The organism is Shewanella sp. S1-49-MNA-CIBAN-0167, assembly GCF_040310145.1.
Taxonomy (GTDB): Bacteria; Pseudomonadota; Gammaproteobacteria; order Enterobacterales; family Shewanellaceae; genus Shewanella; species Shewanella psychromarinicola.
In genome coordinates, this window is sequence record NZ_JBEOPO010000005.1 from 1 (window position 1) to 57,671 (window position 57,671).

The 57,671-nt window shown below is 42.6% G+C and carries 45 protein-coding genes and 1 tRNA gene (1 of these 46 running past the window's edge); 24 read left to right on the forward strand and 22 right to left on the reverse strand.

The window, feature by feature from the left end; genetic code table 11:
* Window positions 1–376 precede the first annotated feature (376 nt).
* Window positions 377–1,375 carry a DUF4238 domain-containing protein gene (locus tag AAEZ00_RS03265; protein ID WP_351088337.1) on the forward strand — a complete coding sequence of 333 codons (999 nt, stop codon included), beginning with the start codon at window positions 377–379 and terminating at the stop codon, window positions 1,373–1,375.
* A gap of 704 nt (window positions 1,376–2,079) precedes the next feature.
* On the opposite strand, the gene AAEZ00_RS03270 is transcribed toward AAEZ00_RS03265, so the two are convergent.
* The 4 genes from AAEZ00_RS03270 to AAEZ00_RS03285 form a co-directional block, all read right to left on the reverse strand.
* Complete coding sequence (locus tag AAEZ00_RS03270; RefSeq protein WP_124014237.1) at window positions 2,080–3,537, reverse strand: sensor histidine kinase; 1,458 nt, start codon at window positions 3,535–3,537, stop codon at window positions 2,080–2,082.
* Complete coding sequence (locus tag AAEZ00_RS03275; RefSeq protein WP_124014238.1) at window positions 3,537–4,271, reverse strand: response regulator transcription factor; 735 nt, start codon at window positions 4,269–4,271, stop codon at window positions 3,537–3,539. The genes AAEZ00_RS03270 and AAEZ00_RS03275 overlap by 1 nt, the downstream gene beginning before the upstream one ends.
* A gap of 110 nt (window positions 4,272–4,381) precedes the next feature.
* Window positions 4,382–5,101 carry a spondin domain-containing protein gene (locus AAEZ00_RS03280; protein ID WP_351075654.1) on the reverse strand — a complete coding sequence of 240 codons (720 nt, stop codon included), beginning with the start codon at window positions 5,099–5,101 and terminating at the stop codon, window positions 4,382–4,384.
* An 11-nt stretch (window positions 5,102–5,112) separates the two neighbouring features.
* Window positions 5,113–5,814, reverse strand: coding sequence for a spondin domain-containing protein (locus AAEZ00_RS03285; protein WP_124014240.1), 702 nt, complete (start codon window positions 5,812–5,814; stop codon window positions 5,113–5,115).
* Window positions 5,815–6,005: 191 nt separating this feature from the next.
* Here AAEZ00_RS03285 and AAEZ00_RS03290 point away from each other — a divergent pair, with 191 nt between their 5' ends.
* Complete coding sequence (locus AAEZ00_RS03290) at window positions 6,006–6,557, forward strand: GNAT family N-acetyltransferase (protein ID WP_124014241.1); 552 nt, start codon at window positions 6,006–6,008, stop codon at window positions 6,555–6,557.
* 317 nt (window positions 6,558–6,874) lie between these two features.
* Entirely contained in the window at window positions 6,875–8,215 is a 1,341-nt protein-coding gene (locus AAEZ00_RS03295; RefSeq protein WP_124014242.1) for an NAD(P)/FAD-dependent oxidoreductase, read from the forward strand.
* Between the two features lie 91 nt (window positions 8,216–8,306).
* Here AAEZ00_RS03295 and nhaC read toward each other — a convergent pair whose 3' ends face one another.
* The 4 genes from nhaC to purH form a co-directional block, all read right to left on the reverse strand.
* The gene (gene nhaC / locus AAEZ00_RS03300) at window positions 8,307–9,806 is read right to left on the reverse strand and encodes a Na+/H+ antiporter NhaC (protein ID WP_351088338.1); all 1,500 of its coding nucleotides are present in this window, start codon (window positions 9,804–9,806) and stop codon (window positions 8,307–8,309) included.
* A gap of 875 nt (window positions 9,807–10,681) precedes the next feature.
* On the reverse strand, window positions 10,682–10,912 hold the full coding sequence (locus tag AAEZ00_RS03305) for a hypothetical protein (RefSeq protein ID WP_124014243.1): 231 nt from the start codon (window positions 10,910–10,912) through the stop codon (window positions 10,682–10,684).
* Between the two features lie 381 nt (window positions 10,913–11,293).
* Window positions 11,294–12,589: a phosphoribosylamine--glycine ligase gene (purD, locus tag AAEZ00_RS03310; protein ID WP_351088339.1), complete on the reverse strand. Its 1,296-nt coding sequence runs from the start codon at window positions 12,587–12,589 to the stop codon at window positions 11,294–11,296.
* 221 nt (window positions 12,590–12,810) lie between these two features.
* Window positions 12,811–14,400 carry a bifunctional phosphoribosylaminoimidazolecarboxamide formyltransferase/IMP cyclohydrolase gene (purH, locus tag AAEZ00_RS03315; RefSeq protein WP_124014244.1) on the reverse strand — a complete coding sequence of 530 codons (1,590 nt, stop codon included), beginning with the start codon at window positions 14,398–14,400 and terminating at the stop codon, window positions 12,811–12,813.
* Between the two features lie 308 nt (window positions 14,401–14,708).
* On the opposite strand from purH, the gene zntR reads away from it, so the two are divergent.
* Both zntR and AAEZ00_RS03325 read left to right on the forward strand, forming a co-directional pair.
* Window positions 14,709–15,170, forward strand: a complete 462-nt coding sequence (zntR, locus tag AAEZ00_RS03320) for a Zn(2+)-responsive transcriptional regulator (RefSeq protein WP_101034756.1) — start codon at window positions 14,709–14,711, stop codon at window positions 15,168–15,170.
* 2 nt (window positions 15,171–15,172) lie between these two features.
* Window positions 15,173–16,669: an SO_0444 family Cu/Zn efflux transporter gene (locus AAEZ00_RS03325; protein ID WP_124014245.1), complete on the forward strand. Its 1,497-nt coding sequence runs from the start codon at window positions 15,173–15,175 to the stop codon at window positions 16,667–16,669.
* 480 nt (window positions 16,670–17,149) lie between these two features.
* Here the strand turns inward: AAEZ00_RS03325 and AAEZ00_RS03330 are convergent, their stop codons facing one another.
* On the reverse strand, window positions 17,150–17,272 hold the full coding sequence (locus AAEZ00_RS03330; protein WP_267898631.1) for a hypothetical protein: 123 nt from the start codon (window positions 17,270–17,272) through the stop codon (window positions 17,150–17,152).
* Window positions 17,273–17,539: 267 nt separating this feature from the next.
* Window positions 17,540–18,478, reverse strand: a complete 939-nt coding sequence (locus AAEZ00_RS03335; protein ID WP_124014246.1) for a LysR family transcriptional regulator — start codon at window positions 18,476–18,478, stop codon at window positions 17,540–17,542.
* Between the two features lie 96 nt (window positions 18,479–18,574).
* Here AAEZ00_RS03335 and AAEZ00_RS03340 point away from each other — a divergent pair, with 96 nt between their 5' ends.
* The 4 genes from AAEZ00_RS03340 to AAEZ00_RS03355 are packed head-to-tail and all read left to right on the forward strand — an operon-like array spanning window position 18,575 to window position 22,152.
* Entirely contained in the window at window positions 18,575–19,669 is a 1,095-nt protein-coding gene (locus AAEZ00_RS03340) for an HlyD family secretion protein (RefSeq protein WP_351075644.1), read from the forward strand.
* A gap of 1 nt (window position 19,670) precedes the next feature.
* Window positions 19,671–21,302, forward strand: coding sequence for a DHA2 family efflux MFS transporter permease subunit (locus AAEZ00_RS03345; RefSeq protein WP_351075641.1), 1,632 nt, complete (start codon window positions 19,671–19,673; stop codon window positions 21,300–21,302).
* A 59-nt stretch (window positions 21,303–21,361) separates the two neighbouring features.
* Window positions 21,362–21,820: a GNAT family N-acetyltransferase gene (locus AAEZ00_RS03350; RefSeq protein ID WP_124014249.1), complete on the forward strand. Its 459-nt coding sequence runs from the start codon at window positions 21,362–21,364 to the stop codon at window positions 21,818–21,820.
* Between the two features lie 14 nt (window positions 21,821–21,834).
* Complete coding sequence (locus tag AAEZ00_RS03355; protein ID WP_101032933.1) at window positions 21,835–22,152, forward strand: putative quinol monooxygenase; 318 nt, start codon at window positions 21,835–21,837, stop codon at window positions 22,150–22,152.
* 170 nt (window positions 22,153–22,322) lie between these two features.
* Here AAEZ00_RS03355 and AAEZ00_RS03360 read toward each other — a convergent pair whose 3' ends face one another.
* Window positions 22,323–23,375, reverse strand: coding sequence for a porin (locus AAEZ00_RS03360; RefSeq protein WP_101034755.1), 1,053 nt, complete (start codon window positions 23,373–23,375; stop codon window positions 22,323–22,325).
* A 605-nt stretch (window positions 23,376–23,980) separates the two neighbouring features.
* Here AAEZ00_RS03360 and tcdA point away from each other — a divergent pair.
* A complete protein-coding gene (gene tcdA, locus AAEZ00_RS03365) occupies window positions 23,981–24,784 on the forward strand; it encodes a tRNA cyclic N6-threonylcarbamoyladenosine(37) synthase TcdA (protein ID WP_198554758.1) in 804 nt (267 codons plus the stop codon).
* Window positions 24,785–25,148: 364 nt separating this feature from the next.
* Here tcdA and AAEZ00_RS03370 read toward each other — a convergent pair whose 3' ends face one another.
* Window positions 25,149–25,385, reverse strand: a complete 237-nt coding sequence (locus tag AAEZ00_RS03370) for a hypothetical protein (RefSeq protein WP_351075636.1) — start codon at window positions 25,383–25,385, stop codon at window positions 25,149–25,151.
* A 526-nt stretch (window positions 25,386–25,911) separates the two neighbouring features.
* On the opposite strand from AAEZ00_RS03370, the gene AAEZ00_RS03375 reads away from it, so the two are divergent.
* Window positions 25,912–26,493 carry a superinfection exclusion B family protein gene (locus tag AAEZ00_RS03375; protein ID WP_372491511.1) on the forward strand — a complete coding sequence of 194 codons (582 nt, stop codon included), beginning with the start codon at window positions 25,912–25,914 and terminating at the stop codon, window positions 26,491–26,493.
* 188 nt (window positions 26,494–26,681) lie between these two features.
* On the opposite strand, the gene AAEZ00_RS03380 is transcribed toward AAEZ00_RS03375, so the two are convergent.
* The gene (locus AAEZ00_RS03380) at window positions 26,682–26,813 is read right to left on the reverse strand and encodes a DUF3149 domain-containing protein (RefSeq protein ID WP_124014266.1); all 132 of its coding nucleotides are present in this window, start codon (window positions 26,811–26,813) and stop codon (window positions 26,682–26,684) included.
* A gap of 474 nt (window positions 26,814–27,287) precedes the next feature.
* Between AAEZ00_RS03380 and AAEZ00_RS03385 the strand changes: the two genes are divergently transcribed.
* A tRNA-Leu gene (locus AAEZ00_RS03385) sits at window positions 27,288–27,372 on the forward strand.
* A 1,122-nt stretch (window positions 27,373–28,494) separates the two neighbouring features.
* Entirely contained in the window at window positions 28,495–29,193 is a 699-nt protein-coding gene (locus tag AAEZ00_RS03390) for a hypothetical protein (RefSeq protein ID WP_101032930.1), read from the forward strand.
* Between the two features lie 103 nt (window positions 29,194–29,296).
* On the opposite strand, the gene AAEZ00_RS03395 is transcribed toward AAEZ00_RS03390, so the two are convergent.
* The 5 genes from AAEZ00_RS03395 to AAEZ00_RS03415 form a co-directional block, all read right to left on the reverse strand.
* Window positions 29,297–33,154: a S8 family serine peptidase gene (locus AAEZ00_RS03395; RefSeq protein ID WP_351088340.1), complete on the reverse strand. Its 3,858-nt coding sequence runs from the start codon at window positions 33,152–33,154 to the stop codon at window positions 29,297–29,299.
* A 295-nt stretch (window positions 33,155–33,449) separates the two neighbouring features.
* The gene (asnC, locus tag AAEZ00_RS03400) at window positions 33,450–33,911 is read right to left on the reverse strand and encodes a transcriptional regulator AsnC (protein ID WP_101032928.1); all 462 of its coding nucleotides are present in this window, start codon (window positions 33,909–33,911) and stop codon (window positions 33,450–33,452) included.
* Window positions 33,912–34,011: 100 nt separating this feature from the next.
* On the reverse strand, window positions 34,012–34,689 hold the full coding sequence (gene rluA / locus AAEZ00_RS03405) for a bifunctional tRNA pseudouridine(32) synthase/23S rRNA pseudouridine(746) synthase RluA (protein ID WP_101032927.1): 678 nt from the start codon (window positions 34,687–34,689) through the stop codon (window positions 34,012–34,014).
* A gap of 97 nt (window positions 34,690–34,786) precedes the next feature.
* Window positions 34,787–35,077, reverse strand: coding sequence for a hypothetical protein (locus tag AAEZ00_RS03410; protein ID WP_124014268.1), 291 nt, complete (start codon window positions 35,075–35,077; stop codon window positions 34,787–34,789).
* Window positions 35,078–35,109: 32 nt separating this feature from the next.
* Window positions 35,110–35,529: a hypothetical protein gene (locus AAEZ00_RS03415; RefSeq protein WP_101032925.1), complete on the reverse strand. Its 420-nt coding sequence runs from the start codon at window positions 35,527–35,529 to the stop codon at window positions 35,110–35,112.
* Window positions 35,530–36,285: 756 nt separating this feature from the next.
* Between AAEZ00_RS03415 and AAEZ00_RS03420 the strand changes: the two genes are divergently transcribed.
* Window positions 36,286–37,275: a 2-hydroxyacid dehydrogenase gene (locus tag AAEZ00_RS03420; RefSeq protein WP_101032924.1), complete on the forward strand. Its 990-nt coding sequence runs from the start codon at window positions 36,286–36,288 to the stop codon at window positions 37,273–37,275.
* Window positions 37,276–37,374: 99 nt separating this feature from the next.
* Window positions 37,375–38,112 (forward strand): dienelactone hydrolase family protein, encoded by a 738-nt coding sequence (locus tag AAEZ00_RS03425; protein ID WP_101032923.1) that lies wholly within the window; start codon window positions 37,375–37,377, stop codon window positions 38,110–38,112.
* Window positions 38,113–38,603: 491 nt separating this feature from the next.
* Here the strand turns inward: AAEZ00_RS03425 and AAEZ00_RS03430 are convergent, their stop codons facing one another.
* Entirely contained in the window at window positions 38,604–39,167 is a 564-nt protein-coding gene (locus tag AAEZ00_RS03430) for a mechanosensitive ion channel family protein (RefSeq protein ID WP_101032922.1), read from the reverse strand.
* A 415-nt stretch (window positions 39,168–39,582) separates the two neighbouring features.
* On the opposite strand from AAEZ00_RS03430, the gene AAEZ00_RS03435 reads away from it, so the two are divergent.
* The 8 genes from AAEZ00_RS03435 to AAEZ00_RS03470 all read left to right on the forward strand — a co-directional run bounded on the left by AAEZ00_RS03435 (window position 39,583) and on the right by AAEZ00_RS03470 (window position 51,990).
* Complete coding sequence (locus tag AAEZ00_RS03435; RefSeq protein ID WP_124014134.1) at window positions 39,583–40,326, forward strand: spermidine synthase; 744 nt, start codon at window positions 39,583–39,585, stop codon at window positions 40,324–40,326.
* A 285-nt stretch (window positions 40,327–40,611) separates the two neighbouring features.
* Window positions 40,612–41,181: an alkyl hydroperoxide reductase subunit C gene (gene ahpC, locus AAEZ00_RS03440; RefSeq protein WP_101032920.1), complete on the forward strand. Its 570-nt coding sequence runs from the start codon at window positions 40,612–40,614 to the stop codon at window positions 41,179–41,181.
* Between the two features lie 111 nt (window positions 41,182–41,292).
* The gene (gene ahpF, locus AAEZ00_RS03445; protein ID WP_124014135.1) at window positions 41,293–42,858 is read left to right on the forward strand and encodes an alkyl hydroperoxide reductase subunit F; all 1,566 of its coding nucleotides are present in this window, start codon (window positions 41,293–41,295) and stop codon (window positions 42,856–42,858) included.
* Window positions 42,859–43,801: 943 nt separating this feature from the next.
* The gene (locus AAEZ00_RS03450; protein WP_351075621.1) at window positions 43,802–47,536 is read left to right on the forward strand and encodes an ATP-binding protein; all 3,735 of its coding nucleotides are present in this window, start codon (window positions 43,802–43,804) and stop codon (window positions 47,534–47,536) included.
* A complete protein-coding gene (locus AAEZ00_RS03455; RefSeq protein ID WP_351075618.1) occupies window positions 47,536–48,189 on the forward strand; it encodes a condensin complex protein MksE in 654 nt (217 codons plus the stop codon). The genes AAEZ00_RS03450 and AAEZ00_RS03455 overlap by 1 nt, the downstream gene beginning before the upstream one ends.
* Window positions 48,186–49,406: a phosphoenolpyruvate carboxylase gene (locus AAEZ00_RS03460; RefSeq protein ID WP_351075615.1), complete on the forward strand. Its 1,221-nt coding sequence runs from the start codon at window positions 48,186–48,188 to the stop codon at window positions 49,404–49,406. The genes AAEZ00_RS03455 and AAEZ00_RS03460 overlap by 4 nt, the downstream gene beginning before the upstream one ends.
* A 20-nt stretch (window positions 49,407–49,426) precedes the next feature.
* Window positions 49,427–50,413: a DUF7281 domain-containing protein gene (locus tag AAEZ00_RS03465; RefSeq protein WP_351075612.1), complete on the forward strand. Its 987-nt coding sequence runs from the start codon at window positions 49,427–49,429 to the stop codon at window positions 50,411–50,413.
* Window positions 50,414–50,730: 317 nt separating this feature from the next.
* Window positions 50,731–51,990: a dicarboxylate/amino acid:cation symporter gene (locus AAEZ00_RS03470; protein ID WP_124014140.1), complete on the forward strand. Its 1,260-nt coding sequence runs from the start codon at window positions 50,731–50,733 to the stop codon at window positions 51,988–51,990.
* A 127-nt stretch (window positions 51,991–52,117) separates the two neighbouring features.
* Here the strand turns inward: AAEZ00_RS03470 and AAEZ00_RS03475 are convergent, their stop codons facing one another.
* Entirely contained in the window at window positions 52,118–53,317 is a 1,200-nt protein-coding gene (locus AAEZ00_RS03475; protein ID WP_351075608.1) for a tetratricopeptide repeat protein, read from the reverse strand.
* 206 nt (window positions 53,318–53,523) lie between these two features.
* Window positions 53,524–54,516: a class 1 fructose-bisphosphatase gene (locus tag AAEZ00_RS03480; protein WP_351075605.1), complete on the reverse strand. Its 993-nt coding sequence runs from the start codon at window positions 54,514–54,516 to the stop codon at window positions 53,524–53,526.
* A 168-nt stretch (window positions 54,517–54,684) separates the two neighbouring features.
* On the opposite strand from AAEZ00_RS03480, the gene AAEZ00_RS03485 reads away from it, so the two are divergent.
* Window positions 54,685–56,988 (forward strand): S9 family peptidase, encoded by a 2,304-nt coding sequence (locus AAEZ00_RS03485; RefSeq protein ID WP_351075602.1) that lies wholly within the window; start codon window positions 54,685–54,687, stop codon window positions 56,986–56,988.
* Window positions 56,989–57,092: 104 nt separating this feature from the next.
* Here the strand turns inward: AAEZ00_RS03485 and arcA are convergent, their stop codons facing one another.
* On the reverse strand, window positions 57,093–57,671 hold the 3' portion of the coding sequence (gene arcA / locus AAEZ00_RS03490) for a two-component system response regulator ArcA (RefSeq protein ID WP_101032909.1). It continues 138 nt past the right edge of the window; 579 of the gene's 717 nt are visible here — the last part of the coding sequence; its start codon lies off the right edge, out of view; the stop codon is at window positions 57,093–57,095.

Genomic DNA, 57,671 nt, shown 5'->3' on the forward strand with positions numbered 1-57,671 from the left:
ATCTGGTGATACAGATGGTTCACTCTTATCGCGGTGAACAGCGCTTCATACGACCTCAGGTCGCACGGGCATAAACGTGTTATGCACCCTAACAAGCTTTTGGACAAAAGTGGGTTAAAAGTTACCTTTTTATTAAAGTTTACCCTGACCCCACGACCCCACTAAGTTCACTGGAGTGTCTTTGGGTGGGTGAGTGGTAGTTAAATAAGTGGATTTATTCCAACAATTCATGTCAGATAAATACTTGTGATTTCAAATACCTCGAAATCAACCAAAACGTTATAATGCTCCGCATTTATCAAAACCTCATTTCTACTAAGTCGGGGCTTTTCTGGATCTATAATGATTTTTATTACACTAGTGCAACGGAGGGCGTATGGCTGAAACTGACAAAAAATGTTTAGAAGCAAAGAAAAACCATCATCATGTATGGGCTAAGTATATGAAGCGATGGTCGCCTGATAACAAACAGGTTTACTACACAACTAAGAAGAATAACGACATTCGCTTCGATAGTGTCAAAAACATTGCTGTTGAACGTGATTTTTATCAAGTAAAACCACTTACGCCTGAACATGTGGAAATAATCAAAAGATGGTCGTCAAAAAGCCATAAAAACCTACACGAACTGCACATGTCTTATCTAAGCGATTACCTAGCAATGCAGTGCTTGGAAACACTGTATAAACAAGGCGGTAAAAAAGATGAAATCGCTGATAAGATGTTTGAAGCTTGGAAGTGCAACGGTGTTGAAAACTATCACACCGCTCACGAAAATGAAGTTCAAGAAACTCTAGAGGCGCTTGCAAATCGAAATTTATCGGTACTTGATAAAGACGATAATATGATTAAGTTCATGCAATTCTATGGTCAACAAATTGCGAGAACTAAAAACTTCAAAGATATGATAAGCAACACAGCAGCAAATCATATTAATACATTAACGCTAGAGTGTTGGTGGTTCATTAGTTACATGTTCGGTATGAATTTAGGTCGATCACTTTACTTAGACAGAAAAGACGACACTCATTGTCTGCTGCTCAATGACACAGATACACCGTTCATTACTTCTGACCAACCCATTGTTAATGTTCATCAAGCATTAACCAACGAGATTAAACCACCAAAAGATCATGAATGCGATTTCTACTATCCGATATCACCAAATGTTGCTTACATGATAAACAAATCAAATCGTTTTCCACGCGACAAGGTTCAAGTGTCAGTTGATGTTGTAGAAGAAATGAATATTAAGATAGCCAAACGTGCGAATTTTCATATCATTGGCAACAGTGAGGAGTCGCTTAAGCCTTATAAGAAGTTTGTTGGTTCAAATCTCAAGGCTGTTAAAACAGTCCATACAACACCGTACTAACATGAGTAAAAGTAAGTCAAACAATGAAACAGGAAATTCGGCACTTTCAAAGGCTAACAAGCTTTGGGGCATAAATGAGATACATATCTTGCTTGCAACAGTCCAAACTCAACTCTGAACTTGAGGCCGTTGAAGAAAATGACGTGAGCTAGCCATGGATGGCGAGCTAGCTTTAGAGGGGAAGGGACGCCCCATCTGAAGCGTTAGCATTTTCGAATAAGGCTGAGGCAGTTACCCAATAAAGTTAAAAGCTGGATCAATCCCCATGGCGACCTTTTCGCTGTTTGAAAATGTTGCGGGGCGGCTGGGAGTTCCAAGAGGGAACAGCCGTTGGTTTCCTCTTGGTCTGGTGTGGGTGAAGCGCCACGACGTTAGTGGCCGCAGGCCATAAAGTACAAAAAGTACAAAGCAAAATAAACACCTGGATTCCGGCTCAAAAGCATTGCCGGAATGACGCAGTATTTAACCCGTGCAGGGTGGAACCTTGCGATGTTAATCTGGTGTGGGCGAAGCGTCACGATGTTAGTGGCCGCAGGCCATATTGTTAACTCACAGTAGCTCAAATTTTTGTAAGAACTTAGTTCTAATTCTTCTGTTTAGATATAATTTTTTGTTTATCATGAAGTTTAATAATAAACCAAACTGAGTTAGTACTATTGAAGCCATGAATCAAATCGCTGATCATTTGCGCTTCAAAAATGAGATTAACTTTTACTTACCAGCTCTATCTTAAACTCACTCCCTACCCCTGGTTGGCTGTCTATTTCAATTCGGCATTTCAATAATCCCAATAACTGCCTGACGATGGCGAGTCCGACGCCGAGTTGTGGCAGACTTTGATTCGCTTCAAACGACAATGTGGTCATCGATAATTGTTTCAGGGCGTCAACTTCATGCTGGTGCATGCCAGCGCCTGTGTCGCGCACGGTTAACCATTGTTGGCCGTTGTGGAGCGCATTGATGATTTGTATCTTGCCGCCTGCGGGAGTGTAACGCAGGGCGTTATCGACCAAGTTGTTGAGTATGCGGCGCATCAGTGCAGGGTCGGTATAGATTTGGCTGGCATGGTTGATGTCAAAATCTAACTGAACCCCGAGTTTTTTCGCTCGTGGGGTAAAGGTTTGTTCAATATCGCAAAGCAGTTCACTTAAGTTGACTTGTTGCAGTTGCGCATCGATTTGGCCATTTTCGAGGGCGGCTAATTCTAACAGTTGAGCCAGTAGCTGCTGTAAGGTTTGGCCTGAGTTTGCCGCGTATTGGATCAGTGCTTGGTCACGTTCGTTTTCGGGCAATATTAACCAAGTATCGATATAGCCTAATAGTGCAGTAAGCGGGGTTTTTAAGTCATGTGACAAATGCAGTAAAAAGTCGTGTTTGGCCTGTTGTTGGCGTTTAACTTGCTGTTGTTGCAATTGGATTTCTTGCAATAAATGATTGATATGATGGCTCAGCAGGCTTATTTCTAAGCTGCCACGATAGCGCTGGGGGAGTATCAGTTTGTCTGACATCGGGGTGTTTTTAAGTTCTGTTAAGTCTTGAGCGAGTTTTTGGATTGGGCGGGTAAAATAGCGCAGTAAAATTACAAATAGCACTAAAGCAAAAATGATCCAAAATCCAATAGTGGCGCCCCAGATTTTAGGTTGGTTTTCGGCATTTATGAGTGTTTGCCAACTGTCATAATCTTCACCGCCAATGATGACATACAAATAACCACTGTGCAGTCCATCTTCGGTGATGAGTTTACTGGCGGAAAAAATCTTGTGGGTATCTTCGCTGCGCGGATCTGTGCCAAGTACTGGCAGGTTGTCGCCATTTAAAAACTGTTGAATGATTGCAGTATCGACCCGGTGAATTTTAATTTTTTCTTCTTTGGCGTCATAGGCTATCACTTTGCCATCTGGGTCTAAGGTGTAAATTTCAAAGCTTGGACCTAACAGCATAAAATCATGAAAGGCTTCTTTAAGCGCGGCGTCTGACGTTATCCCTTGTGATAGTAAAGGGTTGATGTGTGCCATGTGTTCAGCAAGTTGTAGATGCAGTGATTGCTGAATTTGGTTACGGTTAAATTCATGGTTAAGTTGCAACCATTGCCATAACGCTACAAACAGTAATAACACTATTATCGTTGATGCTAAAAACAATCGATTAAATAAACGATTCATTAGTGGGCTTGCACCTCTGGTGGTGAAAATTTGTAGCCTACGCCCCACACTGTTTTGACGAGATCATGTTCAGGTGAGCACACAGAAAGCTTATTGCGTAAGCGATTAATATGGCTGTTTACTGTGTGCTCATAGCCGTCGTAGTGATAACCCCATACCGCTTCTAACAATTGCATGCGGCTAAAGACTTGTTGCGGGTGTTTGGCTAAAAAAAGCAGTAAATCAAACTCGCGGGCGGTGAGGGTTAATGCTTTATTAAACGCGGTGACTTCACGGGTACTGGCGTTAATGGTTACACTGTTAAATTCAATTTGTTGGGTTTGTTCATGTTGGGCTTTACCGCGTCTTAATAGTGCTTTTACCCGTGCCCGCAGCTCTAATACGCTAAAGGGTTTGACCAGGTAATCATCTGCTCCTGCTTCAAGGCCCAGTACCACATCTGCTTCTGAATCTTTGGCGGTTAATAGCATCAACGGGACTTCCTTACCGGCTTGGCGTAGTTGCTCACACAATATAATGCCATCACCATCGGGGAGCATGCGATCCATTAAAATGAGGTCGAGTTTTTTATGTTCGATAATGTGCATGGCTTGCTTCAAGGTGGTGGCGTGATCGACGCTGTAGTTGAGTGTTTTGAGGTTAAGTATGATTAACTTAGCCAAGTCTTGTTCGTCTTCTACTAACAAAATATGTTGCGGACAAACATGGCCATTATGTTTCGCGGTTCCATTCATGGTGACTTCCTCAAAGCAAATCCAGTAATTGCATTAATACTTAGACCCGCTTTGAGGAGAATAAATTTCAATGTGGTTGAAATTCATTCAGTCGATACGACCGATTAAGATTATTCAGTACGCATAATGGTGACGGCTAATACCGGGTTATCAAAACGATGCGATGCCCCCAGTACTGAATCGGCTAAGCCATCGTACATTGAAATAACACCAGGATGAATATGGACAAAGTCGACATCATCACGGCTGGCGTTAAAACCTTCGCCGCCATCAGCAGGACCTGGCATAGTGCCTTTGGCTTCGCTGTTGGCTTCAGTGCCAGCATCATAAGCCATAAACTTCATCGCGGTTGTTGCATCCACTTCCATACCGGCAATGGTGTAATTATTAATACCGGTAAAGGCATCGTTAGTGTTAACCAACATGGTGGCCAAACTAATGCTCGCTACGTCGGCTTCATCTAAAGTCAGCGTCAGCGTTTCTGACATGCCAGGCATTAATAAACCGGTGCCGTTAACGCTGCTTTCGATCACGCTTAGTGCAGCTATGTCGGCAGTATCACCAGCTTCAGCCATTTTCTCGAGTGCTTCGCTAGCCATTTCACCGGCGTTCCATAACATGGCATCACTAGCATGAGAGGCCAGAATAACCGGCGACATTGGTTGGTTAGCCGTCAGGTTAGTCACGGTCACAGTGAAGGTTTGCATCACTGGAGCTGGCGGGGTGACAACAACAGTATCATCATCGTCATCACCACAGGCAGTAAGCAGTGTTGCAGCAGCCAGCATGGCGATTAAGCTGGGCTTAAGTGTAAAGTCAGTGCGTTTCATGGGCTACCTCCTTATTTTACTGTCACCACAACTTTGGCTACAGGGTTCAACCAGCGATGAACGCGACTGTCTAGGTCACTCATACCGCCAGCAGGGTCCATGTCACCTAAAATGCCAGGGTGAGTATGCACATTGATGTTGTCAGAATTGTCCATCACGCCAGTGCCATTGGCTCCACCGTCACCACTAGGTGCCGCAGGAATACCCGGTACGCCTGACATGCCGCCGCCATTAATGATTTCATCATTGGCTTCTGTGCCCGCATCATAAGCATTGACATACATAGTGTACGTACCCGCTTCGGTAGGGATTTCCCAAGCATCTAAGCCCATAAAGGCATCGTTAGTGGGCAACACCATGGCTACGATAGATAAATGGGTGTTGTCGCCAGTATCAAGCATTACGTCACTGACATTGGCGCCAGCAGCAAGCAAACCCATTGCCGGGTTAGCTGATGTCACACCTGCATTACCGGTTACAGCAGCATCTAAGTCGCCAATATCACCGCCTTCAGCCATTTTTTGTAATGCTGCAGAGGCTTGGGTACCGACTTGAAACAAATGGCTGTCAGCGTCGTGAGCTGCAATTAACAGTGGGGTGAAGTGATTTCCGTGAGTTAAGTTTGTCACGCTAACTTCAATGTCAGCAGCGAACGTGGGTAGGCTGAATAATCCAGCAGCCATAAGACTTGCAGTCACTAGTGTACGTTTCATAACCGAGCTCCTTTGTTTAATTGCAACCAGTATGAACAAAGGATCTCACCTACTTATCGCCAAATTATCACAAAAGGTTAACATCGTTAACTTACCGATAATGACGTGTGATATGGTGTGCTAAAACCAACAATAGCTCATATCCACTAATGTTAAGCGTGGCGTTAACAGCTGAAGAAAATAGGTTAACAATGATTAGACAACTGACTGCCGCCGACTTTGATGCAGTGATAGCCTTGGGGGAAATAGTTCACGGCAGTGGTTATATGGATATCGCTGAACTGACAGCTATTTATCACAAAGGCATTAAAAATGGCATTAATGCCAATTTTGTCGCGCTTGAAAATGAGCAACTTATCGGCTTTCGGTTAACCTATGCTGCAGGACAATGGCCGCAAGACCAATGGTGTTCGGTGGATAAGTGGGGTGTTGATTTTGACGATGTGTGTTATTTCAAATCAAACACTATTGCTGAATCTGGCCGAGGCCAAGGGCTTGGTGGTAAATTATTAGCGGCGTCTAAAGCGGCAGTTATTGCTCAGGGTGCTAAGGCTGGCGTGAGCCATTTATGGCAGCAAAGCCCTAACAATGCCGCGGTACGCTATTTTACTAAGGCGGGCGGGCAGTTAATTGCGCAACACCCACAGCGCTGGCATCAACGTTATATGGGCGAAGATTATATCTGTGTATTGTGTGGTGAAGATTGCCACTGTGTTGCCTGTGAAATGCTACTGGTTTTTTAACGACATTCTAGGGTCTGTTGATCTTTGCTGGTTGAATTTTGTTCGAGATAAAAACGTTTTAATCGAGGCGAGTGGATTGCTGCCTAGCAATCTAAGCTACTTTTACTTAACGAAGAGTGACTCAACAAAGAGTAAAATGTTTTTAGCCGAACCCTACGGGCAGCGTTTGTTGGTCATTTTTACTGCGTTATCGACTTTTTGTGTAGAATAACTACACCACAAAGTCTCTGCCTTGTACAAATGAACAACAATTCGCTGCAAAACCAACCTTGAAAGATCAACAGACCCTAATAATCAATAATAACAAGAAGATGAATATGTACGATCCGCTGATTAACACCCATCCCAACAATCAAACGTTTGCTCCTAGCTATTGGGCGAGCACCCAAGCATTACCCGCACCAACAGCTGCATTGTCTGGCCGCCAACAAACCGATGTGGCTATTGTCGGCGGTGGCTACACCGGCTTGTTAACCGCATACTATTTAGCCACCGAGTTTAATATTGATTGTCAGGTGTTAGAGGCTAATCAGGTGGGGTTTGGTGCTAGCGCTCGCAATGCCGGTTTTGTGTTAAAAGGTTCGGGTCGTTTAGGTTATGCGGCCATGACTCAGCGCTGGGACTTAGCCACCACCAAAGGTATTTTTGATGAATTCACCCAAGCGGTCGCCCGAGTTGATGGGTTAATCAAACAACATAATATCGCCTGTGAGCCTCAAGAAACGGGATATTTAAAAGTGGCGCATAATCCCAAGGCGCTGGTGTCACTGCAAAACGCCGCTAACTATATTCAACAACATTTAGCCGACAGCCAAGACTCAGGTGCTGAATTTATCTCAAGCCAAGACTTTCGGGCGCAGTATTTAGATCATCATCAAGCCTATGGTGCTCTGCGCTTAAAAGATGGCTTTGGCTTAAATCCGCTTAAATTACTACTGGGTTATAAGTCGATGGTACAAAACCAAGGCGTGACGATTTCTGAGCAATCGTGTGTAGTAGATTGGATTGAGGAGGGCGGCAAGCACCGTTTAATCACCGATAAAGGCGAGCTGACTGCCAACAAGGTGATTATGGCGGGTAACGCTTATACCCCCAAACGTTTTAATCAAGGTGTAGACGATAAGTTTTTACCGATATTAAGCAATGTCATTGTAACTGAACCATTGAGTGAGCAAGAAAGCGTGGCAGCCGGTTTGCATACTCATCAGGTGACCATGGATACCCGCATTTTAAAATACTATTACCGATTATTACCCGACAACCGCTTGTTGTTTGGTGGTCGCGGCGCGGTATGGGGTAAAGATGCAGATAAGCCTATTTACGCTGAGCGCTTAAAGATGGCGTTAAATAAGTGTTTCCCCAGCTTAACGAGTAAAGCGATTGCCTATAACTGGACCGGATGGATTGCTGCGGCAATGGATGATATGCCTCATGTGTACAGCAAAGGGGGCGTGGGTTATAGCTTAGGATATTGCGGTGCTGGAGTGTCTTTTAGTAGCCAAGCGGCGTTTCGTTTAGCGCAAAGTATTGCCGGTGAAACCTTACCTAACCTGCCTTTATATCAACAACCGCTACCCCAATTTCCCTTTACCCAAGCAAGGCGCCTTGGGCAATGGGGTTACTATCATTATGGTTGGTTAAAAGACCGCTTTGGTTAACCGACCACTTCTTAGTTAACCGACCACTTCTTAGTTAACCGACCACTTCTTAGTTAACCGACCACTTCTTAGTTAACCGACTACTTTTTAGTTAACCGACTACTTCGCCAGTGCTGATCCTAGTTTCGTCTAATGGCTCAATTTTAAAATTAAAATAGGCATAAGAGGCACTGATAAGAGGACAGACTAAGTTAAAGAAGGCGTACGGCAGGTAAGCTATTGTAGCGACGCCAAGCGTACTGGCCATAAAGGCACCACAGGTATTCCACGGAACCAGTGGACTAGTCACTGTGGCTGAGTCTTCTAAGGTGCGGCTTAAATTAACCGCCGCCAACTTACGGCGAGTGTATTCTACTTTTAGCATTCTACCGGGCAGCACGATGGCAATATATTGATCGGCAGTAATAATATTAGCGCCAATACATACCCCAAGGGTGGTAATGATCAAGCTGGTGGTCCCTGTCACCACGGTAAGAATACTTTCTAAAATACGGTTTAATAACCCAGTGACTTCCATCACGCCGCCAAAGGCCATTGCACAAAGAATTAGCCACACAGTGGTCACCATGCTGCTCATGCCGCCGCGGCTTAATAAATTATCTAATACTTCATCACCGGTATTGGCCACATAACCGTCAAACATGGCAATCCATAAGCCTTTTACCAACGCCACCATCGGCAATAGGGTGTCGTCATGGACAAAATCAATGACGTTATTAAACTGAAATAATGCAGCGCAAACTGCGCCAGCCAAGGTGCCTAGTATTACCGTTGGGAATGCTGGCATTCTGCGATTGGCTAAATACAACACCACTAACAACGGGATCAGCAAATGTATTCCTGGATTGTAGGTCTTATCCAATAAAGCCAAAGTATCTACGAGTTGATTTTCAATGGGCGCAGCGTCTGCGGTAAGACCTAAAAAGATAAATCCAATGAGGGCAATAATAATGCTCGGTACCGTGGTCCAGGTCATGTGGCGGATATGGCTAAAAATATCAGTGCCCGCGACTGCGGGTGCAAGGTTGGTGGTATCAGACATTGGCGACATTTTGTCACCAAAATAAGCGCCACTGATGATAGCGCCCGCGGTGATATTGACGTCTAACCCCATGGCAGAGGAAATACCCACTAAGGCAATACCCAATGTACCGGCCACCGTCCAAGAGCTACCAATACTAAGTGCGACAACGGCACATAATAAGCAGCAAGCGGCATAAAAATAGTCTGGGTTAAGAATTTGCATACCGTAATAAATCATCGTCGGCACTGTACCGGCTAAAATCCACGTACCAATCAGTGAACCCACACTAAATAAAATTAATAATGCGCCAGTGGCAACCCCAATACTTTTGACGATACCGCGTTCCATTTGGTTCCAGCTATAACCATTTTTATAACCGATAATCATCGCAATACACGCCGCTAACACTAATGCGATTTGGTTCGCGCCAGATGAGCTGTCTGACGAAAATAGATAAACCGCCGCTGCAAGCATAATAATAAGGGAAAAAACGGGGATAAGAGCATCAAGCAAGCTGGGTTGCTTGTGCTCGGGAGGAGACGGGTTAGATGGCGCCGCTTGAGACATATTACTTCCTTTGTTGTTATTATTTTTGACCAATATCTCATTCGTGTGAGCTGGCTAAGTGTTATTGTAATAAGTTAGCAACTTATTTGTAACAAGGTTATATCCTGACATAAAAACCCGCCACAAGTCGAACATTGTTAGGCTTGAGTAATATTTTTTTGCGAGAGATATTGTTGCCGTTATTGAGCGGTGTGCTTGGTTAATTACTTTATGTGGCTAAATATGCTAATTGGTTGTTAGGGTTTGCATAAGTATTTGAGTTTGTTGTCTGGTGATACTAACATCTACTTTTATCTTTACTGCATTTTTTGATGTTATTTCTGTGATTATCTCAACAGAAAAAATCATTATCGACTGACATTTGTTGGCCTATTGGGTCACTCAAGCTCCTTTCTATCACCATCCCCTTGTTACAATACCATCATCAAGTTGAGACTAAGTCTGCTAGTTTTTCCATACTGTCATTTAAGTTATATCGTTGAAAAGTTATTGATGATGAGGGTTTATGACACCTGCTATAGCGTTACCCGCTTTTTAAGCCTATAGGCAAATAAATAAAAACAAAGTAAGCATGATAGTTGACCGCCAAGATCGCAAAAAAATAGACCGCACAGGCCCGTTGCCAACGGATTGGTAGAAAAGATATATCAAGGTCAAATGCTTGATCTTGATGTGTATGATTATAGACAAGAGACAAGAGACAAGAGACAAGGTAATAAAACTAGGCTTGAAGGCGATGGGCTTGATTATCTTTTTGGCTAAAGAATTCCTGAGAATTGAACATAGGATTATTCAGATTAAAACTGATGCTCGCGAGATCCTTGATGTTTTAGGTCTATACCAAGGTTTATAACAGCAAGGCTCCCGCAGAGTGCTTACTTTGGCGTGGTATTATTTAAGTGTTTTACAATAGCGTTTTCCGCATCTGACTTATCAGCTTTATCTTTGCTTGGGGTAATATGAGCCATAGCATTATGGCCGGTCATATCTTCTGCGATATGTAACCAATCAGGATGCCAATAGAAAGAGGTACCTGATACCGTGTTCCAATTATGAACCCCTGACTTTTCACCTTCATAAATCAGGTCGCTGGTAGAGTATTTCATTTTATCCTCCAAAAATAATCAATTTTTACATCATGTTAGTCTCAACCATCATATTTGATCGCAGTGACTATTGATTATAGGATGCGCCATGGATGAAGGTATTTTTGTGATGCGTATCACAAAATAATTGATTATTGAATACTAATGAAGCATCTATAATTATAACGGCACGTTATTTGGTATCAGACAAAACTCAATCAGTTTACGCGTTGGCGTTAATGGAATCGATTGCCGCTTCTCTTATCCCTGTTGAGATTAATAAGCCTTGATTTGAAAGTATTCACCACTTTGTATTGATGACTCATTTATGGGACATGCAATAAAAAACCCTGCGTTGTTCACAGGGCTGATTTGGGGTATTGCAGATGAGCGCTTATCAGTTTATGCGTTTTCACGTGCGATTGCGCGATAGGCAATATCGGTGCGAAAGTACACATCATCCCAATGGATGGTATCGACTAACGCATAAGCCGCTTGTTGCGCTTCTGTCACTGTGTTTCCTAATGCGGTGGCACATAAAACGCGGCCACCGTTAGTGACAACATGGCCATCTTTGATGCGAGTACCAGCATGGAATACTTTAGCGTGAGTATCGCCAAGGGTTAACCCGTCAATCACATCGCCTTTGTTATAAGCGTCAGGATAACCACCGGCTGCCATGACGACACCAACTGCAGCGCGAGGGTCAAACTCTGCGGTGACTTGGTCTAATTCACCACGGGTCGCGGCTAAGCAAAGCTCAACAATATCAGACTGTAAACGCATCATGATCGGTTGGGTTTCTGGGTCACCAAAGCGGCAGTTATATTCAAGTACTTTAGCGCTACCATCAGGCGAAATCATCAGCCCAGCGTATAAGAAACCGGTGTAAACGTTACCTTCTGCTGCCATACCGTCTATCGTTGGGCGGATAACATTGGCGATAGTCCAATCGTGAACGGCTTGGGTGACGACAGGCGCGGGAGAGTATGCGCCCATTCCGCCAGTATTCGGGCCTTGGTCAGCATTATCGCGGGCTTTATGGTCTTGGCTGGTGGCCATAGCAAGAATGTTTTTGCCGTCTACCATGACGATAAAACTGGCTTCTTCGCCGGATAAAAACTCTTCAATCACTACGCGTGAACCGGCATCACCAAACTTATTGCCCGCAAGCATATCGTCAATGGCTTCATTGGCTTGGGTTTGGTCAGCTGCGATGATCACCCCTTTACCAGCCGCTAAACCGTCGGCTTTAATGACGATAGGAAAACCGGTTTTAGTCGTGAGTTCAGTAACGTAAGCTTTTGCTGGCGCAATATCAGTGAAGTTTGAATACGCTGCCGTTGGAATATGATGACGAGCTAAAAAATCTTTAGTGAACGCTTTTGAAGATTCAAGCTGCGCCGCGCCTTTTGTTGGACCAAAAATAGCTAAACCAGCCGCATTAAAGGCATCGACTACGCCTAACGCTAATGGCACTTCAGGGCCGACAATCGTAATCGCAATGGCATTGCCTTTGGCAAATGCAACCAATTCGTCAATTTGCTCAACATCAATGGCAAGGTTTTCTAATTTGGGTTCTAAGGCTGTGCCGGCATTACCTGGAGCAACAAATACAGTGTCAACTTGTGCTGATTGGGCTGCTTTCCACGCCAACGCATGTTCACGTCCGCCGCCGCCAATAACAAGTACTCTCATTTTTAATCCTTTTATCGCTGCGTTATTGTGTCAATTTCTGCTTCAAGCATGCTCACCTATACTGATAAGCTGCATGTGCTTTCATTGAACCAGAAAAAATGGCTATGCTCTCATTCGTTTAACACAAAATGTAAACAGTATCGCTTGTCATATCGTTGGCAAACATCATTTAGCTAAAAGCACGATAGAAAAGCGATACCCATATTTGATATCAGAGTTTATTAATGACGGAAGTGACGCATGCCAGTCAATACCATCGCCATACCATGCTCGTCGGCAGCAGCGATGATTTCTTCATCACGAATTGAGCCACCTGGTTGGATGATACAGCTAATACCTGCAGCCGCGGCTGCATCGATACCATCACGGAAGGGGAAGAAGGCATCAGATGCCATTACTGAATTTTCAACCACTAGGCCTTCATCTGCGGCTTTAATACCCGCTATTTTGGCTGAGTAAACGCGGCTCATTTGGCCTGCGCCCACACCTATGGTCATACCGTCTTTGGCGTAAACAATGGCGTTAGATTTAACAAACTTGGCCACTTTCCAGCAGAACATTAAGTCTTTTAGTTCGCTTGCAGTCGGTTGACGCTTAGACACCACTTTAACGTCGGCTAAGTTCACCATGCCTTGGTCGCGGTCTTGCACTAACAATCCACCGTTAACGCGCTTGTAGTCTAAGCTGGTGGTCTTAGTATTCCACTGGCCACATTCAAGTAATCGCACATTAGCTTTAGCGGCAATGATGTCGCGCGCGGCTTGGCTCACTTTAGGGGCGATGATCACTTCAACAAACTGACGGTCAACAATGGCTTGCGCTGTGTCTGCGTCTAATTCTTGGTTAAAGGCGATGATGCCACCAAACGCTGAGGTTGGGTCGGTTTTAAATGCACGATTATAGGCTTCTAACAGGTTAGCACCTAATGCTACACCACAAGGGTTAGCATGTTTAACGATAACGCACGCAGGGCCTTCAAACTCTTTTACGCATTCAAGGGCAGAATCTGTGTCAGCAATATTATTGTAAGACAGTGCCTTGCCTTGTAACTGAATTGCGCTAGCAACAGAGGCTTCATCTATATTGGTGTTTACATAAAAAGCTGCTTTCTGGTGACTATTTTCACCGTAGCGTAAGTCTTGCTTCTTAACAAACTGAGAATTAAACGTGCGTGGAAACGTTGAATCATCATGGCATTCATCGGTGCTGTGTGCGGGAACCATAGTGCCGAAGTAATTGGCTATCATACCGTCATAAGCGGCGGTGTGTTCAAAGGCGGCAATGGCTAAGTCAAAACGCGTTGCTAATGTTGTGCTGCCATTGTTAGCTTGCATTTCAGTGATCACACGGGGGTAATCTTTGGCATTGACCACTATGGTGGTGTCTTTGTGGTTTTTAGCGGTTGAGCGAACCATTGTTGGGCCGCCAATGTCGATGTTTTCGACCGCGTCCGCTAAGGTGCAACCTGGCTTATCAACGGTTTCTGCGAATGGGTATAAGTTAACCACAACTAAATCAATAGGCTTAATAGCGTTTTGTTCCATGACGATTTCGTCAATGCCGCGACGGGCTAAAATGCCGCCGTGAATTTTTGGGTGCAGTGTTTTAACACGACCATCCATAATTTCTGGGTGACCTGTGTAGTCAGAAACTTCAATGACCGGAATGTTATTGGCCGCAAGTAATTTTGCAGTACCACCCGTAGACAGGAGTTCAACACCTTGTGCATGCAGCGCTTGTGCAAACTCAAGGATCCCAGTTTTATCTGATACGCTTAATAGCGCGCGACGAATTGGTCTGACATTATTCATTTAGGTACAGGGTCCACTAGTTTGATTTAAAGGATCTTTCGTAAAATAGAATCATCAAAAAGTCTGCTTTACCAAAGTCCCTCACCGTGAATTCTTATTGTGGTTACACCTTCTAGGTTATCTGTATCGTGATCAGGCGGGCGTATTTTATCGTAAAGAGCTTCTATTAGGTGTTTTTTCTGTGTAATTTCACAATATTGAAATAAGAACAAAGATACGTAAGAATAATCATTCAAAAACCCTTGACCTTGGATTAAACTCTAAGGTTTATACTTACGTTAATTATGCAATCAATGGCTGAACATATTATGTATCGAATAGGCGAACTTTCTGCCTTGTATGACATTAAGGCTGACACATTACGGTTTTACGAAAAGCACGGTTTGCTGTCGCCATCAAGCCGGTCTGATGCTGGATATCGATTGTATAACCATAGCGATTCCGAGCAACTTAAATTTATTTTACGAGCCAAAGCCGTCGGTTTTTCGCTCAATGACATTGCAGAATTATTGTCTATCGAAGTCGATAAAACCAACCGCGCTTGTGCTGATGTTAAAGGCTTAGTGGATACCAAGCTTGAGCAAGTGGAAGCCAAATTAGCCGAGTTACAGCATTTTGCAACCTCACTAAAAAGTTTATCAAATACTTGCTGTGGTGGCCATGATAGTGCCGAACATTGCTCAATACTCGAAGCGTTAGAGTCCTCTGATAAAGACATTATTGCTGAAAAAGAACATCATCACTTTGCCCAATCAGGTCGTAAGGATTAACAATGTTATTGACCAATTTTATCCACTTATTTTTAGAATCAGCGCCTTGGTTGTTACTTGGTTTGGTGCTTGCTGGGTTGTTAAAGGTATTTGTGCCAATGGCATGGATGCAAAAGCAACTGGGTGGACACGGGATTAAAACCGTTGTAAAAGCAGCATTATTAGGTGCGCCTTTACCTTTGTGTTCGTGTGGCGTCATTCCCGCAGCGGTGGGTTTGCGTCGTTCTGGCGCTTCAAAAGCCGCGACCACCTCTTTTTTAGTGTCAACCCCAGAAACCGGGGTTGATTCGATAACCGTATCTTATGTGCTACTTGGGCCTTTTATGGCCATTGTGCGACCTATTGCAGCCATTACCAGTGCAATTGTGGCCGGTTTATTAGTGGGTCGTGATGACGATGATGGTATTGCCGCGTCAGCTTCATCTAACGGAACAGCATCCAATGATTCACCTGCTAGTGCCAAGCCTGTTTCGTCATGCTGTGGATCTAAATCACCAACTACATCTGAATCAACATCACCATCTAAAACAACCACTAGCACAATGCAAAATGCCAGTGTAAAAATGACTGCGATTAAATCCGAAGCAGTTATGCCAAAGTCGCTCTTGACTCCAATGGCGCCAGCTCGTCCACTTGCTGGCAATGTGACAGGAGCAAAGCAAAGTAGTTGTTGCGGTAGTAAAGCCGCTGACCAGGCCGCAGAACCTAAACCTGCTGGAACGTGTTGCAGCACTAAACAAAAAGCTGAACCGAGTGTTGAAACTATTAAATCAAGCTGTTGCAGTAGTAAAACCGTGTCACAAGTTGACACTGCACCAGCAAGCAGTTGTTGCGCATCAACAGCAAGCCAACCACCTAGCGAAAGCGCCGATGAAGCCAGCTGCTGCGCATCGACTCAAGACATAGCAACGCAGTTGAAGCAAAATAGCGTGTTCAGTCGAGTCTTGTCTGGGCTGCATTATGCGGCCACCGATTTAGTCAGAGACACTACCTTGTGGTTACTGGTGGGATTATTTTTTGCGGCGCTAGTACAGACTTACGTGCCTGCTGACTTTTTAGTTAAATGGGGCGATGGTATTTTAGCCATGCTAGTGATGGTATTAGTGTCGATCCCAATGTATATCTGCGCCACCGCCTCAACACCTATTGCTGCTGGTCTACTATTAGCAGGGGTGTCTCCAGGTGCCGTATTGGTGTTTATGATGGCAGGGCCGGCAACTAATATTGCGACCTTAGGTGTGGTAACCAAGGAGTTAGGTAAACGGGCATTATTTGGCTATTTAGGCGGGGTGATTGGCGTCTCTTTGGTATTTGGAGTACTCGTTAATTATCTTGTTGCCACCTTTGGCTTTGAAGTTATGCCGCAAATTGGTGAAGAACACGCTTTATTACCAGAAGGTGTTGTCGCTGTGGCTGGGATTGTACTTGCGGTGTTAATGGCAAAAGTGTTGTGGGATAAGATCCCTAAAGGCAATAAAGAGAAAAGCTGTTGTTCATAATCAGTTAATCTCAATCGGTTTGCCAACATGAGTTAACCAAAATCAGAAAGCCAGTGATAACGTCACTGGCTTTTTTAGTGAGCGAACCTTAACCTAACAATGTGGGGGGAATTGAATCTCGACGATTTAACAGCGCTCAGGTAGTGGCTAATGACTACGATGCGACCATGCTACGAAGGGGGGAGGGATTTATTCTATTCCATTTGGGCAAGATAGTATCGAGACCTATAGTTTCCATACTTATGACATCAACAAATCTGTTTGGCAGTTTAAAGTGGCAGTGAAGTACAAGTGTTAATGTCGGTGAAATAAGCTACTAACATAAGCTACTAACAAAAATACCGAGCCATTGGTTCGGTATTTTTATGTTGCTGATAATATTTGTACATGAAGCTTTTTATAAGCAAATAGGGATTATAAAAAAGCGACTCGCAAAATAGCCTGTAACAACCGCTATTTACACGTAAAACCAGTTACAGGTTATTTGATTTTACTGGCAAAATTTTCAGGTTCATTTTTAGCGTGCTTAACCGCGCGTTTTTCTTTTAATGACAATGCCGGTTTTTTCTTCGCTTCTTTTGAATTATTACGTTCTTTGCTCATTGGTATGACTCCTAGTACGCATCATGCGTGACTAATAAATAGTAATTTCTGTGCCAGTATCGAATGTGCCTATTAATCAGTCACCAGATACTCACTTAGCCTTTTAACAATTTACTGAACCAAACTTAACATTGATATTGCAAATAATTGTGTGAAAGAACTTACCTCTATAATCGAAATTAATCACCTAGTAAGTTGATATTAGCACCTAGCCAGTTAAAAATAGCTATATATCCTATAGATTATTTTGTGCTAAAAATGCCATCTTTAATTATGATTGTTTTGCAGGACAAAATCGGGAATTTCAAGTACACCCTCACCCCAGCGTTCAAATAAGGCCGCATATAAAAATTCAACGAAAACGCGGTATTTACGCGGCAGATAAACACGCTGTGGGAAGCTGAGTGTGACCTTGGTTTGCATCATCGGGAAATCTTCTAATATCGGGATCAGTTGTTGACTATCGATGGCTTCTTGCGCAATAAAAACCGGCACTGCAGTGATCCCTAAGCCTTCAATTGCCGCTTCGCGGGCAAAGGTGACATTATTAACCTTCAGCTGTGCTGGAGGATCGAGTTCGACCCATTGGTTACCATCAAAAATCCGCCAACTACCATCAATGTGGGCAGACTGTAATTTAATCGCGGTGTGGTTCATTAAATCTTGCGGTTGTTGTGGTGTGCCATGACGCTTGAGATAATTTGGGCTTGCCATTAAGAGTCTACTGGCGGTGACGAGTGCGTAACTTTGCAGCTTAGGGTCGTGCTGTTCGGTAATTTGAAAGAGAAAATCGACGCCTTCTTCTATCACATCCACTTTCCGATTAGTGAGTTCTGCATCAATGGTGATACTAGGATAAGTCGCCAGAAACTGCGCAAGAATACGACCTAGATATAATTGACCGAGCTCGATAGGGCAAATCACTTTTAAGTTGCCTTTAATCTCTTGCTGGCTGGCGCTGAGGAGATCTTCGGCATTTTGTAAATCTTGCAGAATTTTACTGATGCGATGGTAATAACTCGAACCTGCTTCAGTCAGTTTTAATGATCTTGTGGTGCGAAACAGTAGTTGCACCCCGGCATCAACTTCAAGTTCAGCAACCTTGCGACTCACAGTGGCTTTGGTTATTCCCAGGGCTTTGGCTGCACCGGTAAAACTGCCTTGTTCTACTACTTGGGAGAAAATTTGAACGCGATTGAGGTCCATATTGTTACACCTGTGAAACAGTGGGTTGAATTTTTACTATCTAATAAACTAAAGGAAACAGTAGTAAACTAGAGCAGAATAAATTAGGAGTCAAACATGTCTATCAATAAGCGGTTAGTGTTAGTGCCAAGTATTATCGCTGTGTTAGTTGTCGCAGGTGTTTATTGGTGGTTACAAGTTCGATTTATCGAGTCAACGGATAATGCCTATGTTGAGGCGGATATTTCTAATATTAGTGTCAAAGTGCCAGGTTATATTGTCCAGTCTGCGGTGGTTGACAATCAACATGTCAGCAAAGGTGAGCTACTGGCTCAACTTGAAGACAGCCAATTTGTGGCCAAGCTAGCCCAAGGTAAGGCGGTGTTAGCCAGCTCGCAAGCTAACCTACAAACCTTAGCGGCGAAAGTTGACTTGCAGCAAGCGTTAATTAATCAAGCTAAGGCTGCTGTAGTGGCCTCACAATCTGAGCAATTAATTGCCCAGCAACAATTACAACGTTCACAGAAATTAAAAGTCAGTAATTACAGTTCACAAAATGATGTTGACCAACTGCAGGCGGGTTTCGACTCTGCATCGGCGCATGTTGATGAAGCGCAAGCTGCGTTAGTCGCTAAACAACGTGAGTTATCGGTGTTGAATGCTCAGTTATTGCAAGTGCAAGCGGATGTAGAACAGGCTATGGCCAGTGTCGAGTTAGCTAATATTCAACTGGTCGATACGCGCGTTACTGCGCCATTTTCAGGGATTATAGGTAAGCGCGGTGCAATGGTCGGTCAGTATGTTCAGCCTGGTCAAGCATTGTTTAGCTTAGTGCCAGATACCCAAGTATGGATAACGGCTAACTTTAAAGAAACTCAAATTGAGCACATGCAAGCAGGACAAACCGTTAAGGTAAGTTTAGATGCCTATCCTGATGATGAGTTCAGCGGATTCATCGACAGTTTGGCACCCGCATCGGGTTCTAAATTTAGCTTGTTACCCACTGAAAATGCTACCGGTAATTTTACTAAGATTGTCCAGCGTATTTCGGTGCGCATTCGTCTTGAGCATGATCAACCGTCATTCGCTATAGGGCGTATTCTACCTGGTTTGAGTGCGGTGGTTGAAGTCGATACAGAGTCTGCAGCACAATCACATGCACTTGCTAAGGCGCTGGTTGGCCAAGCTATATCTGCGACTGCAGGGCATTGATATGAGCCAATCAGCTTTTGAGGTCAATACTTCTGAAGTCAGTCCTGTGAGTACAGTGGATAACAAACCGATAGGTTATCAGCGTGGTAGTTTGCGATCTTGGGTGGCCGTTGCTGGTGGATTAATTGGCGCATTTATGGCGATTTTGGATATTCAAATCACCAATGCGTCGATGAAAGAAATTCAAGGCAGTTTAGGGGCCACTTTAGAGGAAGGTAGCTGGATTGCTACCGCTTATTTAGTGGCGGAGATGATCGCCATTCCGCTGTCGGGTTGGCTGAGCACTGGGTTATCGACTCGTCGCTATTTACTGTGGACTACCGCTGCGTTTATTGTCGCTTCTATATTATGTTCCTTCTCTTGGAACCTCGAAGCTATGATTGCTTTTCGCGCTTTACAGGGCTTTTTTGGCGGGGCATTAATTCCGTTAGCATTTCGACTCATTCTTGAGTATTTACCCGATAATAAGCGTGCTATAGGCATGGCGCTATTTGGGGTGACAGCCACATTTGCGCCCTCCATCGGGCCGACGTTGGGTGGTTGGTTAACTGAACAATTTAGCTGGCATTATTTATTCTATATCAATGTCCCGCCAGGTTTATTAGTGATGGCGATGTTAGCTTATGGTTTAGAGCGAAAACCGATTATTTGGGATAAGTTAAAAAACGCAGATTATGCTGGCATTGTGACCATGGCATTGGGTATGGGCTGCCTAGAAGTTGTTTTAGAAGAAGGCAATCGTAAAGACTGGTTTGGATCTGATCTTATTCGTAATCTCGCTATTATTGCAGCGGTTAATATCAGTTTATTTATTTGGATCCAGCTGCGTAAAGCGCAACCATTAGTTAATATTCGTCTTCTTGCTCAGCGAGACTTTGCCTTATCGACTGTGGCGTACTTTTTACTGGGTATGGCGCTATTTGGGGCGATTTACATGATCCCCCTGTATCTATCACAAATTCATGATTACACCCCGTTAGAAATAGGTGAAGTGATTATGTGGATGGGCTTCCCACAGCTGTTGGTGCTGCCATTAGTGCCAAAATTAATGCAAAAATTTGATCCGCGTTATTTAGCGGCGTTTGGGTTTGCTTTATTTGCGACCAGTTATTATATGAATAGCCATATGACTATTGATTATGCTGGCGATCAGATGATTGCCTCGCAAATAGTGCGAGCTATAGGCCAACCGTTTATTTTGGTACCTATTAGTATTTTGGCGACAATGCATCTTCAAGCACATGAAAATGCCTCGGCATCGACGGTGCTCAATGTGATGCGTAACTTAGGCGGGGCGTTTGGTATTGCGTTGGTAGCAACCTTAACCGATAACCTCGCAAGGGTTCATTTAGCGCATATTAAAGAGACGTTACCTGCCGTCAGCGCGCAAGCCTATAACTATATAGCCCATACCAGTTCGATACTGCAAACGGCGGGGTCTGATGTGGTGAGCGCTAATTCACAGGCTTATGCTTTGCTTGCTAAAAACATGTCACAACAAGCGTATATTCAAGCCTATAATGATGTGTTTTTTATTATGGCATGTTTTCTTTTTATCGCCGTATTAGCCGTACTATTTATCCGTAAACCACCAGAAAAAAGCCAGTCAGATGAGCCCAGCGAGGTGCATTAATCATGCTAATATGGCGTGCGAGTATGACGAGAGTAGAGCAGAGATAAATAAGGTTTGTGATGACATTAGAATGGTTAGACCTTGGTTTTTCTGAATTGACGCTTGAACAGCTTTACGGCTTATTACAATTACGAGTCGATGTGTTTGTGGTGGAACAAAATTGCCCTTATCCTGAGTTAGACGGTAAAGATAAACATCCGCAAACAAGGCACTTACTGGGGCAAGATGAACTCGGCAATATAGTGGCTTATAGCCGCGTGTTAGCGCCTAGCATCAGTTATCCTCAGGCCAGTATCGGCCGTGTTGCTGTCGCTAAATCGGCACGAGGCCATGGCGCCGCTAATCAATTAATGCAAGCTGCTATTGCCATTGCAAAACAACATTGGCCCAATGACAATATCCAGATTGGGGCGCAAGATTATTTACGTCATTTTTATCAACAACATGGTTTTGTTGTGAATTCAGATGTGTACCTTGAAGACGGCATTGAGCATCTTGATATGTTATTAATTTATTAATGTAAGGAAAAATAATGTCAGATTACGCAATTAACACCCAGCAAATTGTTTGTGTGGCCCAATTTGTGGCTAAAGCGGGCAAACGTGACGCCTTAGTGGCGGCATTGGCGAGTTTAGTGCCTGATACTCGACGTGAGGTAGGCTGTATTCGTTATGAACTGAATGTCAGTATTGATGACGACAATAAAGTCGCCTTTGTTGAAAAGTTTGTTGATCGTGCAGCATTTGATCAACATTGCGCCAAAGAGGCTATTCAACATTATTTTCACCATGTAATGCCAGAACTGGTTGAGTCACATCATGTTGAAGTGTTTAATCAAGTGATCGCTTAACCGGACTCTTTTACTGCGCAGTTTATTATCCCCGTTTAACATCGACAATCAGTTGAGATTGCCAAAACGGTATTGCAAACACCAATATTGCATACACAAAAATGCCAGTCTTCACAGACTGGCATTTTTTAACTCATTTAGGTGTTAAGCCGAAGCTAGTACCAGAATGATTAGAAGTCGTAACGTACGCCAACAGTAAAGATGTTGTCATCTTCTAAATCAATTTTTGCTAAGGCAACTTTATGATCGCCTTCATACATTGCATAGTGACCATAAAGCAAAGTTGACTTAGATACACGATAATCTGCACCCACAGTTATTTGGGTTACATTAATGTCAGTGCCAGTAACCGATCCAGCATTAGAAACGCTGTTTTTGAAGTATTTACCATAACCTGCATCGTCTTGACCGTATTCAGCTTTTAGATTTACGCCGTTTAGGTTGTAAGAGACATTAACTAAGAATGAATCACCTTCTTGGTCATTTGTTTGGCTTTCTGTATTTTGAAATAAACCACCAACTTTAAAGTCGCCTAATTTAACTTGGGCCACACCACGGTAAGAATCAGTTCCGTTAATCGTGTTATACCCAGCAGCTAAGTAGAAATGGTGTGCTTTGAATTTCTTATCACCAACAGTAGCACTCAATGCATACTGGTCATCATAAGAATCTTTACCGGCGTCATCGGTGTAGTTGTCTTCCATTAAATAGGTTGCATTTAATGTGACTAAACCACCGATCATTGGAGAATAATACCAAATAGCATCGGCGACACGATCTTGATCGTCAATCATGCGATCAATATCGGCATTTGTGTTACCAAATGCATCGAAACCACCTTCAATCTGTTTGAATACGGTGTCGTTACGGCCGACTAACACTGTACCAGCATTAGTTTTAAGACCTAAATAGGTATTACGCGCTTTAAATACAACATTATCACCACTCTTGTCTTTAGTTTGAGTAGTGTTTTCAACTTGGAATTCCATTTTGTATAACAATTCAATATCGTTATTGATGCGCTCACTACCTTTAACACCTAAGTTAGAAAAGTTGCTTTCTAATACAGTGCCTTCTTTAGTGTTTTGAGTTGTCGCGCCTTGATCAGAGTTGCTCACAGCCAAATCTAAACGACCATAGAAACTTGGGCCTTCAGCAAGTGTAGCGAAAGAAACTAATGTAAGTACAGATGCTACCGATGCAGAGATTAAAGTCTTTTTCATCATTCATGCTCCCTAGAACGTTATGTTCTATATCCATTTTTCATGGTTTTAGTTAGTGAAGTTTGTTGCAGATTATACTCTGTAACAATCTGGGGCACATTTTTTCAGATTTACTCCTTTCAAAGTGTGGCCTGGATCAAAAAACTGGCACCAGATGAAAATAGGTATGTAAATCTGTGACCACCACGGGCATTGGTATATGTAAGTCACTGAATTGTTTTAATCTAGATCTTTAAGAGATTTTCTATTGGGTTATAAACAGGCTGTCGCTCAACCGCAAAGGTTGCGAGAGTGTAATTTTTTGGCGTATTAATTTACATATTATGAATATTTAATCATAAATTTTACATATTGATTTTAATCGGATCATTAATTGAACGGGTTTAAAACTTTTTTTGATAAATGATTTTTACTTGGAGATTTTAGTTAATCATTTTTTATCATCAATATCGATTATTCAAAAATGTGACTATTTGGTGTTCTTCATGGAGCCCAAACTGACAATAACAAGATTAATATTGAGCTAATCGTGACAAGCATTTAGCTTTGAGGATAAATCGTATAAAATTGGCCGCGAAAAATAGTTGTTAATTAGGGCGTAACTCATGTTGTCAGAATCTTATACTCATCGTTTTGCGGGTGTCGGCCGTTTATATGGCCAAGCAGCACTGACGACTTTTTCGAAAGCTCATGTAGTCGTTGTGGGTATCGGTGGTGTCGGAACCTGGGTCGCAGAAGCGTTAGCAAGAAGTGGTATAGGACAGATCACCCTCATTGATTTAGATGATATTTGTGTCACTAATACCAACCGTCAAATACACGCATTAACCTCGACTATTGGCCAGTCAAAGGTTGAGGTTATGGCAAAGCGCATTCGTGAAATTAACCCAGAGTGTGTGGTTAATGAAGTAGAAGACTTTATTAGTTTAGAAAATCTCGCTGAGTATTTTAAGCCCGCCTCACAAGAGGGCAATATTGATTATGTGGTTGACTGTATTGATGCCGTCAAACCCAAAGCAGGTTTAATTGCTTGGTGTAAGCGCAATAAAATACCTTTAGTGACCATCGGTGGGGCGGGTGGACAAACGGATCCGACGCTCATACAAGTGACCGATCTCGCTAAGACAGTACAAGACCCTTTATTGGCCAAAGTGCGTAATTTGTTACGCCGAGATTATAATTTTACTAAAAACCTCCAACGTCGTTTTGCTGTTGATGCGGTATTTTCGAGCCAACATTTAGTCTATCCCCAAGCTGATGGTACGGTTTGCAATACTAAGGCAAATGCCGAAGGCAGTATGCGAATGGACTGCGCTTCTGGTTTTGGCGCCATAACCATGGTAACGGGAACGTTTGCCTTTGTTGCTGTTAGTCGTGTGCTGACTAAATTAGCCGCTAAGTCCGCTTAATATGCTTATTAAACCTTTAAGGCTTCTATTTCAGTTTCTACCAATATCAGTAGGTCGCTAACCACCAACATTAGTCCGCCAAGCGGCAGTGAAGATGTGTTCAAAAATATCTTTGGCGATATCATTGGCAATGACGGCGCTATTACGTTTAAATTTTCAGATGAATACTATCGGGTTCAGTCACCACATTAATGTGAGTTTTCGCGTGCGCAGCATGTTTAACAGCACGAGAATACACATTGATATAAGGTTACTGATCGCTTGGGTGAGCAAACGGGTATAACGGTAACCCCTGATCAACATTTATGGTTACTTCGACATATAGTGGTAGAAATATCACTATCGTTTAGGCCAAATTAGGGCGTCAGTAATGGCAGATATTGAATGACGAAGAGTAGAATAACGAAGAGTAAAAAGAGTGTTTGCGTGCTTTATTCTCCAAATGATCGTAAATGACATTGAGATCGGCTTGTTCGATGAGCGTTGCAACAGGAATATTTTCATTATTGGTATAAATTGAGGGCAATGGCCTCTCGATGATGGCCGTTTTCTTATATTCATCAAAGTGCCATTCTTGATTACTATCATCACGGATAGACATGTAGGTTATGTGTGCTTATTGGCTTAATCTATGGCGTTGGGTGTTGATAAAAACGTTCATCAATGACATATATACCGACTACTAGCAGGTCTATATGTACTACTTCTATATCCAAAACTCCCGGTCCATTCCGCCTAGGTCACTTTACTCATCACTCCCGAGCTAATAAGCCGTTGTCACCATAGTCATAAAACAACTCAATATACGATAGAAAGCGTTAATTTTCGCGTCATAGAGCTTTGTCTTCATTATCGTATAACGATCAGTCTATTTTCTTCAATATGAAAAATCATGGAGATGATTTACCTGCCAAAATACTGATTTTACAGTGAATTTCGATGGTGTTAATTTCAATGGGATACTTTTACTCAAAGCGTAGTCGGATAGGCCAAATCTAGTGTGGAAAACATACATAAATACCAGGCTACCTACTAATTTATGGCATATATTTTGCTTTAACTCTATAAGTTCAAAAATATGACACTGCGGGTGATCACTGATGAAAATGAAAACAGGAACAATTAAGATGTTGAACAGTAAACGTTTGTTCGTAAGTGTAATGTCTTGGATTATCGTAACCTGCACCAGCTTACTGTTTGCGCCTAAATATTTATTGGCGAGTTTATCGTTAGACAAACTCGTTAGCGAATATGGTCAGTTTATTGGCTTAGGCTTAATTATTGGTGTGGCCTATTTTTTAAGCCAAATTTTTGCCTTTGTTGTCGATGAGTCCATCGTATATTTACGTCAAAAACGTACAGTAGAGACTATTGAAGTAAAAGTAAAACTACTTGATCCTGCAGAAAGAGCCTTGCTACGTGAATTTTTTTTACAAGGGCAGACTATTTTAACCTTGCCGCAAAATGAGTTGGCGGTTAAAAATTTAGTTAACACTAGCATACTCGAAATGCTAGGCAATGAACGTCACTATGCTATACAAGGCCCAACGGCGGAATACAAAATTTCTATGCAAGCACGTAATTATTTAAATCGTGATGTATTACGTTTACCTGCTGGTGAGCCGAGTGCAGATGAAATGAATTATCTGATCAAAACGCGACCACATTTTATTAATGGCTTGGTTCAATCGCGCAAGCATGCAGCCTAATATCGTGGTTAGTTGTGGTTAGTTGCGGTTAGAAGTCGGTCTGAGTGGATAAAAAAATGGGGGCCTATAAAGCCCCCAATCTGGCATAAAAACACTTCATGTGTTTTGTCGCCAATTTATCATTCGCAAGGAAGTATCCATAATGATTATGAATAATAAGCAGTAAAAAACTTAGCCTAGTAAGCTACTCACTTAGTCGGTGCAGACTTCACAACAAACATCCACATTAGATAAGACATTATTCCGAAGGTACAGAAGATCACCATCATAGAAAGAAATCCTATAGCGTTACCAAACATTAAATCTAACCAAAATGCCATGATATTTATCCTCGGAATGTGAAATCATGATCATCATAAAGTCAAAATTACACCGCAATACTGATCTTGATCAATTTTTAGTCGTCGTGATGTTATTTTTTTGTAAAATTGCTTCTTAACTCACAAAACACCTCTATTTCATCTCAGTTAGGACTATGAATGACTTTTGAGCAGTTGAGTGTTTTTTATAGAAAAGAATAGGTAAAGGGCTTGCGATTATTAAATGCAAAGGTATAATCGCCAACACTTAATTGTGACAAACTTTGTTGATACGTGGTTTGAGTTGCACAGTAACTCAGTAGCAGCCTAAAGACATGGCTATACTCAGATAAATATAATCGCATTGAGTATCGATATTTGAGTAAGTATAATACTTGAGTGTTGGTCATAAAGAGTCAATTCACTAAAATTGTTTTGCAAAGATATTTGGACTAATCAGATTACTTTGCAAAGCTAAAATAGCTTAAAATCTTTGCCTGAGTGATGAAATTGGTATACATGGGGGATTCAAAATCCCCTGCTTCGCGGCGTGTCGGTTCGAGTCCGACCTCAGGTACCATTATTTAAAAAGCCCCGTTCTTAATTGAACGGGGCTTTTTAATGCTCTTAATTTATTGATTTTATGACTAATATCCTTGTAAACACTATTTTCTTCTACCATTGACGCTAACAGATGATGGGGTTACGTTAAGCTATAAATACCAAGGTAAACGGCCAAGTGTTGCGCGTAATAGTCTCAGTAGTTTGTTTAGTTATGATGTAAATGGTAATCGCTTTAAGTAAATTAAAAAACAAGATGATACGGTGGCATCTCCATATACTATGTCGATCGTTTTGAGCCTGAAGTGACGCTTGGTAGGATCGTTGAAAAAACCTATATTGGTAACTAGACTATTAACATGCAAGCCTATGTAGGCTGCTTGGGAAATCAATTACGGTTTTAGCATGAGTTACGTGACCACTTGGCCAGTGTCGATACCTTAATAGATGCGAGAATGGGGCGGGATTTCAGCCTCGTGACTATAATGTATTTAGCCAACCTGCTTAAATCGTTCCTGGTAATGCGTTTCTATCAAGTACAAGCTGGAGGCCGGGTGTGACAAAGGGCTATACCAAGCATGAGTATTTGAATGAGCAAGAGTCGATCCACATCAATGGCCCAATATACCATGTTAACGTCGGTCGTTTTTACATGTTGCTCCCTTTTTGCCGCACCCAAAGCACCGTCAGAGTACGAACCCATATGGGTATATCTTGAAAACTCCTATAAGTCGACTCTACAGGGTATGCGTCTCTATGCCGTAGGGATGATGCCCGTGGTTGTATTACTGATAAAGTTAACAATGTCACGAGTGACTGATTATAAGACGCGACTGTAATGGTAAATCATTACAGGTGAATTCTGTTCTTTGTAATTCAATTTACATGCTAAATAGAAATGACCTAGAAATGATTTGTCGTATTTATGCGCTAAACTAAGGTCATATAAACAAAGTTTAATATAATTATGGATATTTTATATTTTAAACAAACCCTTTTTTATCAGTGCTTTATCTGTTTTTAGGTGTCATATGATCTGATGTGCGTTGTTTTCCCCCTCATACAGTCTTGCGATCGTACATGCGGGGCTTTAGTTTGTCCTATGTGCGTCACTTTTTGACGCTGATAAGAAGGAGTTTCCATGCCAGCACAATTTAATGTTCAAATTGGTTCTTTTCGTAAAATCAATAAGATCCCTAATGCCTGGTCAAATGAAGAATACCTTCAATTGATGGCTATTATGGGCTTAAATGATGATTTAGAAGGAATGGAGGCTACTGAACTTAGAGAAATGTGCATGATGTCTCTAAATGATTTAGAGCCAAATGAAGCCGCTAAAATCGTCTTGACTCATTTATTCAGTGAATTGCCTGAAGGTAAAATTGATCAGTTAAGTAATGACATGATGGGTGACAGAATGTGGGAGGAATATTCTGACTGCTTGCTTCATGAAGGTTTTTTTAGTGCTTATTCATTATTAAGAGAAGCATTTAATGGTGTATTTGCCGAGCCTTCTGGTGTTGAGTTTATGGTTAATGTTACTGCAACAGATGCCGAAGATTTGAATATTTTTGATGAGTCATTGCATGCTGCTATGGTCCGTCTTCTGGCATCCGGATTATCTCCCGATGCGCTATTACATCGATTATATGAAGATCAAATCACGGGTACCCATTTCCCAGAAGCTCCTGGGATATTGTGGCAATTAGAATCAGTATCAAGTGAAGACTTATCCCGTCAGTTTAAGATGATCAGCTCAGATTTTTGGTTCGGTAAATTTGCGAATGTAGAGCAGTTTGAAGCCTCAGCTCATGCTGATGAATCGGATGAAAATGAATAACTAACCTTATAAAGTCTATTGCTTTAGCCAATAAAAAAACCAGCTGTTAACAGCTGGTTTTTTTTACATCATTTTGGCAAGGCCAAATTAATGATTACTATTATTAGTGCTTACGACGACGTAATGCAGCTAATGGTAGTAATAATGCCGTTAACCAACCCATAGAACCACCAGAAGATTGCTCTACTTCCTCGTTGATATTAATGGTTGCTGTACCCGGTGCACTTGTTATTTCACCGTCTGATGCGGTTACGGTAAACGTGAAGGTGTCATCACCAACTGGAGCAGTAAACAGAATTGATGGACCACCGTTGGTAAAGCTAACACTCTTACCACCAGTTTGAACCCAATTATAAGTTAAAGCATCACCATCGATGTCTTTACCATTTGCTTTTGCTGTTACTACGAATCCACCAGCGCTATTCATTCCTGAAGGCGCAACCGTTGGAGCATCATTAACGTTATTAACAGTAATAGCAACTTGTGTAGGCGTGCTCAAATTCCCTTCTTCATCAGTTGATGTATAAGAGAATGTATCCGTGCCAGTAAAGTCTGCTGTTGGTGTATAAGTGAATGCACCATCTGCTGCTAAGGTGAGTTCACCATTAGTCACTTCATCAACAAGAACAACAGTGTCTAATTGTCCAACAGGAGACACATCGATTAAGCGTTGAGCCTTAGCTGTCATACCATCACCGGTTACTTGAGTACGAGCGACTTTTTGGTCTGGCTTAGTATCATTATCTAATACATTACCTTCCATAGAAGTATCTTCATCAAGTGAAGGGGCGTCAGCTTGGCCGAAGCTAAACTCAGTAACCATTGCTTTATAAGCAAGCTCAACACTTCCTGCAGTGGTTGATTTAACGTCTACATAGTCGTCATTTGTAACAGCAGAACCAACACCATTGAAGTAATGAGTTGTTCCGATACTGCCACTGATGTTTTCAGCGCCAATGGTTACGTTAGCTGGCATACCAGGAATATCGAAGTAGTTAAACGTGACTTCTTCAGTATCGCCAGTTTGGAACCACACGCTGAAGCTGTATTTATCTCCAGAAGCATCATTCCAAAGCTGCGCATCTTTCCATTCAACAACTAACCAACTCGTCGTCGCATTTCCTACTACGTCAATAGAAACAGAACCACCGCCAGTATCGCCAATTGTGCCATCGCTTAAATCAAAGTCTGACCAGAATGGAGCAACGATATTATTTGGATTTGAGTTATCTGGTAATTCTTTATTATTCCAAGAGCCAGCAGTTGAAGCATTACCAGGAATGACTATACCGTTATCTGACATTGTTATTTGAGTATAAGTTTGACCATTGTATTTAAATGCCGGTACGTTAAATACAAATGATGTTTCATCACAACCATCAAGACAAGGTGGTGTATACATTGTAGCCGCAACGCTTGGGTATGAACCAACACCACTTGTGGTAACCATTTCAGGTAAGTCCATTGAACCAACCCAAGTGACTACGCCAGTTTTTTCATCAACAGATAGACCATTTTGCGAGGCGCCGTTCAGGACCACAGATACATCATCTTTTGATGTAAGCTTAGTGCCTTTAGGAGTCGTAGCCGTCAGAGTTACCGTGTTTTCAAACATAGTGTTATTCACAACAGATTTTATTGTGAAAGGATCAGCAACAGAAATATCAGTGTCAGTTGTAAACGCTGAGATTAATGATGAATCACTTGACTCTTTAGCGAGTACCGCCAATGGAAGATGAGCATTCTGCTTACCTTCAGTGCTAGAGATCATGACATTACCGAATATCCACTCACCATATTCACTGAATGTTGAATCAACAGTGACGGTGAAGGTTGCAGATGCACCGGCTTCAAGTTCAAGCGTTGTTGGTGAAATCATTAGGCCTGCAGCATCAGAACTTGCAGAAAGTGCCCAAGATGATTTTTCATCACTTTTATTGTAAACCGTACGAGTAAATGTACAGATACCTACACACGAGTCAGCAGCGATAGAAGGCTTATCAAACGTTAATACTGCTTTTGCTGCTGCATCGAGATCCATACGACCTGCACCCATGGCAAAAGGTGTTGCCGGTGTAGATGCGTCGTCATCTAAAATCCCATCTATTTTAGATGTTGATGTCAGCGCTGTTTTAATATCAATTGCTGACCATGTAGGATGTAGTTGACTTAAAAGTGCAGCAGCACCTGCAACATGTGGGCTAGCCATACTCGTACCAGTAATCATATTAAAGTCTTCTCCACCGTCATCAGGTGAGAAAGCCGATAAAATGTTAGTTCCTGGAGCCGCTAGATCAGGCTTAAGAATGTTCTCATTGCCATTTGGACCACGAGAGCTAGACTGATTGATTGTATCGGCAAGACCACTAACCATAATACGCTTAATTTCAGCGCCAATAGTACCTTGAGTCGCACTGTCTCCCATTGAATCTAGAATCGCCATGCCGTCATCTTGGGAAATCATAACTGATGGGAAGGTAATACCCGGTACTGACATTGGGATAGGTGCACCAGTACGGTTGTTATAAACAACAACGGCAGTTGCGCCAGCAGCTTCAGCGTTAGTCACTTTGTCACTAAAGTTACAAATGCCACGTGAAATTAGTGCAATACCATCTTTAAATGAGTCTGCAGCAAATACATCACAACCTTCAGCGTTTTCAGCATCAATATTAAATGCAGCAATAACTGGTCCAGAGATGTCCATATCAATGATGGTATCTGATCCAGGAATCGCTAATAAATCATCACCACCAGTATTAAAGCTGTTAGCAAAGTAACGGCCTGTCGTGCTGTTAGCAACTGTAATACCTGACTCAATACAACCAGGGCAACCTACCGTTTTAGGGGCGCTACCATCATTGCCAGCGGCACTTACAACCACAACACCTGCAGCTTCTGCAGCTTCAAACATTGTTTTGTATGGGCTACTTGAAGGATCTGCGCCAGCGCCACCACCCCATGAATTGTTAATAACATCAGCGCCATCATTAACGGCATGTTCTAATGCTTCCATCAGCATGATGTTAGAACCACTGCCACCACTACAGTCTTCTGTAGAATAAAGTGCTTTGTATGCCATTAAATACGCGGCTGGAGCGACGCCCGATAATGTAACGTCAATGCCTTTAAATGTTGTTTCTACTTTATTACCAACAGCAGTACCTGCAACGTGAGTTCCGTGACCACCAAACCCTAATGGGCTCATGTATTCATCTGCACATACAGGGAATGTAGGCTGTGACCAACGTGCAACAATGAGTTTATCGTTACAAAATGAACTATCCACAGTTGAGCAGTAGTCATCAGTTGGCATCATAGCTGTAGGAGCGGCAAAACCTTCTCCTGAGAACATTGGGTTTTCAGGACGAATACCACCATCAATAATGGCAACACGAATACCTTTACCAGCATTTTCCATGCCCTCAACAGCATTCCACATCGCTTCGCTGTTAATTATTTCATGTGAAGCATCCATGTTAGTGCTGTACATAGCTTCAGGATAGACAGATATAACCCCTGGAATAGCCATAATCTGTTCAACGGTTAATCCTTGACCAACAATAGTTACACCGTTAAATAATGTCTTAAATTGACGCTCAACTTTAGCATTTGAAGCAACCTTTGAAAGGGCTTTTGTAAATGCAGCTTGTTCGGCCTTCAGATGAGATGCATAGCTTTTAACTGGAGCTGATTGAATGTCTAGTTTGCTGTTTTTGTCTTTAACCGCTGTTGAGACTAAAGTGGAAATTCCACCTTGATATTTTGCAATTGCAGGCGACGCTAATTCGACAATATAACGTTGAGGAGCTACGACGCTGTTATATTTGACCACTGGTTTGTTGTTTTTTTCAGCTGACAGAAGTTCAATGCCTGCTTGGTTAGAGCTATATTGTGTATTCGCATAAGTAGCACTTGATATCAGTGCAGCTGAAATGGCTAGGGCTAATTTTGTCTTCACAACTTCTTCCTTGTTTTTAGACATCACTCAATGTGGGGGGTGGGGTATCGCTGTAACACGATGAATATTCAGTGATGATGTTTAGATTATTTTCGCTTTTGTGTTGCACTCTGTGGCGCATCGGAAGTATTTGTAGCACAAAAAAATAACAAAAGTAATACCAAAACCCAATAATGCAGTAAATAGTTGTTAACATATGTGTGTAAATTTGTGATGTAGGTCTGATACTGATTTGTGAGGTTTGACAATTATTGGAGGGGGTGTGGTGCTGGAGGACAGTAAAGCCCTCCATAGTCTATGGCTTTACTGATCTTACGATGGGATTTTGTAAGCTAATAAGTGTTTCGGTTGACTGGATTTCATCAATAGATTGAATACGATTAATCAATACATGCTGCAATCCATCGATAGATTGGCACATTACCTTTACAAATACCGAGTAATTTCCGGTGGTGTAATAGGCTTCCACTACTTCTTCTAATTCATTTAGCTTGGCAATCGCAGCTGGATAATCGCCAGCACTCTTTAAATTGATGCCGATAAAGCAGCAAACATCATAACCGAGTGCCTTTGGATTGACGGTGATTTGTGCGCCAGTAATAATGCCAGCTTGTTTCATTTTTTCAACGCGAACATGAATCGTTCCTGCACTGACATTAAAACGTTTTGCCAGTTCCGCAAAAGGTGTTCTGGCGTCTTGCATAAGTGCGGTAAGAATCCGATTGTCTAATTCGTCACGTTGAAATGAGCTATCCACGGTATTAAGCCTTACAAACCATTAATTGGCCATAAATTTACGACTTTCAATGCACAATAGCTACTAAAATTCGCATGGGTATTAACAATGTTTAATTTTACTATTGATCTGCCGTAGGGGCCATGAACGTGACGGCGGATTCAAAATGCATTGCTTGTTGTGAGTAAGGGTGAGTGATTGATAATGCTGCCGCATGCAGAAGTAGTCGAGGTGATAATCTTTTTGCTAAAGGATCGGCATAAAATCCATCACCAAGGATCGGGTGGCCTAATGCCATCATGTGGACGCGAAGTTGATGTGAACGTCCAGTAATAGGAGTGAGTTTCACGAGTGTTGATTTAGCGCCATAGCTTACGACTTCAACTAACGTCACAGAAGCCTTACCAATAGTATGGTCAACTTTTTGTTTGGGTCTATTGGGCCAATCGCAAATCAGAGGCAGATTGACTTGAGTAATATTAGGCTTCATATGGCCAGCAACGCGAGCAAAATAGGTTTTGGCAGTTTCTCTATCCCGAAATTGACGTTTTAATTCACGCTCAGCATTGCGCCGAAGTGCGACGACAATGACCCCTGAGGTTGCCATGTCTAACCTGTGCACAATGTGGGCATTAGGATGTTGTGCTAAAACACGAGAATAAATACTGTCATGGTAAATGGCTTCCCTTCCTGGAACCGATAGCAGTCCTGAGGGCTTATTTGCGACAAGAATATCTTTGTCTTGATATACAATATCTAGCCATGGAGTGGTTGGAGGGTTGTAAATGAAATCGTCCATAGTTGTTCTCGTGATTCAATTCGCGGCAGAGAGACCGTTAGGGCTTATGATGTGTAAGCATTGAATTATATACTACTGAAAAGGCGAAAGCGTCGATTTAAGAGAATGCATGGCCGTTGACGTGCATGATGGTGAATGTCCACACTACGAACGCGAGCGGAATATGCACCAATGCATAAAAACATTGATCAAGACGACTCATGCCTTTTGCTAGCCAAATTAAATGCAGGTGCGCGCCTATGACTGCGGGAAATAGCACCAGCAGTGGATAGAGTGAAAACGGACTAGCATCGACAAAAATGGCGTGACTAGTCAGTGCCCAAACCACCATAAAAGCGGTAGTCATTGGCGGCATTGCAACGCGATATTGATCTGGGTAAGGGAACATCCCATGTCCTTAAAGTCATCTATTGTGGCAAGTTAGCCTTTTATTTCTTTTTTGCTCTGAATCACTTTCCGATGCACTATCGAGTAGTGGCGTAATCCAGCCGGTCCATGGGATACAATAACAGATAATAGAATAATAAAGATGACTAATTCCGATTTACATTCGCTTAGTTGAATAAACAATCCTAACAGTATAACTTTTAGTAAGGTTAACACTCCTTTGAGTTGAATTAGCCACCGCCAATCTCTAATGATCTCCCAACTCACTAATAATACGCCAGATGTGATTGCGATAAGCCAATAATTAAACCACAGAGATAGTTCAAGATTGAAGATCATGCCACCACCACTGCCCACGACCCCAATAATATGTAAAGCCCTGAGTGAGGTTTTACTTATTCGTTCAATCCAAAATCGAAGGCTTGATACAGGCAAATCTTTTTTATGATTCATAGTTTCGCTAGAGTATTAACATTACGCTAACATTAACAATTTCAATGCATAAAAACAGTGATATGAGCAGCAGTTCTTTCCAATATCAGTGTCATTACTCATTTTATTCAGTCTTGATAGCATTAACTCTCCGCAGAGGATGGCTTTTGTGGTGTGTTCTTGCCAACGGCATACCTCTTTAGATCGGCGCTAGTTTAATCATTGCAAATAGAGTGAACTGAGAATAGGTTGATGAACCAATGGTCCACATCCGTGCTGGCTTTTTTAGTGTCCGGTTGTGTCATGGGGATAGCCAATGCGGCGCCAGAAAACGGGGGCTGAGTTTTATCCTAAATGGCTGACATGATGTGAGCTGTTTGTGGCGCGAATCGGTTAGTTGGTAATGCCATTTATGATATTGCGATCTTTGGACGTATTGCAGGTGAACAAGCGGTTATGTTTGCTAAAGAGCATTAAGTATCATCCGTTACCTCCAGTCGGAAAAAGCGTTGCGGTTAGATATTGCAATGACAGACGCGATCCAATCCAATCGATAGGCTTTTTCATTGGCGTTAATCACGCAAACAATATCGCCGCGTTATTATTGTCGGTGCTATCCATAAGGGGTAATGTGGATCACAATTTCATCTTTATCCACTGTGATATTGACGACAATAACCGTTAATTCACATACAATTAACCCCTGTTTTGAGCGCGACTATTGCGGTAAATTGTTATAAACGATCGCGGTAGCGCCATTAACGCATTTGGAACCTTATGAGAATTGGATTTTTTAGCGCAAAGCCTTATGACATTCGTCACTTTAATAGTATTAACGACACCTTTAATCTTGATATTGAATACTTTGATTATCGACTTTGCATGCAAAACGTAAAATTAGCCGAAGGCTATGAAGTCGTGTGCGCATTCGTCAACGACTCCTTATGCGAAGAGGTATTAGTTGAGCTTGCAAAAGGGGGTACAAAAATAATCGCCATGCGTTGTGCGGGGTTTAATAATGTCGACTTAGTGGCAGCAGAGCGCTTAGGGATGAAAGTGGTCAATGTGCCTGCTTATTCACCTGAATCAGTCGCTGAGCATTCAGTGGCCCTGATGTTGACATTAAACCGTAAAATTCATAAAGCTTATCAACGTACTCGTGACGCTAACTTTGCCTTATCGGGTTTAGTTGGTTTTAATATGTTTGGCAAAACAGTTGGAGTCATAGGCACGGGCAAAATTGGCTTAGCCACCATTAAAATATTATTAGGCTTTGGCTGTAAAGTGATTGCCCATGATCCATACCCTAATCAAGTCATAGTCGACCTTGGTGTTGAATATGTTGATTTAGATACGCTGTACCCACAATGCGACATTATCAGTTTGCATTGCCCGTTAACCAAAGATAACCATCATTTACTTAACAAAGTCAGTTTTAGTCAAATGAAGCCAGGCGTGATGGTGATTAATACCAGTCGAGGCGGCTTATTGGATGCACTTGACGCGATGGAAGCGTTAAAGGATGGCCAGATTGGTTCATTAGGGCTTGATGTATATGAAAATGAAAAAGGCCTGTTTTTCGAAGATAAATCAAATGAAATCATTCAAGATGATATCTTCCGTCGCTTATCTGCTTGTCATAATGTGATCTTTACTGGCCACCAAGCCTTTTTAACGGAAGAAGCTCTCAACGCGATTGCTTCAACAACATTAACCAATGTGACTCAGTTGACGGCTGGGCAAGTTTGTAATAACGAGCTGTTTTAATTTGTTCGAGTTAACTGAAATGGCTGTGAATACATAGGCAATTTTAACATTTAGCAGCCATAATCAGTATTAGGGATAGTGTAAAATAACTGGAATATTATGATTACAACCACTGAAATTCACGATATTAAAACCGCCACAGGCCTAATGCGCACTACGCTTTATCGCCCGGATACTAAAGGCCAATTCGCGACAATTATTTTCTACTCAGAAATATTCCAGCAAACTGCGCCGATAGCCCGTTCTGCCACAATTATGGCTGGGCATGGTTTTGTGGTGCTGGTACCAGAAGTCTTTCATGAGCTCAATCCTATTGGGACGGTACTGGCTTATGATGAAGCCGGAAAAGATAAGGGTAATCAAGATAAGTGGGCTAAACCCTTAGAGCAACATGACAGCGACACCCAAGCACTAGTCGATTTTGCCCGAGCTCAGTCATTTTGCAGTGACAAAGTGGGCGCGATGGGGGTCTGTCTTGGCGGCCATTTGGCTTATCGTACGGCATTAAATCCAGACATCAGTGGCGCTTTTTGTTTGTACCCAACCGATATCCACTCAAACACCTTACCTTGTGCAGTCGGTAATGATTCACTCACCCGTACCGATGACATCAAAGGCGAATTAGTGATGGTCTTTGGTAAACAAGATCCCCATGTCAGTAAAGAAGGCCGTAAGCTTATTTACCAAAAACTTGAACAGGTGAATGCAAACTTTACTTGGCTTGAAGTCAATGCCCAGCATGCTTTTATGCGCGATGAAGGTGAACGTTTTGATGCCGCTTTAGCCTTGCAAATGTACTTACAAGCCGTGGCGTTTTTTCATCGAGTATTAAACTAGTCTTATTGCATGTCTGCGTTGAGCTTAAGTACACATATAGCCAAGCCACTTCAACATGCTCGTTTCAGAGCTCCCGTAGGATAACGGAACAAGGCAGTGATTGAACACAATGGCGTCGCTCTGTTTAAGATCACTATTTCTAGGTGCTAGGTCGCTTCGCTGCTAGATGCTATAAAATCTTATAGCAAGAGCCTAGATCGCTGCGCTGCTAGGACGCTTCGCGGCTAGATGCTATAAAATCTTATAGCAAGAGCCTAGATCGCTGCGCTGCTAGGTCGCTTCGCGGCTAGATCCTATAAAATCTTAGCAGCGAAGCGGTCCCATCCCTGAGCTTGTTATCGCTTGTTATCGCTTGTTATCTCTTGCTATCGTGTCTGAAACAGCCCGTAGGCGCGCTATTCCTAGAACCTTGAATTTTGTCACTTCTCGACATGTTGGATCTAGCATATCGAGGTCGTTTGGGTATAGATCATCAAGTGGCGGCCTCGGGATTACTTAAGCCATTTGGCCCGGTTCGCATTAATCTTTGCTTTGGTTTTGTTGCTTGTTGAAAACGTATTAGCCGTTCGAGGTTCGGGCAATTTAATCACTGCTTTTTGGAGCATTAAGCTATTAGGGTAAGTCATTACATCGCCGACATCGCGTTTGATCAATACGTGAAACAAACTTATTTCGACAATAATGCCACTCATATTTTCTTCTTTATCGACTATTTTTATTCGATCGCCGATACGGTAAGGAAACGCAAAAAAGATCAATACGCCAGCGGTGATATTGCTCAATATCGACCATTGGGCAAATAGGGCCACGCCTAATACTGCAAAGGCCGACGACACAAAGAGCGATACCTCTTGATAACCTAAACCCAGTGACACCGCCATGATCGACAAGGTCACAAAAAATAATAAATACGAAATTAAACGAGAAATGAGCCGACTACGAACTTCGCTGACTTGTTTCTTTTCTGCTTGCAGATGGATCCATTTGTTGAGCTGACGTTGGGCAACAAAGAACACTGCCAAATAAACAATGATCATCAATAAATGATTAAGCATGTCGATTTCCTATCTGGTTATGGTGATTAAAATGGAGTGGCGAAGGCACAATTTCGCCGCCACGTCCTAGTGCGTTCTGGGGTATAATAAGGTTTTAAAGTAGAAAAATCTTGCTGCCATGTATACCCGTTCCACCTGAAAATGCAGGATTCAGCTGGAATTATAAACGCTTTTAGGCAAGGCATTGATTGAAGAGAATAGTTATTCTATTGTCGAAATCAATAACGTAGCATAAAGCGTTTATAAACCAGCCCTTTGGGGAAACCTGAGCAAAACATACTCATCGTTACATTTGTTTTTAAGGGAACAACCCTTAACAAAAAAATGTGCCTTGATTATGATTCGCTCAGGTTTCCTGAAACGAGCATCTTCAAGTGGAACGGGTATATAGGCAAGACTCCTCACAGAGTGAAGTATGTCTGATTATAAAGTATTGCACGTCGACGGTGATAGATTGGGTGATTTTTGTGTACTCGATGATGGTGACTATCGGGTGTTGTCATTTGGTGATAATGATGAACAAAGTAAAATGGATAAGAGTCAACCTCATGTACCGCAACATACTTATGTTCAGGCCATGTTGGCTGTGCTGTTATTCTCACAACCCAAAAGTGTGATTATTTTAGGTCTAGGGGGTGGGGCATTAGTGCATTCACTCAGGCATTTTGATGCGGCGATTAAAATTACCGCGGTTGAATTGCGCCAACAAGTGATTGAAGTCGCTAAGCGTTTTTTTCAGCTGCCATTGAGTAAAAAACTCACTGTCGTGCATCAAGATGCTTATGTGTTTTTAGCCCAAGCAGATCACAAAAAAGTCGATGTGATTTTTGCCGATATCTACAGTGACAAAGGTGTCGATAAGCAACAACTGACCAGCCAATTTATTGAGCAAACAAAATCGCTACTTAAAACCGATGGTTTTTTAGTGTTAAATTGTTGGAAAGAGCACAGCCGAGATTTACAATTGCGTGACACTCTTCATGAGCATTTTAACCAGGTCTTTGCCTGTTTAACCGGCGGTGGAAATTGGGTGGTGTTTGCCACCAATAAAGCCAATTGTTTTGCTGCCGCCAATAATAAGCAAGAGCTGCAAGCGCTTTCACAAAAGCTCGATATCAATATTAGCCGAGTGCTAACTCGATTCGGCCCCTGGGAATAAGTCTCACCTGAAAATATCATTAATCGACATTATTAACCGACTATCGCCCTATGACGTTAGTCGGTTTTGACGATTAATATATCTCGCCCAAGATATGCTCTCAAAACATATGCTTTCAAAAAAATAGTCTAATGCAAAAAACCGATTAAGGTGATAGTTTTTATTCGTTATACTTAATGATTCTCCATCGCTATTATGGCTACATCAGATGACGAGCACAGTTTGCTTATCATCACCGAAACCATATTGGTATCGGGTTTAATGTAAATCTAAATGGAGCATGACATGACACAATCTATCATCAATAGCACTATCAAACCTTTTAAAGCTACAGCATTTCATAATGGTGCTTTCGTTGACGTTACAGAGCAAGATTTATTAGGCAAGTGGGCGGTAGTGTTTTTCTACCCAGCTGACTTCACATTCGTTTGTCCAACTGAATTAGGCGACATGGCTGATCATTATGAGCAGCTACAAGCTATGGGCGTTGAAGTGTATTCAGTATCAACTGACACCCATTTTACTCACAAAGCTTGGCATTCAAGTTCAGACACCATTGGCAAAATTACTTATCCAATGATCGGTGACCCAACAGGCGCTATCACTCGTAACTTCGGTGTAATGATTGAAGACGATGGTTTAGCACTACGTGGTACTTTTGTCATCAACCCAGAAGGCGAAGTGAAAGTAGCTGAAATTCATGACCTAGGTATTGGCCGTAGCGCTGCAGAACTGCTTCGTAAAATTCAAGCCGCACAGTATGTTGCTACTCATGATGGCGAAGTATGTCCAGCTAAATGGCAGCCAGGCGAAGCAACATTAGCTCCTTCAATTGATCTTGTCGGTAAAATCTAACTGCTCAGTTCACCCTTAGGTTAGTAATATCATCTCCAGCTAGTCGGTGTTCCCCCGGCACTGACTAGCACTTTTTAATTCATCGATTATTGCCCATTTTTAGGAGTTGTTATGTTAGATGCGAATGTAAAAAGTCAACTGAAAACCTATCTGCAAAACCTCAAGCGCCCAGTTGAACTTGTCGTATCTGCAGATGACTCAAACAAAGCACAAGAATTAACCAGCTTAGCCCAAGATATTGTTGACTCAGCGGATTTAGTCTCAGTCACTTATCAGCAAGGTAAGCGTACACCGAGCATGAGCGTGATCAACCCGCAAGCTGCAACCAATATTACCTTTGCAGGATTGCCAATGGGCCATGAATTTACTTCATTGGTGCTAGCGTTATTACACAGCGGCGGACATCCTATTAAGTTGGATGCGGAGATCATTGAACAAATCCGTATGCTACCTGGTGAATATCATTTTGAAACCTATGTTTCGTTAAGTTGCCAAACTTGTCCTGAAGTGATCCAAGCACTCAATATGATGGCAGCAATTAACCCCAATATTACTAACGTGATGATTGACGGAGCGCTTTTCCAACAGGAAGTGAGCGATCGCAATATCATGTCGGTTCCATCAGTATTTTTAAACGGCGAAGCCTTCTCTGTCGGCGCGATTAGCATCGTTGAAGTACTAAACAAGTTAGATAAAAATGCCGCAGGCAGACAAGCAGAGCAACTTAATCAAAAATCAGTCTTTGACATGTTAGTCGTAGGCGGTGGCCCTGCTGGTGCAGCAGCGGCAATTTACTCTGCTCGTAAAGGCTTAAATACCGGCATAGTTGCTGATAAATTTGGTGGTCAAGTCGCCGAAACCGTCGGTATTGAAAACTTTATTTCAGTGTCTAAAACCGAAGGCCCTAAACTGGTGGCTAACCTTGAAGCCCATGTTAAGGATTATGATGTCGACATTATGCAAAACCAACGCGCGCTGAGTTTAGCGCAAAACGGTTTGTTTGATGTAACCCTAGAAAGTGGCGCAATCCTAAGCAGTAAAACGATAGTATTGGCTACTGGTGCACGTTGGCGAGAAATGAATGTGCCCGGTGAGAAAGAGTACCGTAATAAAGGCGTAGCCTATTGCCCACACTGTGATGGCCCGTTATATAAAGGTAAGCGTGTTGCGGTGATTGGCGGTGGTAACTCAGGTATTGAAGCGGCTATCGACCTTGCAAACATTGTTGAACACGTTACCGTGCTTGAGTTTGACAGTAAGTTACGTGCCGATGACGTACTGCAGCGTAAAGCCAAATCAATGGGTAATATCAGCATTATTACTCAGGCCATGACCACAGAAGTCAAAGGTGATGGCACTCGCGTAACCAGTTTGATTTACACAGATCGCACTACAGGTGAAAGCAATCAAGTCACATTAGCAGGTATCTTTGTCCAAATTGGCTTAGTACCTAACACCGAGTGGTTAAAAGGGGTGGTTGAAATGACTCCTCGTGGTGAAATCATTGTTGATGGCCGTGGTCAAACATCTATCCCTGGTGTATTTGCCGCAGGTGATGTGACGGATACCCCTTATAAGCAAATTATTATCGCTATGGGAAGTGGTGCATCAGCATCTCTAGGTGCATTTGATTACCTTATCAGACATTCTGAAGAAGTAGAGGTTAAAGCCGCATAGGGTTTTGTTGATTGAGTAATATGAGGTCTTTGTTATCTCAGCCAATAAAAAATAGCCCACATTTACGGGCTATTTTTTTCATGTTTATAGGCCTCAAACGCCGTGATTGAAATCGTTCGAGCCGGTGAACATCGATAAGATTTTGCCGTCGTTGTGATCAAGTACCTGGATTAGCCTTTAAAACCGCAGACGCGACCAAGGCCATTCGTGACGTAATACAAAAGCCAAAAGTCGCGGCTTAATTATCGGTTAGCACCATATATGCGGCCATTAATACATAATCAGAAAATGAGCGCTATGCTCAAGATCCCGGCGCAGTGCTATGCTTTATCCAGCCTAAGATTGACAGTAGTAGTACTATTACTACTATTATTACTAATACTCAATATAACTTCTGCCACAAAGTAGCGTTTTTGGTTGCTGCACATGTTACCAATAACTTGGTATTTTTGGCCGAAGTATAGGGCGGCAAGGACTTGATGGTTGCTAATGAGCAGAGCCATGCAAGCTCACAATTTACAAGCTTATAAATAATCTTGTATAAGCGCTAATATCTAACGGCTAATATCAAACTTCAAACTTCAAACTTCAAATATCGAACATCAAATATCTGGTTTCTAGCGCAGTAGCATAGATAATACCCGGGGAGAAATCTGTGCGTATTTGTGTTTATTCCTTGCCCCAAAAGTCTTCTGCTCAGCGCTGTTGCTGTTACCCTAGAGAATACAGTTATTATCCATCGACAGTTTCTGGCTATTTGCTGAATTGTTAGCCGTCATTTTTGAATTATTTAGCGTATTATAAAGCCAATTTCTGTCGTTGAAAATTGCCTCCAGCCTGCGTTTGTTTTACTTTACGTAAATTGAATAAATAGACGTTATTTTTTTCAGCCCTATTTTGCTTCTTCGTCACTGTAATGTGAGCTGTTTGGAAAAGGATTATCATGCCAAGCTTGATTAGAATCGTGTTAATTAATACCCACCTACCGGGTATTGTCGAGTTATTATTAAATGGTCACACCAATATATGTGGTACCAATGCCTCAGGTAAAACAACCTTACAACGCTTGGTGCCGGTATTTTATGGCGAGTATCCAAGCCGTGTGGTGCCGTCAACGCGTGACAGTTTTGAACGTTGGTATTTACCCCATGACTCAAGCTACATTATCTATGAATATCAAAAAGATGACGGTTTACTTTACCAAGCTGTTTTAGCTTCTGCTGGCGATGGTAAAGGGGTCAATTACCGCTTTATTGCGCGAGGATTTGAACTAGAGCAATACATTAAGTCACGTAATGGCGATACTGTTATTTGTCATACGATGAGGGATCTTGGGCATGAATTAAAACGCGAGGGTATCGCACACTCTAAACAGTTAAATACCCGAGAGTTCCGCGCGATCATTCAAAACGATCGCAGCTTGTTAAATACCGGCAGTAACCGCAATGAGCTGCGGACTTACGCGCGTCAATTTTCGCTGTGTGACGGCGATCATAGCTTGCGTCATATTGAAAAATTAGCCAAAGCCGTGCACTCGAAAGAGGGCAAAATGGAAACGGTTAAATCAATGATCGCCGCCATTTTAGAAGAAGATGGGGTTAACCCACCGACTTCTAGACTGAATCCACAGCGAGTAGAAACGTGGATCCGTGAAAGCCAGCTGGTGCAAGGGTTTGAGCAAATTCGCCCAGAATATGAAAAGCTCGAACAAGAGTTCAACCAGTTATTAAGCGCCGAGTTACGTTTAGCCAGTTTATCCCGCGGTTATCGAAGTGATGAAACCTTAGAAGCTGAGCGTCAAGAAGGCAACCAATCTCATGGCAAAGAATTAAACCTCAAGTTACGTTTATTAGATGAGGAGTGGAAAGATGTTCGTGATGAGTTAAACCAAGAGTTATCGGCAGCAAAAGGCGATGCAGGTAAGTTTGAAGATGAGCTCGATGCGATAGAACAACAACATGGCGCTTTTTTAGATGCCGACATCGAACAAGCCAAAGCTGATTTAGATAATCTGCCTAATTGGCGCAGTGATGTTGAAAACCTTAATGAGCGCCACAAATTACAAACCGAAAAGCACCAAGACATTGAAGCCGCTTTTAATGCGCGTCGTAGCAAAATAGCTGAACAATTGCATCGTGAACTTGAAGTGTTACATCTTGAACAAGACACTCAACGTGAAGCGCGAGATAAGCAGCGCGAGCTTGCTAATGACGATCTTGCTAAGTTAGAACTGCAATGGCGTGAGCAAACCGATACGGGTAAAGCTAAGTTTAGCGAACAAGAATATCAACTCAAATTAACGGCAGCAGAGTTGAAACATCAAGTGGCTGGGGTTACCTACACTGAAGATGAAAAAATGCGCTTAGGGACTTTCGATGAACGCATTAGTTTAGCCGATGAAGAGCAGGAAACCTGTAACCAAAAAGTCGACCGCTTAACCACAGAAGAACGTAAACAACGGGCCAAACGCGACCAAGCCAATGAAGCGCTGCGCATCTCCAGTATTCGCGTCAGTGATAGAGAAAATGCCAAAGAAGAACTACACCAGATACTGTTCCCGCAGTCGCATACCTTGTTGGAGTTTTTGCGCAAAGAAGCCCAAGGTTGGGAACACACCTTTGGTAAAGTTATCGCGCCAGAGCTGTTACATCGTAGTGACCTACACCCCAGCTTAACCAAAGACAGCAGTGAAGCGCTATTTGGGGTCAATCTCGATCTTAAAGCCATTGATGTGCCAGAGTATGCTGCCACAGAGCAAGACTTACGTATTCGCCTAGCCAAAGCTGAAGAAGCACTGCAAAGTGCAAAAGAAATGCATGCCGAAGCGGAAGATCAACTGGTTGCCATGAATGCGGCACTTGATAGCATCACTCGCGAGCTCACCTTTGCCCGCACGGCCTACAAAAATAGCCGTGAAGACTTACGCCGCCTGTTTGATGAAAAACGCAACGAACAACAAAAAATCAATCAAGCTGTTGCAGATCGTAAAATCGATTCGAACAAAAGATTAGTGCAACTTGATAACGAACTCAAGCTACTTAGCAATCAACATCTTGGTTGGTTAAGCGAGCAAAAAGAGCAGGCGCTTGAAGCGCGAATGGAAAAAAATGCTTATTGGCAAGAGGTTATCGGCGCCATTGATAATCAATTAGGGCAAATTAAAGCCAATATTGAACAACGCCGTGCGAATGCTAAAACCGAACAAAAAGCCGGTGAAACCTGGTATAAAAATGAGCTTAAGTCTCGTGGTGTTGATGAAGGCACCATTTTGGCGTTGAAAAAACAAATTCGCGATCTTGAAGCCAATATTAGTCACGCCGAACAGCGTCGCAGTGATGTACTGCGTTTTGATGATTGGTATCAACATACCTGGCTAGTTCGAAAGCCTAAAGTGCAAACTCAATTAGCCGATGTTAAGCGAGCAACGCTGGAATTTGAGCAACTGCTAAAAGCGAAAACGACTGAAATCAAACACCGTCGTGACAGCTTAGAAACCGAACGTAAAGCCTGTGATGCCGCCCAAGTTGAGGCGTCTGAAAATCTCACCAAGCTGCGCGCCGTAATGCGCAAGTTAGCTGAGCTCAAATTACCCGCCAATAATGATGACGCTACTGGCAGTATTGGTGAACGTTTACGCCAAGGCGAGGATTTATTGCTAAAACGTGATTACTTAATGGGCTCTGTGAAACAGTATGTTGAGCACTTTGACTCGGTCATTGCCAGTAAATCAGGCTCAAGTTTAGCGGAGTTTTGGGAACGTGCCCGCGATGAGTCTAGTTTTGTCAACGACAAAGGTATTCGCCTGCTCGACTACCGTAAGTTGGTACCCCAACTAGAGCAATTATTGAATGTAATGGTGCCGCAATCGTTAATGGCCATTCGTGAACAAGGGCGTATTTTTGGTATCGACTTAAGCGCGTTTTATGATGTATTAACGGATATCGATCGCCGCATTGCCAGTCAAAGTGCGCGTATTACCCGTGAAGTAGGTGAAGAATTGTTCCTTGATGGGATCTCTGAATCGGCGGTACGCATTCGCTCACGTATTAGTGAACTTGAGTTTTGGCCTGAACTTGAAGTGTTTGTTAAAGCCTTTAAAGCGTGGAAAGCAGATGGTTTTAGCCAACTACCAGACGAGCACTACACTAACTCAATGCGCCGTGCGTTAGAGATTATTGGCCGCGCAGCGTTAACCGGTGGCATTGCTAAACTGTTAGAAATTGAGTTGCGTTTAAAAGAAGGTAACAGCGACTTAATTATTCGCACCGATCGCCAATTAAACGAGTCGTCTAGCCACGGTATGGCATACTTGATTTTATGTAAATTCTTATTGGCGTTTACTCGTTTATTGCGTGGCAAAGCCAATGTGACCATTCATTGGCCAATCGATGAGTTAGGGACTTTGCATCACACCAACGTGAAAAAAATATTCGATGCCTGTGAAAACAATAACATCAGTGTATTGGGTGCGTTCCCTAACCCAGAGTCTGAAGTGCTAAACCTGTTTACCAACCGTTACATCATTAATAAACAAACTAAAAAACTGCAAGTAGTTAAACCCAAAGCCAACCCATTAGCCGCGCGTTTGTCGCAGCGTAGCGCGAATGCTGACAGAACTCGCATTGAAATGAACAGTACTGACACCAATAGTGCCGACACTGCCAAGGAGCACATCTAATGTCTGACTCGACTGAAACCGCCTTAGTAGGGACGGGTGCGTTAATAGAACAATTATTACGAGGTGAATTTATTTGCCGAGTAACCAATGAAGATGGTTGGCGTGCGCTTAAAAACAACAGTACTCGTGACCGAGTGGAAACCTATCTCAACCAAATTAATCGTACCATTGGCAGTGCTGGCGAAGGTGAGGTATTTTTTTGCGGCTATTTGCAGTTAGGCGAGACTGAACGCAAAGTTATTTCATCGCAATTTAAAGACATTTGCGCAGGACTTATTCCCTTAGTGGAATGGCTAGTATTAGTGCAAGAAGCCAGCGGCCAAGATGCACCGCTGAGCGAAGGTGTACCTATTCGCTTAACCGATTTACAAGCGCGTATTGAAGACACTCCGGCCTTGGGAGAGCAACTCACTAAGCTGAGCCATTACCGATTATTTGGCTCAATAAGCACTAACGTTGATGGTCAAATTAAATTGGTGTTTAAACGGTTAGTGGAGCTAGGTTATTTAACCAAACCCAATAGTGAAAAGCAGATTTATATTGCCACTGGCAAGTTAGATTATTTATACGAAGTGATCCGCTTTATTGATGAAACCGAAGGCTTAAGTCTTGAAGCACAGGCCGAAACCTCGACCCAAAGGGAGTTAATATGAGCAGCAACTTACACCAAGCTGGGGTAAAGCTGCTCAAACAACTCGGGCGGCATGCCGATGTCATCATGGATGCATATTTAGCGGGATCGATTAACGATAGCGCTCATGATGCTGGCGTTATCGATAAACTGAAAAAAAGTGGCATTTTATGGCGCCCAGAACCCGATCAAGAGCTACGGTTAACGCGTTCGGTGCGGGCATTATTAGAAGAAGCCTTAAGCGATGAACGTAATCGGCAGATTGATGCCAACGTAGGCTCAGCACTGGCGACAATAAAAACCTTAGCCGATCATTACAAAGAAGCCCGTTTCAATGTCGATTTCAGTGCTGCTGAAGCCTATTTAGCTGATTTAAATGAACATGTTTACAGTTTTACCGACAGCTTACGTTATTCTATCCGAGTGTTATATCGCCGGATCAACAATGAATTTGGCTATGTGGGCACCATAAACGCAAAAATTCGTGAAAATGAATTAGCCCAAAGCCAAGTTTCTGAGTTGCTAAACGGCTTAGAGATGTTCCAATTTACAGAGCTAGGCGAGATTGCTGGCGATATTCGCGAACTGCGCCGCTTACTGATGATCAGTTTGCAAGAAACCTTAAGCCAATGCACCCAAGAACTGAGTATTGTCCAAGCGAGATTGTATGAATTATTGGGTCGATTTAGGCAAATACAAGGGCGCACACTATTACTAAAAGGCTGGTTACTACACACCAGCATGCATCCTGATTACCAACCCGAAAACCATGTGGTTCATAAAGCTGTTCCGGTTTTATTTAATTGTGCTGAAGCGCTCATAGCCCCTGCTAGTGTTGATGTTGCTAATCCACATCATGAACTTGAAATGATGAGTTTGGTGGCACAAGTTAAAGCCATTCGCCGTGACGCCTTGCCCGCCGAGCTGCGTGAACACAATGTTACCTTTGAGATGGGCGACAGTGAGGATTTTGATATCCCAGAAAACCCACTTAAAATTGCCGTAGATGAATATTTCTGTGAAGTGATTGATTCAGGATTACGTCAATCAGCCTTAAGTTATTTGACTGAAAAACAACTCGAATGGGACGCCGAAAGCTGGCTGTATCAAGTTATTGGTGGTTATGACGGTTTAGCTGAAGAGCATAAAAATTATTTTGAGCTCGAACCCATAGGTAATCCCGATCCTGTCTATAACGGTAACTTCATTATTCATGATGTTGAACTTTGGCTAGCATAACTAAAAGTCAGTTACACATAATGGCCCGCGCTGCAAAGCAACGTTTGCCGCGTGTGCCTTTCAATGCTAGTTGGAAGACGTTATATCATCTGTGGCAAATAGGTGAGCCAGATGGCGCTGAAAAACACCTGTATTTAACCTCTAGCGATTATATTTTACTGCGTGAAATGGCTCAAATTGATTCGGGCTTAGATATTCTCTCGCTTGATTTTGATATGGCCCGCCAGCAGATGTCACACCACAGTGCCAATGAAAAATACGCAAATATCAGCCCAGAAGCCGATTACGTATTAATCAAACTTTCCTCTAGGATTGCTCAAGCCCTAGTGGCTGATCCAGCGGTCGACTTAATGATGATGCATAATTGTTCACTGCGATTAAAAGTCGATAGTGCACTAGCACTTTGCCAGCGACTGAATATCGCTAATCTTATTGTGGTCGAAAACCTCGACAGCTTTGATAACCTGTTTGGCTATTCATTTGCGCCAGATTTACAGACAATCATCGACAATAGTATGGTGTTATATCGTGGTAGCCATCACTATTCTCCCGCAGGGCGAAAGCGCTTTTTACACTTAATTAACCCGACAAAAATACAGGTGATTGCCTTTACCGACTTGGATCCCGCTGGGTTAATGATCGCCAACACCCTAGATCATTGCCAACGTCTCATTGTGCCTCAATTAGCCCTCCGTGCACCGGCGACACTATTGGCGTTGCCGCAAATTAATTCAACGGCAGACTTTCATAAGCAGCATCGCCAGTTAGCTTATCTGACCAAGATATTGGCCGCTAACAACAATGTGGCGCCGATGACACATACTCATCAACCGCCTTTATCACATCAACATTCGCTTGGCTCATTGACCTATGATGATACTGCCAACGCCATAGGTTCATCAGCGGATTGGGACCAGCTAGTAGCTTGGGTTGTGCGTTATCACGTCAGTATTAAGCAACAGCACATGCAAGCAAAAAAGCTCGTATTGTCGTTACTGCACTTTTAGCCGCTATGATCATTGTTGACCATCAGCCATTAAGTACTCACCACTAATTAAGCACCATTGAACTTGTGTTAAGTGGGTTTTTACCACAGTTCAACACTCATCATTCAAGGTTTTATCATAGTCAACATTCTGTTTATTATGGCCTTTGTGGGTGTGTTCAATTAATACAGAGTATAAGTGGTCAGCTTTGTTCTAATGATGATTGAATTATCGGTGTCAATGTCTCAATATCACTGCGCTCGAATAATAAAACACACCTAGGATTGGGTGCAATAATAATAAATAGCAACCGATGTTGCATTTCGAAGGGAAAAAAAATGACAAAATCACTTTCAGCACGGATCTTTATCGGTCTATTTCTAGGGGTTGTGCTTGGCAGTATTGTGCAGTTTTTATTAGCCGATAATGCTTTTTTTGGTGGCACATTAGTGAGTCTGGCAAGTGGTGTCGGCACTATGTTTGTCAATATGATCATGATGCTAGTGGTCCCACTGGTGTTTGTGAGTATTGTCTGCGGTGTGTGTGAGTTACAAGATTTAAAAAGCTTTGGCCGTTTAGGTGGTAAAACCTTTGGCTTTTATATTATCAATACCATGATAGCCATTTTAGCTGCATTTACCGTCGCGATGGTATTTGAACCCGGTAAAGGGGTGGATATGTCGAGCAGCGGTTCGCTGGATATTACCGCGACAGAACTGCCAGATTTAATGTCGTTAATTGTCAGTATAGTGCCAAATAATCCTTTTTCAGCCTTCACCTCTGGCAATATGCTGCAAGTGATTTTTATGGCGCTATTAATAGGCGGCGTGATCAAATCATTGGGGCATTCCGTTGAGGGGGCGGTAAAAGGGTTTCAAACTGCCAATAAAATCATGATGCGCTTAATTTCGGTGGTAATGAGTTTAGCGCCATACGGGGTATTTGCCTTGATGTTTAAATTAGGTGCAACCTTAGAACCTGAAATTTTTGTCAGTGTTGTTGAATATTTAGTGCTTATTTTAGCCCTATTATTGATTTGGATTTTTATCGTATATCCATTTGCTGTCAGCCTATTCACCCCTATTTCAGCGAAAACGTTCAGAGAAAAAACCCAAGAACAAATACTATTCTCATTGTCTACCGCTAGCTCAAACGCCACTATTCCGGTAACCATGCGTACCCTTACTGACAAGCTAGGTGTGAGTCAAGCGGTGGCTGGTTTTGGTGTGCCACTGGGTGCAACCATGAACATGGGCGGGGTGTCGATTTACATTACTATTGCGATATTCTTTGTGGCTAACGCCTTTGGTATGCCAATCAGCAATGATCAAATCCCGTCGTTACTGTTTAGTGTGTTTTTATTGTCAGTGGGTGCAGGTGGTGTGCCTGGTGGTGGTATGGTGATGATTGGGGTACTGATTTACCAATTAGGCTTACCAGTAGAGGCATTTGTGATTGTCGCGGCATTAGATCGTATTATCGATATGGTATTAACCTCATGTAACGTGGTTGGTGATACTGCGGTATTAACCATTGTCGATCAAACTGAACAAGCGCATCAGCTTGAGACTGCAAAAATTGCAGCTGAGAAAGTATAAGATTCGTTTAGCTGTATTAATAAAATGGCCTGCATAGCAGGCCATTTTTATGTCTAAGGTGTTATGTTTAAAGTGTTATGTTTAAGGTCTTATGTTTACGAACCTGTTGTGTCGAATATAGTAGATGCTATCTATGCTGCATTTTATTTTCTATCTTGGTCATAATCTTGAATGTAGACTTTTCTAAATTATCTAAACCGCGATGAGCAACTTGTTCATAAGAGCGATTAATATAGCGGTAAGCTTGTGGGTAGTTGAACTCAATCACCTCAAGTTCTGCCAATTCATTCAACGCCTGTGTTTGCCCGATGGGATAGTTCATCATTTGATGATATTCAATGGCTTTTTTAAACTGCTCCCTGGCTTTATCATTACGACCTATGCGCTGGTTTATCATGCCTGCAAGCTGTGAAATATAGCCCAATGTTAGCCAGTCTTTCACTTTAGCAGCATTGGTTTTTGCAATGGTAAGTACGCCTAATGCTTGTTCTATCCTGTCGGTTTCGGTGTAGCTTTGCGCTAATAACAATCTGAGTCTGGCTAGCTCTCGCTCATCTTGCTGATGTGTAGCTTGGTCGATTGCTGCTATCAATGTGGTATTAAGCTGTTCATATTGATGTTGCTGCAATTGGATGCTGGCCAGTAGACGCATGGCAACTAAGTTGTCGGGTGTGGAGTGTATGAGCTTGGATAAGTGCTGCTCAGCAGCCTTAGTGTCACCAAGTTGTAGCTGTGTCATTGCACTGAACAACAGCGGTGTACTATAGCGTGAATGGTATTGAGTTGCTGTCTTATTGTGTTGTGGGTTGTGTTGTGGATTGTGTTGTGGATTGAGCTGCTGAGTAATCAAGCTTGATGTTGCTAATATAGCTTGCTCGATACTTGAAGCGTTAACGACGCCCGCTTCTGTATGATGCTGCTGATGTAATGTAAACGCTAATTGATATTGATTATTGGCGCTGGTAATACGGGATTCAATCACTAATCCCGCGCCGGAGACGGCCATTAATTGCTTAATATCGACAGCTTGGCTCAAGTGATCATTAGAGATAAGCGAGATGATATTGATAATATCTTCGGTTTGCAGTAATGGGTAACTAACACCGACATTTAGCTGATTGATAAGCACATCCATCGCGGCATAGGGATTCCATTGCGAGTCTGTGCTGCCTGTTGCCAGTTGCACTGGAAGCACTAAAATAGTGCCAGTTTCTATTGCTGGGGCTTTAGTGGGCATCAGATAAGCATAAGCACTCATGCTAATAAGCAGTAAAAGTAAAACCGCCGCAATATATTTATTTTTATTCGATGATCTGGCGGGCGGCATCGTTATAGTCCTTTATTAATACCCTTTCAATAACGTAGTGGGTATTTAAGTTATTGTAAAGAAATGCTTCTTTACTCTTGCCTAATGATTCAAATTTGTATTTTGGTTAACTGTGTTTATTCGCTTCAGTCAGATCATCAATGAGTTCAACTGCAGCGCAGAAATGAAAAAACCGCCAACAGGCGGTTTTTCTACAACATACTTAATTAATCAATTGATGGCTCTTCGCTGTAATCAATACCGTGGTAGCTTAAGCAAGTATCGACTTCGTTGGCACTGCCTAAAATTACCGCAACACGCTGGTGGATTGCCGTTGGCTGAATATCCAAAATGGTTTCATAACCCGTTGATGCTTTTCCGCCAGCTTGCTCAACCAGTAACGCCATTGGGTTCGCTTCGTACATTAAGCGCAATTTGAATGGTCTGGCTGGATTTTTGTTATCTGTAGGGTAGGTAAAAATACCGCCACGGCACAATACTCGGTGCACATCACCGACCATTGCCGCAATCCAACGCATGTTAAACGATTGCTCGCGTGGGCCTATTTCCCCGAGTAACAAATCAGCAATATAGGTTTGTATTGGCGCTTCCCAAAAACGTTGGTTTGACATATTAATGGCAAACTCAGCCGTGTCTGGGGTGATCTGCACGTTATCGTCGGTCAGTAAAAATTCTTGGCTGTCGGGATCGAGAGTATAAAACTGAGTACCTTGGCCAGTGGTTAACGCCATCATGGTTGATGGGCCATACAATACATAACCCGCTGCCACTTGTTTACGCCCAGCTTGTAAAAAACTTTGCTCATTTAACTCTCCAGCGGGTGCGGGTAATACCGAGAAAATGGTGCCGACGAGTGAATTGATATCAATATTTGACGAGCCGTCGAGCGGGTCAAAACACACTAGGTACTCACCTTGAGTATTAACTTCAACCACGTAATCCTCTTCTTCTGAGGCTAAACCGCGAACATGGCCATCGGTTTTGAGAGCATTTTTAAGCATGTCATTGGTGATCACATCCAGTTTTTTCTGGGTTTCGCCTTGAACGTTTTCTTGATCGGTTGCGCCTAAAACGCCTGCTAAGGCGCCGCGCCGAACCGCAACACTAATGGCTTTTGAGGTGTCCGCTAAGGTGAATAATAATTGGGTTAAAGACGAGTTTACGGATTGTGCGCTAAGGGTTTGTGCCAAAGTCTGCATGGTATTTCCTATGACATGTGTGAGGTTTAAGGTCGATTTTGTACATTATTATGCAGCAAATCATACCCCACAATAGCGCTAATTTCAGCGATTGTTGTGTCGGGTTTTGGTTTTAGAGCAAATTAAGGCAAAATGTGGGCGGATTGAATTGCCCAAGGATTAATAATAATGACAACAACATGGAAGCATCATGCTTTAGCGGCAGTATCTGTCGTGCCACTTCTTTTTTCCAGCCCGGTTTTTTCAGTAACAGCAAACGTTAAAGGCAGCATTATGAACTCATCTACCACCGCGACATTGACTGCGATACCAGGTAATAATATGCCACTGACCATTGAGCGTATTCATGCGTCACCGGCATTAGCAGGTTCAAGTCCTCGTGGATTAGCCTTGTCACCTAATGGTAAGCGGGTGACTTATTTATCGAGTCGAGCTGATAACCAGCATTTCTATGATTTATGGCAAATGGATATCGCGACAGGTAAGCGCAGCGTGTTGATTAATGCGGAACAATTAGACGCAGGGGAATTGTCTGATGAAGAGAAAGCTCGCCGTGAGCGCCAACGTATTTATGGCCAAGGGATCATGGAGTATTTTTGGTCTGAAGACAGCCAACATATTTTAATTCCGGCTGCGGGTAAATTGTACTTATTTGATGTTCCAACGAATAACGTGGTTGAATTAGCCATTGGAGCAGGCTTTGCCACCGATGCGCGTTTGTCACCTAAAGGCCACTTTGTGTCGTTTGTACGCGATCAAAATTTATTTATATTAGCCCTAGACACACACAAAGTCAGTGCGTTAACGACCGATGGTAAAGGGCCGATTAAAAATGCCATGGCAGAGTTTGTCGCCCAAGAAGAAATGGATCGCATGACAGGATATTGGTGGGCGCCCGATGAGTCTGCTATTGCCTTTACTCGAATCGATGAAACGGGTGTTGAGTTAGTGACCCGTAATGAAATTTATGCCGACGGTATTAAATTAACCGATCAGCGTTACCCTTATGCTGGCAAAGCTAACGTTGAGATTGAGTTGGGAGTGGTTAGCTTAAAAGATCGAAGCATAAACTGGATTGATTTAGGCAAACAAAAAGACATGTATTTACCTCGTGTTGATTGGTTGCCAGACAGTCAACGGGTGTCATTTCAATGGCAAAGCCGCGATCAACAAACATTGGACTTACGCATAGCTTCGATAACCAAACCGAAACAAGTAACAACGGTGATCGAAGAACACAGTAACGCTTGGGTTAACCTAAACAATGACTTGCACTTTCTCAAGCAACAATCGGCCTTTATTTGGGGCTCTGAACGTGATGGTTTTCATCACCTGTACTTATTTGACTTACAAGGTAAGCAACTTAAACAGTTAACCCAAGGTGATTGGGCGGTCGATGCGCTTGAATTTGTCGATGAAGCCACGGGCTGGGTATATTTTAGCGGTCGTAAAAACAGCGTGGTCGAGCGTCATTTGTATCGGGTTAACTTGAAACAAGGTATGGACTCCATTGAGCGAATTAGCCAAGCATCAGGTATGCATGAGGCAGTATTTGCGGATAAAAAGCCGGTTTATTTAGATTACTTTAGTAGCTTACAGCAACCGCCACAAATAAGTTTACACAATGATACTGGCAAGCAGTTAGCTTGGGTTGAGCAAAATGAAATTGATAACAACCATCCTCTGTATGATTATGCGGGTTTATGGCAAATGCCTGAGTTTGGTCAAGTAACCGCTGAAGATAACCAAGCACTGCAGTATCGATTATTTAAACCGGTTCCTTTTGATGCAGCTAAACAGTATCCGGTTGTGGTCAGGGTATACGGTGGGCCGCATGCGCAGTTAGTGGTCAATAGCTGGAGCGAAGCGGATTATTTTACTCAGTATTTACTGCAGCAAGGTTATGTTGTATTCCAGTTAGATAACCGGGGTTCGGCTCATCGTGGTACTCAATTTGAGCATGTGATTTATCAAAATATGGGTGATGCGGAAGTGAGTGACCAAAAGGTCGGGGTAGATTACTTACGCAGTTTACCTTTCGTTGATGGTGATAACATTGCCATTTATGGCCACAGTTATGGCGGCTACATGGCGTTAATGAGTCAGTTTAAGGCGCCAGGTTATTTTAAAGCCGCTATAGCGGGGGCACCCGTAACCGATTGGCGTTTGTACGATACCCATTACACTGAACGTTATATGGGCAACCCAGAAACCAACAAACAAGGTTACGACGCCAGCAGTATTTTACCTTACGTCAAAGATTATCAGTCGGGCTTATTGATGTATCACGGCATGGCTGATGACAATGTACTGTTTGAAAACAGCACTCGAGTGTATAAGGCATTACAAGATGAAGGTAAATTGTTCCAGATGATGGATTACCCGGGGTCTAAGCATTCAATGCGCGGTGAGAAAGTACGTAATCATTTGTATAAATCATTAGCGGCATTTTTAGATCAACAGTTAAAATAAGCGATATATTTTTAAATGATTAGCTAAAAAGCAGACAATAAAAAACCAGGTGAGACCCACCTGGTTTTTTATTGCGGTTAACTTAAACGGTTAACTTAAGCGGATCACGCTTCTAAGTCGCCACAAAAACGATAGCCTTCACCGTGAATAGTCGCGATGATTTCTGGCGTGTCAGGTAAGCTTTCAAAGTGCTTACGGATACGACGGATCGTCACATCAACAGTGCGGTCGTGGGGTTTTAACTCACGGCCGGTCATTTTTAGCAGTAAATCAGCACGAGTTAAAATCTTGCCTGGATTTTCAACAAAATGAAGCATCGCACGAAATTCGCTGCGTGGTAGCTTGTAAGATTCACCTTGTGGAGTAACCAAAGAGCGGCTATTAATTTCTAGGCTCCAGCCGTTAAAGCGGTAAAACTCAACAGAACCTTTTTCTTCGGTTTCCGCCGCCGCATTATTAACGCGAGTTAACAGGTTACGGGCACGGATCGTTAATTCGCGAGGGTTGAATGGTTTAGTGATATAGTCATCTGCACCAATTTCAAGCCCTAAAATTTTATCAACTTCATTATCTCGACCGGTCAAGAAAATAAGACCGATGTTATTAATTTCACGTAGTTCACGTGCTAATAATAAGCCGTTTTTACCTGGTAAGTTAATGTCCATAACAACAAGGTTTATCTT

What these genes read in the sequence shown, in the direction of transcription:
- AAEZ00_RS03265 (WP_351088337.1), top strand. Translation starts at nt 377, where the DNA reads ATGGCTGAAACTGACAAAAAATGTTTAGAAGCAAAGAAAAACCATCAT.
- AAEZ00_RS03270 (WP_124014237.1), bottom strand. Translation starts at nt 3,537, where the DNA reads ATGAATCGTTTATTTAATCGATTGTTTTTAGCATCAACGATAATAGTG.
- AAEZ00_RS03275 (WP_124014238.1), bottom strand. Translation starts at nt 4,271, where the DNA reads ATGAATGGAACCGCGAAACATAATGGCCATGTTTGTCCGCAACATATT.
- AAEZ00_RS03280 (WP_351075654.1), bottom strand. Translation starts at nt 5,101, where the DNA reads ATGAAACGCACTGACTTTACACTTAAGCCCAGCTTAATCGCCATGCTG.
- AAEZ00_RS03285 (WP_124014240.1), bottom strand. Translation starts at nt 5,814, where the DNA reads ATGAAACGTACACTAGTGACTGCAAGTCTTATGGCTGCTGGATTATTC.
- AAEZ00_RS03290 (WP_124014241.1), top strand. Translation starts at nt 6,006, where the DNA reads ATGATTAGACAACTGACTGCCGCCGACTTTGATGCAGTGATAGCCTTG.
- AAEZ00_RS03295 (WP_124014242.1), top strand. Translation starts at nt 6,875, where the DNA reads ATGTACGATCCGCTGATTAACACCCATCCCAACAATCAAACGTTTGCT.
- nhaC (WP_351088338.1), bottom strand. Translation starts at nt 9,806, where the DNA reads ATGTCTCAAGCGGCGCCATCTAACCCGTCTCCTCCCGAGCACAAGCAA.
- AAEZ00_RS03305 (WP_124014243.1), bottom strand. Translation starts at nt 10,912, where the DNA reads ATGAAATACTCTACCAGCGACCTGATTTATGAAGGTGAAAAGTCAGGG.
- purD (WP_351088339.1), bottom strand. Translation starts at nt 12,589, where the DNA reads ATGAGAGTACTTGTTATTGGCGGCGGCGGACGTGAACATGCGTTGGCG.
- purH (WP_124014244.1), bottom strand. Translation starts at nt 14,400, where the DNA reads ATGAATAATGTCAGACCAATTCGTCGCGCGCTATTAAGCGTATCAGAT.
- zntR (WP_101034756.1), top strand. Translation starts at nt 14,709, where the DNA reads ATGTATCGAATAGGCGAACTTTCTGCCTTGTATGACATTAAGGCTGAC.
- AAEZ00_RS03325 (WP_124014245.1), top strand. Translation starts at nt 15,173, where the DNA reads ATGTTATTGACCAATTTTATCCACTTATTTTTAGAATCAGCGCCTTGG.
- AAEZ00_RS03330 (WP_267898631.1), bottom strand. Translation starts at nt 17,272, where the DNA reads ATGAGCAAAGAACGTAATAATTCAAAAGAAGCGAAGAAAAAACCGGCA.
- AAEZ00_RS03335 (WP_124014246.1), bottom strand. Translation starts at nt 18,478, where the DNA reads ATGGACCTCAATCGCGTTCAAATTTTCTCCCAAGTAGTAGAACAAGGC.
- AAEZ00_RS03340 (WP_351075644.1), top strand. Translation starts at nt 18,575, where the DNA reads ATGTCTATCAATAAGCGGTTAGTGTTAGTGCCAAGTATTATCGCTGTG.
- AAEZ00_RS03345 (WP_351075641.1), top strand. Translation starts at nt 19,671, where the DNA reads ATGAGCCAATCAGCTTTTGAGGTCAATACTTCTGAAGTCAGTCCTGTG.
- AAEZ00_RS03350 (WP_124014249.1), top strand. Translation starts at nt 21,362, where the DNA reads ATGACATTAGAATGGTTAGACCTTGGTTTTTCTGAATTGACGCTTGAA.
- AAEZ00_RS03355 (WP_101032933.1), top strand. Translation starts at nt 21,835, where the DNA reads ATGTCAGATTACGCAATTAACACCCAGCAAATTGTTTGTGTGGCCCAA.
- AAEZ00_RS03360 (WP_101034755.1), bottom strand. Translation starts at nt 23,375, where the DNA reads ATGAAAAAGACTTTAATCTCTGCATCGGTAGCATCTGTACTTACATTA.
- tcdA (WP_198554758.1), top strand. Translation starts at nt 23,981, where the DNA reads ATGTTGTCAGAATCTTATACTCATCGTTTTGCGGGTGTCGGCCGTTTA.
- AAEZ00_RS03370 (WP_351075636.1), bottom strand. Translation starts at nt 25,385, where the DNA reads ATGTCTATCCGTGATGATAGTAATCAAGAATGGCACTTTGATGAATAT.
- AAEZ00_RS03375 (WP_372491511.1), top strand. Translation starts at nt 25,912, where the DNA reads ATGTTGAACAGTAAACGTTTGTTCGTAAGTGTAATGTCTTGGATTATC.
- AAEZ00_RS03380 (WP_124014266.1), bottom strand. Translation starts at nt 26,813, where the DNA reads ATGGCATTTTGGTTAGATTTAATGTTTGGTAACGCTATAGGATTTCTT.
- AAEZ00_RS03390 (WP_101032930.1), top strand. Translation starts at nt 28,495, where the DNA reads ATGCCAGCACAATTTAATGTTCAAATTGGTTCTTTTCGTAAAATCAAT.
- rluA (WP_101032927.1), bottom strand. Translation starts at nt 34,689, where the DNA reads ATGGACGATTTCATTTACAACCCTCCAACCACTCCATGGCTAGATATT.
- AAEZ00_RS03410 (WP_124014268.1), bottom strand. Translation starts at nt 35,077, where the DNA reads ATGTTCCCTTACCCAGATCAATATCGCGTTGCAATGCCGCCAATGACT.
- AAEZ00_RS03415 (WP_101032925.1), bottom strand. Translation starts at nt 35,529, where the DNA reads ATGAATCATAAAAAAGATTTGCCTGTATCAAGCCTTCGATTTTGGATT.
- AAEZ00_RS03420 (WP_101032924.1), top strand. Translation starts at nt 36,286, where the DNA reads ATGAGAATTGGATTTTTTAGCGCAAAGCCTTATGACATTCGTCACTTT.
- AAEZ00_RS03425 (WP_101032923.1), top strand. Translation starts at nt 37,375, where the DNA reads ATGATTACAACCACTGAAATTCACGATATTAAAACCGCCACAGGCCTA.
- AAEZ00_RS03430 (WP_101032922.1), bottom strand. Translation starts at nt 39,167, where the DNA reads ATGCTTAATCATTTATTGATGATCATTGTTTATTTGGCAGTGTTCTTT.
- AAEZ00_RS03435 (WP_124014134.1), top strand. Translation starts at nt 39,583, where the DNA reads ATGTCTGATTATAAAGTATTGCACGTCGACGGTGATAGATTGGGTGAT.
- ahpC (WP_101032920.1), top strand. Translation starts at nt 40,612, where the DNA reads ATGACACAATCTATCATCAATAGCACTATCAAACCTTTTAAAGCTACA.
- ahpF (WP_124014135.1), top strand. Translation starts at nt 41,293, where the DNA reads ATGTTAGATGCGAATGTAAAAAGTCAACTGAAAACCTATCTGCAAAAC.
- AAEZ00_RS03450 (WP_351075621.1), top strand. Translation starts at nt 43,802, where the DNA reads ATGCCAAGCTTGATTAGAATCGTGTTAATTAATACCCACCTACCGGGT.
- AAEZ00_RS03455 (WP_351075618.1), top strand. Translation starts at nt 47,536, where the DNA reads ATGTCTGACTCGACTGAAACCGCCTTAGTAGGGACGGGTGCGTTAATA.
- AAEZ00_RS03460 (WP_351075615.1), top strand. Translation starts at nt 48,186, where the DNA reads ATGAGCAGCAACTTACACCAAGCTGGGGTAAAGCTGCTCAAACAACTC.
- AAEZ00_RS03465 (WP_351075612.1), top strand. Translation starts at nt 49,427, where the DNA reads ATGGCCCGCGCTGCAAAGCAACGTTTGCCGCGTGTGCCTTTCAATGCT.
- AAEZ00_RS03470 (WP_124014140.1), top strand. Translation starts at nt 50,731, where the DNA reads ATGACAAAATCACTTTCAGCACGGATCTTTATCGGTCTATTTCTAGGG.
- AAEZ00_RS03475 (WP_351075608.1), bottom strand. Translation starts at nt 53,317, where the DNA reads ATGCCGCCCGCCAGATCATCGAATAAAAATAAATATATTGCGGCGGTT.
- AAEZ00_RS03480 (WP_351075605.1), bottom strand. Translation starts at nt 54,516, where the DNA reads ATGCAGACTTTGGCACAAACCCTTAGCGCACAATCCGTAAACTCGTCT.
- AAEZ00_RS03485 (WP_351075602.1), top strand. Translation starts at nt 54,685, where the DNA reads ATGACAACAACATGGAAGCATCATGCTTTAGCGGCAGTATCTGTCGTG.